Origin of the sequence: Nocardia sp. 852002-51101_SCH5132738, assembly GCF_001665695.1 — a bacterium.
Lineage (GTDB): Bacteria > Actinomycetota > Actinomycetes > Mycobacteriales > Mycobacteriaceae > Nocardia > Nocardia nova.
In genome coordinates this window covers 57,672-114,655 of sequence record NZ_LZML01000104.1, presented here as the reverse complement: position 1 = coordinate 114,655, position 56,984 = coordinate 57,672, and the positions used below count along the sequence as shown (strand labels likewise).

At 66.9% G+C, this 56,984-nt stretch carries 57 protein-coding genes (2 of these 57 cut by a window edge); 26 read left to right on the top strand and 31 right to left on the bottom strand.

What is annotated here, in order from left to right:
- Positions 1-273: the beginning of an FAD-binding and (Fe-S)-binding domain-containing protein gene (locus A5789_RS14685; protein ID WP_064906304.1), read on the bottom strand. It extends 2,499 nt beyond the left edge of the window; 273 of the gene's 2,772 nt are visible here — the first part of the coding sequence; the start codon lies at positions 271-273; the stop codon falls past the left edge of the window.
- A 35-nt stretch (positions 274-308) separates the two neighbouring features.
- Positions 309-1,226, bottom strand: coding sequence for an NADP-dependent oxidoreductase (locus tag A5789_RS14680; protein ID WP_227463100.1), 918 nt, complete (start codon positions 1,224-1,226; stop codon positions 309-311).
- A gap of 170 nt (positions 1,227-1,396) precedes the next feature.
- Between A5789_RS14680 and A5789_RS14675 the strand changes: the two genes are divergently transcribed.
- Positions 1,397-3,277: an ABC transporter ATP-binding protein gene (locus A5789_RS14675; RefSeq protein ID WP_064906385.1), complete on the top strand. Its 1,881-nt coding sequence runs from the start codon at positions 1,397-1,399 to the stop codon at positions 3,275-3,277.
- Here the strand turns inward: A5789_RS14675 and A5789_RS14670 are convergent.
- From A5789_RS14670 to A5789_RS14645, 6 genes are all read right to left on the bottom strand, one after another.
- On the bottom strand, positions 3,232-4,443 hold the full coding sequence (locus A5789_RS14670; RefSeq protein WP_064906303.1) for a Cmx/CmrA family chloramphenicol efflux MFS transporter: 1,212 nt from the start codon (positions 4,441-4,443) through the stop codon (positions 3,232-3,234). The two genes, A5789_RS14675 and A5789_RS14670, sit on opposite strands and share 46 nt — an antisense overlap.
- An 82-nt stretch (positions 4,444-4,525) precedes the next feature.
- Complete coding sequence (locus A5789_RS14665) at positions 4,526-5,098, bottom strand: TetR/AcrR family transcriptional regulator (protein WP_064906301.1); 573 nt, start codon at positions 5,096-5,098, stop codon at positions 4,526-4,528.
- Between the two features lie 88 nt (positions 5,099-5,186).
- Positions 5,187-6,182: an oxidoreductase gene (locus A5789_RS14660; protein ID WP_063014420.1), complete on the bottom strand. Its 996-nt coding sequence runs from the start codon at positions 6,180-6,182 to the stop codon at positions 5,187-5,189.
- Positions 6,183-6,224: 42 nt separating this feature from the next.
- Entirely contained in the window at positions 6,225-8,099 is a 1,875-nt protein-coding gene (locus A5789_RS14655) for a hypothetical protein (protein WP_064906383.1), read from the bottom strand.
- A 283-nt stretch (positions 8,100-8,382) separates the two neighbouring features.
- On the bottom strand, positions 8,383-9,168 hold the full coding sequence (locus tag A5789_RS14650; protein WP_063014378.1) for an enoyl-CoA hydratase/isomerase family protein: 786 nt from the start codon (positions 9,166-9,168) through the stop codon (positions 8,383-8,385).
- A gap of 113 nt (positions 9,169-9,281) precedes the next feature.
- Positions 9,282-10,442, bottom strand: coding sequence for a DNA polymerase IV (locus A5789_RS14645; RefSeq protein WP_064906300.1), 1,161 nt, complete (start codon positions 10,440-10,442; stop codon positions 9,282-9,284).
- Positions 10,443-10,532: 90 nt separating this feature from the next.
- Between A5789_RS14645 and A5789_RS14640 the strand changes: the two genes are divergently transcribed.
- From A5789_RS14640 to A5789_RS14630, 3 genes are all read left to right on the top strand, one after another.
- Complete coding sequence (locus tag A5789_RS14640) at positions 10,533-11,087, top strand: TetR/AcrR family transcriptional regulator (protein WP_063014382.1); 555 nt, start codon at positions 10,533-10,535, stop codon at positions 11,085-11,087.
- 27 nt (positions 11,088-11,114) lie between these two features.
- On the top strand, positions 11,115-11,603 hold the full coding sequence (locus A5789_RS14635; protein WP_063014383.1) for a PaaI family thioesterase: 489 nt from the start codon (positions 11,115-11,117) through the stop codon (positions 11,601-11,603).
- Between the two features lie 170 nt (positions 11,604-11,773).
- Entirely contained in the window at positions 11,774-12,391 is a 618-nt protein-coding gene (locus A5789_RS14630; RefSeq protein ID WP_064906299.1) for a DUF1707 domain-containing protein, read from the top strand.
- A 94-nt stretch (positions 12,392-12,485) separates the two neighbouring features.
- On the opposite strand, the gene lon is transcribed toward A5789_RS14630, so the two are convergent.
- The gene (gene lon / locus A5789_RS14625; protein WP_155525864.1) at positions 12,486-14,930 is read right to left on the bottom strand and encodes an endopeptidase La; all 2,445 of its coding nucleotides are present in this window, start codon (positions 14,928-14,930) and stop codon (positions 12,486-12,488) included.
- A 215-nt stretch (positions 14,931-15,145) separates the two neighbouring features.
- On the opposite strand from lon, the gene A5789_RS38390 reads away from it, so the two are divergent.
- From A5789_RS38390 to A5789_RS14610, 3 genes are all read left to right on the top strand, one after another.
- Positions 15,146-16,435 carry a hypothetical protein gene (locus A5789_RS38390; RefSeq protein WP_193615582.1) on the top strand — a complete coding sequence of 430 codons (1,290 nt, stop codon included), beginning with the start codon at positions 15,146-15,148 and terminating at the stop codon, positions 16,433-16,435.
- Positions 16,432-17,340 (top strand): hypothetical protein, encoded by a 909-nt coding sequence (locus A5789_RS14615; protein WP_064906295.1) that lies wholly within the window; start codon positions 16,432-16,434, stop codon positions 17,338-17,340. The genes A5789_RS38390 and A5789_RS14615 overlap by 4 nt, the downstream gene beginning before the upstream one ends.
- A 139-nt stretch (positions 17,341-17,479) precedes the next feature.
- Positions 17,480-18,217, top strand: a complete 738-nt coding sequence (locus A5789_RS14610) for a TetR/AcrR family transcriptional regulator (RefSeq protein WP_082940718.1) — start codon at positions 17,480-17,482, stop codon at positions 18,215-18,217.
- A 25-nt stretch (positions 18,218-18,242) separates the two neighbouring features.
- Here A5789_RS14610 and A5789_RS14605 read toward each other — a convergent pair whose 3' ends face one another.
- Positions 18,243-19,292 carry a diiron oxygenase gene (locus A5789_RS14605; RefSeq protein ID WP_064906293.1) on the bottom strand — a complete coding sequence of 350 codons (1,050 nt, stop codon included), beginning with the start codon at positions 19,290-19,292 and terminating at the stop codon, positions 18,243-18,245.
- Positions 19,293-19,586: 294 nt separating this feature from the next.
- On the opposite strand from A5789_RS14605, the gene A5789_RS14600 reads away from it, so the two are divergent.
- The 6 genes from A5789_RS14600 (at position 19,587) to A5789_RS14575 (ending at position 25,484) form a co-directional block, all read left to right on the top strand.
- Positions 19,587-20,591: a zinc-binding dehydrogenase gene (locus A5789_RS14600; protein ID WP_030514094.1), complete on the top strand. Its 1,005-nt coding sequence runs from the start codon at positions 19,587-19,589 to the stop codon at positions 20,589-20,591.
- Positions 20,592-20,716: 125 nt separating this feature from the next.
- A complete protein-coding gene (locus A5789_RS14595) occupies positions 20,717-22,072 on the top strand; it encodes a hypothetical protein (protein ID WP_064906291.1) in 1,356 nt (451 codons plus the stop codon).
- A gap of 53 nt (positions 22,073-22,125) precedes the next feature.
- On the top strand, positions 22,126-22,917 hold the full coding sequence (locus tag A5789_RS14590) for a TIGR03084 family metal-binding protein (protein WP_064906377.1): 792 nt from the start codon (positions 22,126-22,128) through the stop codon (positions 22,915-22,917).
- Between the two features lie 355 nt (positions 22,918-23,272).
- Positions 23,273-24,082 (top strand): hypothetical protein, encoded by an 810-nt coding sequence (locus A5789_RS14585; protein WP_064906289.1) that lies wholly within the window; start codon positions 23,273-23,275, stop codon positions 24,080-24,082.
- Between the two features lie 225 nt (positions 24,083-24,307).
- The gene (locus tag A5789_RS14580) at positions 24,308-24,844 is read left to right on the top strand and encodes an SRPBCC family protein (RefSeq protein WP_064906287.1); all 537 of its coding nucleotides are present in this window, start codon (positions 24,308-24,310) and stop codon (positions 24,842-24,844) included.
- Between the two features lie 10 nt (positions 24,845-24,854).
- Positions 24,855-25,484 carry a ribonuclease H gene (locus A5789_RS14575; protein ID WP_063017400.1) on the top strand — a complete coding sequence of 210 codons (630 nt, stop codon included), beginning with the start codon at positions 24,855-24,857 and terminating at the stop codon, positions 25,482-25,484.
- A 263-nt stretch (positions 25,485-25,747) separates the two neighbouring features.
- On the opposite strand, the gene A5789_RS14570 is transcribed toward A5789_RS14575, so the two are convergent.
- Positions 25,748-26,641, bottom strand: coding sequence for a helix-turn-helix domain-containing protein (locus A5789_RS14570; protein ID WP_064927281.1), 894 nt, complete (start codon positions 26,639-26,641; stop codon positions 25,748-25,750).
- Positions 26,642-26,770: 129 nt separating this feature from the next.
- Here A5789_RS14570 and A5789_RS38270 point away from each other — a divergent pair, with 129 nt between their 5' ends.
- Both A5789_RS38270 and A5789_RS14565 read left to right on the top strand, forming a co-directional pair.
- A complete protein-coding gene (locus A5789_RS38270; protein WP_255404291.1) occupies positions 26,771-26,899 on the top strand; it encodes a hypothetical protein in 129 nt (42 codons plus the stop codon).
- Entirely contained in the window at positions 26,896-27,213 is a 318-nt protein-coding gene (locus A5789_RS14565) for a hypothetical protein (protein ID WP_231956644.1), read from the top strand. Before A5789_RS38270 ends, A5789_RS14565 begins: the two co-directional genes overlap by 4 nt.
- A 136-nt stretch (positions 27,214-27,349) precedes the next feature.
- Here A5789_RS14565 and A5789_RS14560 read toward each other — a convergent pair whose 3' ends face one another.
- From A5789_RS14560 to A5789_RS35625, 8 genes are all read right to left on the bottom strand, one after another.
- Complete coding sequence (locus A5789_RS14560; protein ID WP_197516610.1) at positions 27,350-28,657, bottom strand: phage major capsid protein; 1,308 nt, start codon at positions 28,655-28,657, stop codon at positions 27,350-27,352.
- Positions 28,658-28,922: 265 nt separating this feature from the next.
- Positions 28,923-29,231, bottom strand: a complete 309-nt coding sequence (locus tag A5789_RS14555; protein WP_156773009.1) for a hypothetical protein — start codon at positions 29,229-29,231, stop codon at positions 28,923-28,925.
- Positions 29,232-29,615: 384 nt separating this feature from the next.
- On the bottom strand, positions 29,616-30,164 hold the full coding sequence (locus A5789_RS14550) for a hypothetical protein (protein WP_064927274.1): 549 nt from the start codon (positions 30,162-30,164) through the stop codon (positions 29,616-29,618).
- 160 nt (positions 30,165-30,324) lie between these two features.
- On the bottom strand, positions 30,325-31,653 hold the full coding sequence (locus tag A5789_RS35630) for an AAA family ATPase (RefSeq protein WP_082940716.1): 1,329 nt from the start codon (positions 31,651-31,653) through the stop codon (positions 30,325-30,327).
- Positions 31,650-31,913 carry a hypothetical protein gene (locus tag A5789_RS36590; protein ID WP_156773008.1) on the bottom strand — a complete coding sequence of 88 codons (264 nt, stop codon included), beginning with the start codon at positions 31,911-31,913 and terminating at the stop codon, positions 31,650-31,652. The genes A5789_RS35630 and A5789_RS36590 overlap by 4 nt, the downstream gene beginning before the upstream one ends.
- Positions 31,910-32,245, bottom strand: coding sequence for a hypothetical protein (locus A5789_RS14535; RefSeq protein ID WP_064927268.1), 336 nt, complete (start codon positions 32,243-32,245; stop codon positions 31,910-31,912). Before A5789_RS14535 ends, A5789_RS36590 begins: the two co-directional genes overlap by 4 nt.
- The gene (locus A5789_RS14530) at positions 32,242-32,496 is read right to left on the bottom strand and encodes a hypothetical protein (RefSeq protein ID WP_064927266.1); all 255 of its coding nucleotides are present in this window, start codon (positions 32,494-32,496) and stop codon (positions 32,242-32,244) included. The genes A5789_RS14535 and A5789_RS14530 overlap by 4 nt, the downstream gene beginning before the upstream one ends.
- A 91-nt stretch (positions 32,497-32,587) precedes the next feature.
- A complete protein-coding gene (locus tag A5789_RS35625; RefSeq protein ID WP_082940715.1) occupies positions 32,588-32,794 on the bottom strand; it encodes a hypothetical protein in 207 nt (68 codons plus the stop codon).
- 131 nt (positions 32,795-32,925) lie between these two features.
- Between A5789_RS35625 and A5789_RS14525 the strand changes: the two genes are divergently transcribed.
- Positions 32,926-33,429, top strand: coding sequence for a helix-turn-helix domain-containing protein (locus A5789_RS14525; RefSeq protein ID WP_156773007.1), 504 nt, complete (start codon positions 32,926-32,928; stop codon positions 33,427-33,429).
- Entirely contained in the window at positions 33,416-34,516 is a 1,101-nt protein-coding gene (locus A5789_RS14520; protein ID WP_064927262.1) for a site-specific integrase, read from the top strand. The genes A5789_RS14525 and A5789_RS14520 overlap by 14 nt, the downstream gene beginning before the upstream one ends.
- 181 nt (positions 34,517-34,697) lie before the next feature.
- On the opposite strand, the gene A5789_RS14515 is transcribed toward A5789_RS14520, so the two are convergent.
- The 9 genes from A5789_RS14515 to A5789_RS14475 all read right to left on the bottom strand — a co-directional run bounded on the left by A5789_RS14515 (position 34,698) and on the right by A5789_RS14475 (position 44,226).
- Complete coding sequence (locus A5789_RS14515; RefSeq protein ID WP_064906263.1) at positions 34,698-35,588, bottom strand: hypothetical protein; 891 nt, start codon at positions 35,586-35,588, stop codon at positions 34,698-34,700.
- Between the two features lie 61 nt (positions 35,589-35,649).
- Entirely contained in the window at positions 35,650-36,819 is a 1,170-nt protein-coding gene (locus A5789_RS14510; protein WP_064906261.1) for an MlaD family protein, read from the bottom strand.
- On the bottom strand, positions 36,816-37,910 hold the full coding sequence (locus A5789_RS14505; RefSeq protein WP_064906259.1) for an MCE family protein: 1,095 nt from the start codon (positions 37,908-37,910) through the stop codon (positions 36,816-36,818). The genes A5789_RS14510 and A5789_RS14505 overlap by 4 nt, the downstream gene beginning before the upstream one ends.
- Positions 37,907-38,995, bottom strand: a complete 1,089-nt coding sequence (locus tag A5789_RS14500) for an MCE family protein (protein WP_063017374.1) — start codon at positions 38,993-38,995, stop codon at positions 37,907-37,909. Before A5789_RS14500 ends, A5789_RS14505 begins: the two co-directional genes overlap by 4 nt.
- The gene (locus A5789_RS14495; protein WP_063017376.1) at positions 38,992-39,999 is read right to left on the bottom strand and encodes an MCE family protein; all 1,008 of its coding nucleotides are present in this window, start codon (positions 39,997-39,999) and stop codon (positions 38,992-38,994) included. Before A5789_RS14495 ends, A5789_RS14500 begins: the two co-directional genes overlap by 4 nt.
- On the bottom strand, positions 39,996-41,027 hold the full coding sequence (locus A5789_RS14490; RefSeq protein WP_064906258.1) for an MCE family protein: 1,032 nt from the start codon (positions 41,025-41,027) through the stop codon (positions 39,996-39,998). Before A5789_RS14490 ends, A5789_RS14495 begins: the two co-directional genes overlap by 4 nt.
- Complete coding sequence (locus tag A5789_RS14485) at positions 41,027-42,529, bottom strand: MlaD family protein (protein WP_064906256.1); 1,503 nt, start codon at positions 42,527-42,529, stop codon at positions 41,027-41,029. Before A5789_RS14485 ends, A5789_RS14490 begins: the two co-directional genes overlap by 1 nt.
- 10 nt (positions 42,530-42,539) lie before the next feature.
- The gene (locus A5789_RS14480) at positions 42,540-43,403 is read right to left on the bottom strand and encodes an ABC transporter permease (RefSeq protein ID WP_030514081.1); all 864 of its coding nucleotides are present in this window, start codon (positions 43,401-43,403) and stop codon (positions 42,540-42,542) included.
- Positions 43,404-43,407: 4 nt separating this feature from the next.
- A complete protein-coding gene (locus A5789_RS14475; RefSeq protein WP_030514080.1) occupies positions 43,408-44,226 on the bottom strand; it encodes an ABC transporter permease in 819 nt (272 codons plus the stop codon).
- A gap of 541 nt (positions 44,227-44,767) precedes the next feature.
- Between A5789_RS14475 and A5789_RS14470 the strand changes: the two genes are divergently transcribed.
- The 8 genes from A5789_RS14470 to A5789_RS14435 all read left to right on the top strand — a co-directional run bounded on the left by A5789_RS14470 (position 44,768) and on the right by A5789_RS14435 (position 53,509).
- Entirely contained in the window at positions 44,768-45,439 is a 672-nt protein-coding gene (locus tag A5789_RS14470; RefSeq protein WP_064906254.1) for a hypothetical protein, read from the top strand.
- Between the two features lie 172 nt (positions 45,440-45,611).
- Positions 45,612-46,124 (top strand): DUF6764 family protein, encoded by a 513-nt coding sequence (locus A5789_RS14465; protein ID WP_227463104.1) that lies wholly within the window; start codon positions 45,612-45,614, stop codon positions 46,122-46,124.
- Positions 46,125-46,287: 163 nt separating this feature from the next.
- Positions 46,288-47,454 carry a serine hydrolase domain-containing protein gene (locus A5789_RS14460; RefSeq protein ID WP_064906368.1) on the top strand — a complete coding sequence of 389 codons (1,167 nt, stop codon included), beginning with the start codon at positions 46,288-46,290 and terminating at the stop codon, positions 47,452-47,454.
- A 53-nt stretch (positions 47,455-47,507) separates the two neighbouring features.
- Positions 47,508-48,911, top strand: a complete 1,404-nt coding sequence (locus tag A5789_RS14455; protein WP_082940725.1) for a cytochrome P450 — start codon at positions 47,508-47,510, stop codon at positions 48,909-48,911.
- Between the two features lie 352 nt (positions 48,912-49,263).
- Positions 49,264-50,163, top strand: coding sequence for a L,D-transpeptidase family protein (locus A5789_RS14450; RefSeq protein WP_030514075.1), 900 nt, complete (start codon positions 49,264-49,266; stop codon positions 50,161-50,163).
- Between the two features lie 241 nt (positions 50,164-50,404).
- Entirely contained in the window at positions 50,405-51,331 is a 927-nt protein-coding gene (locus A5789_RS14445) for a carbohydrate ABC transporter permease (protein WP_064906365.1), read from the top strand.
- Positions 51,328-52,170, top strand: coding sequence for a carbohydrate ABC transporter permease (locus A5789_RS14440; RefSeq protein WP_064906251.1), 843 nt, complete (start codon positions 51,328-51,330; stop codon positions 52,168-52,170). Before A5789_RS14445 ends, A5789_RS14440 begins: the two co-directional genes overlap by 4 nt.
- 19 nt (positions 52,171-52,189) lie before the next feature.
- The gene (locus tag A5789_RS14435; protein WP_227463101.1) at positions 52,190-53,509 is read left to right on the top strand and encodes an ABC transporter substrate-binding protein; all 1,320 of its coding nucleotides are present in this window, start codon (positions 52,190-52,192) and stop codon (positions 53,507-53,509) included.
- Here the strand turns inward: A5789_RS14435 and A5789_RS14430 are convergent, their stop codons facing one another.
- Genes A5789_RS14430 through A5789_RS14420 form a run of 3 tightly spaced genes read right to left on the bottom strand, consistent with a single transcriptional unit; the run spans position 53,510 to position 56,789 of the window.
- On the bottom strand, positions 53,510-55,540 hold the full coding sequence (locus A5789_RS14430) for a M13-type metalloendopeptidase (RefSeq protein ID WP_082940713.1): 2,031 nt from the start codon (positions 55,538-55,540) through the stop codon (positions 53,510-53,512).
- Positions 55,541-55,930 carry a DUF397 domain-containing protein gene (locus A5789_RS14425; protein ID WP_064906249.1) on the bottom strand — a complete coding sequence of 130 codons (390 nt, stop codon included), beginning with the start codon at positions 55,928-55,930 and terminating at the stop codon, positions 55,541-55,543.
- A 10-nt stretch (positions 55,931-55,940) separates the two neighbouring features.
- Entirely contained in the window at positions 55,941-56,789 is an 849-nt protein-coding gene (locus A5789_RS14420; protein WP_063017384.1) for a helix-turn-helix transcriptional regulator, read from the bottom strand.
- A gap of 117 nt (positions 56,790-56,906) precedes the next feature.
- On the opposite strand from A5789_RS14420, the gene A5789_RS14415 reads away from it, so the two are divergent.
- On the top strand, positions 56,907-56,984 hold the 5' portion of the coding sequence (locus A5789_RS14415; RefSeq protein ID WP_036507404.1) for a hypothetical protein. It continues 438 nt past the right edge of the window; only the first 78 of its 516 coding nucleotides appear in the window; the start codon lies at positions 56,907-56,909; the stop codon falls past the right edge of the window.

Below are 56,984 nucleotides of genomic sequence, written 5' to 3'. Positions count from 1 at the left end.
GTTCATGTACCGGCTGAAGTCGAGGACCAGTCCGGGCCCGATCGCATTGCCCGCCACGGAGGTTCCGCCACCGCGCGCGGTGATCGGCCTGCCTTCCTCGCGGGCGAACCGCACGGCCGTGGCCACATCCTCGTCCCCGCGCGGGTAGATCACCGCCGCCGGGAGGACGCGGTAGTTCGAGGCGTCCGAGGAATACTCCGCGCGGCGTCGGGCATCGTCGTCGACCTCGCCGTCGATCCGGTCCCGCAAGGCCCGCACCCAGGAGTCGGTCATATCGCCAGCGTAGAACGCGAAGTTCTCCGGAGCGGCTACGGGAGCAGGACGATTTTGCCGAGTCCGTGCCCGGTTTCGCTGTCGCGCTGGGCGGCGGCGGCCTCGGACAAGGGGTACGTTCGTGCGGCGCCGGGCAGGCGGAATTCCCCCGCGGCGACGAGCTGCGCGACGCGGGCCACGATATCGAGGGCGGGGCCGCCGGTGCGGGCGAAGAAGGTGACGCCCTTGTCGGCGGCGGCGCCGTCGGCGATGGTGATGATCCGATCGGTTCCGCCCCGCAATTCGATTGCGGCGTCCAGGAATCCGTGACCGGCACAGTCGTAGACCGCGTCGACCCCGTGCGGTGCCAGCTCGCGCACGCGGTCGGCGACGCCGGGACCGTAGGTGGTCGGCACCGCACCCAGCGTGCGCACGACCTCCTGATTGGCGGCCGAGGCGGTGCCGACGACCGTGGCCCCGCGCGCCCGGGCCAGCTGCACCACGAACGCGCCGACCGCGCCCGAGGCGCCGTTCACCACCACCGTCTCGCCCGACTTCACGGCCAGTTCGTCCAGTCCGGTACCGGCCGTATTGGCGGCGACCGGGATCGCCGCGGCCTCGGGGAAGGACAACTCCGCCGGTTTGGCGACGAGCTGGGTGCCCAGCGCGTACTCCGCGTAGCCGCCACCCTGTGCCCAGCCCAGCACCTCGTCACCCGGCCGGAACCGGGCGTCGGGGCCGGCGGCGTCGACCACGCCCGCGATCTCGAATCCGGCGCGGCGCGGGAATCCGGGCGGACCGGGCATCAGGCCGGCGCGCATCTTCCAATCGGCCGGATTGACGCCGGCGGCCCGGATCGCCACCCGCACCTGCTCTCCGGCGGGGTCCGGAATCGGCACCTCCACCTGCGTCAGCACCTCGGGTCCACCCACTCGCTCGTACTGAATCGCTCGCATGCTGTGGTTCGACGACATGATGTCGACCTTAGGAGGCGGACGGACCGCGGCCGAGCGCAGCGCCGCAGCGCCCGTCGCCCGGCGCGTTTCGCCCGTGGCGAACCGGGACTACTTGCTCTCAACCTTTGTTGAGGTCTTAATGTCGGTGGCCCGGAGTTCAATGAACCCGGCAGCGGAAGGAGATGCGGATGAGCATCGAATCGGTCGCGTGGAGTCAGCTGTACCGGCAGGCGCACGCACCTCAGCAGCGGCGTGGTCTGCGCCGGGAGACGGCCGCGCGCATTCTGCGATTCGCGCGCCCGCATCGGGCTCAGCTCATCGGCTTCCTGGTCTTCAGCATCGCGTCGGCGTTGCTCACGGTGGCCAACCCGGTGCTGGCCGGGCAAGTGGTCAACGACATCGTGGGCCATGCCGCGCCGCGCTCGGTCCTCACCCTCGCCGCGGTGATCGCACTGGTGGCCGTGCTGGACGCGGGCCTGGGCATCGTGATCAGGTGGCTGTCCGCGCGGATCGGGGAGGGGTTGATTCTCGATCTGCGCACCGCGGTGTTCGACCACGTGCAGAAGATGCCCGTCGCCTTCTTCACCCGCACCCGCACCGGGGCGCTGGTCAGCCGGCTCAACAACGACGTGATCGGCGCCCAGCGCGCGTTCAGCACGACCCTGTCCGGCGTGGTCACCAACATCGTGACGCTGCTGTTGACCGTGGTGGTGATGGTGCGGCTGTCCTGGCAGATCACCCTGCTGGCACTGATCCTGTTGCCGCTGTTCATGTTTCCCGCCCGCAAGATGGGCACCCGGATCGCGAGCATCCAGCGCGAAGCCGCCCAGCTCAACGCCTCGATGAGCACCCAGATGACCGAGCGGTTCTCGGCTCCCGGCGCCACGCTGGTGAAACTGTTCGGACGCCCGGATCAGGAGTCCGCGGAATTCGCGGTGCGCGCCGGGCGGGTACGCGATATCGGCGTGCGGACGGCGATGCTGCAGACGGTGTTCGTCACCGCGTTGACGCTGGTATCCGCGCTCGCCGTGGCATTGGTCTACGGCCTCGGCGGCTGGTACGCCCTGCGCGGACAACTCGATGCCGGTGCGGTGGTCGCGCTCTCGCTGCTGCTGACCCGGCTCTACACCCCGCTGACGGCGCTGGCCAGCGCTCGGGTGGACATCATGTCGGCGCTGGTGAGCTTCGAGCGGGTCTTCGAGATTCTCGACCTGAAGCCGCTGATCCAGGATGCGCCGAATGCGGTGGCGGTTCCGGCGGGACCGGTGTCGGTCGAATTCGACCGCGTGCGTTTCGGTTATCCGTCGGCCGACAAGGTCTCGCTGGCGTCGCTGGAGGATGTCTCGACGCTCGACCATCGCGGCGGCAGCGAGGTGCTGCACGATATTTCGCTGCAGGCCGAGCCGGGGCGGATGATCGCCCTGGTCGGATCCTCGGGTGCGGGCAAATCGACCATCGCGCAACTGGTTTCGCGGCTCTACGACGTCGACGACGGCGCGGTGAAGCTCAACGGTGTCGACGTGCGGGAGCTGAGCACGCGCTCGATTCAGGACACGGTCGGACTCGTCACCCAGGACGGCCACCTGTTCCACGACAGCATTCGCGCCAATCTGTTGCTCGCCCGGCCCGAGGCGAGCGAGGCGGAGTTGTGGGATGCACTGGAGCGGGCACGGTTGCGCACGGTGATCGACGCGCTGCCCGACGGTTTGGACACCGTGGTCGGCGAACGCGGATACCGGTTGTCCGGCGGCGAACGCCAGCGGTTGACCATCGCCCGGCTGCTGCTCAAACAGCCGCGGGTCGTCATCCTCGACGAGGCCACCGCCTCCCTGGATTCCACCTCCGAGGCCGCGGTGCAGGAGGCCCTGACCGAGGCGCTGGAAGGGCGGACCGCCCTGGTCATCGCGCACCGGCTGTCGACCATCCGGAATGCGGACGAGATCCTGGTGATCGAGGACGGCCGGATCGTCGAGCGGGGCAGTCATGCGCAACTGCTCGCCGAAGAGGGAAGATACGCAGAGCTCTACCGCACCCAGTTCGCCGACGATACGGAAGTTGCTGCGGCATAAGGGATCAGCGCGGAGGTGCGGTTCGTACCTCCGCCCGCGGTCCGGCTCAGCCCGACCAGGCCCAGCGCGAGCACGCCCAGCCCCGCGCCGATCCAGGCCACCGCCGAGTAGTCCGCGCCGGCGCCGATGACGAGTCCGCCCAGCCACGGGCCGAGTGTGATGCCGACGTTGAACGCCATCACATTGCCGGCCGCGCCGAGTGTTCCGGCGGCCGGGGCCAGGGTGAAGACCCGGCTGTTCAACACCGGATTGGTTCCGAAACCGAAGGCGCCCAGCAGGAACGACGCCACGGCGACCGCCGGCCAGTAGTGCGCGGTGAGCGCCAGCACCGCGGAGGCCAGGACCAGGCCCGAGATGCCGACGGTGAGGCTGCGGAGTGGATGGGCATCCGCGGTGCGTCCGCCGATCGCGATGCCGGCGAAGGAGCCGAGCCCGTAGATCCCCAGCACCACCGGTACCCAGTTCTCGCCGATCCCGGTCGTCTCGGTGAGCAGCGCGCCGAGGTAGCCGAAGGTGACCAGCAGCGCGGCGGTGGCCGTCACGGTGGTGCCGTACAGCAGTGCCACCGGTCGGGTTGTCAAGGCGCGCAATTCTTTTCGCATCGGCGGTGCCTGCTCGGCGCGTTGTCCGGGCACCGCGATCGCCACCGCGACCATCACCAGCGCACATCCGGCCGCCACGGTCCAGAACGCCGCCCGCCAGCCCAGATGCTGACCGATGAAGGTGCCCGCGGGTAAGCCGAGAATGGTCGCGATGGTGAGCCCGCCCGCGACGACGCTCATCGCACGCCCACGAGCCGTCGGCGGCACCATCCCGACCGCCGTTGCCGAGGCCACCGACCAGAAACCCGCGTAGACGAAGGCGCCGACGACGCGCGTGCCGACAAGCACGCCGTAGTCGGAGGTCAGCGCCGCGACGACGTGGGTGGCGACGAAGACGGCGAGAAACGCGAGCAGAGCGGTTCGCCGCAACCAGCGCGCCGTGACGACGGCCAGAATCGGCGCGCCCACCAGCATGCCGACGGCGAAGGCCGAGATCAGCAGTCCGGCCTGCGGAACGGTCACGCCGAGATCGGCGGCCATTCCCGTGAGCAGGCCGGACAGCATCATCTCCGACGTGCCCTGCGCGAAGATCGCCAGGCCGACTATGTATACCGCCGAGGGCATTCCGTTTCCTTCCTATTTTGGATCATTCAGTTCAAAACGAAGGTGTGCGCGAACGCGAATGACGGCCGGGCCGGTGGGTCGATCAGAGACAGCGCAGGGCGACTTCGGCGATACCGGCCAACGTGTCCCGGGAGGCGCCGCCGCGCGCCGCGACTCGCATACCGCCGATGGTCGCGACGACGAATTGGGCCAGATCGGACGGATCGGCGCGCCCGTCGATCTCACCCGACGCCTGTCCGGCACGAATCACGCCGACCAGGGCGGACATCCGACGGTCGAGGTCGGCGCGCAGCATCGTGGCGACCTCCGGGTCACGGGGGCCCATCTCCACTGTCGTATTCACGACCAGACATCCCAGCGGATCGTCGTCGGGTGCATCCACCACCCGCCACAGCAGCGCCTCGATCTTGTCGCGCACCGAACCGGAACCGTCGAGCAAGGCGAACGTGTCCGCATTCTTGGTCTCCATGTACCGCCGCAGCGCCCGCTCGAACAGATCGTGCTTACTGGTGAAGGTGTTGTAGATACTCGAGCGGCCCAAACCGGTGGCCGCGCAGAGGTCTTGGGTGGACGTGCCCTCGTAACCGGCGCTCCAGAAGGCTCGCATGGCCGCTTCCACCGCGCCCGGCTCGTCGAACTGCTTGGGTCGTGCCATGAGCTCACGCTAGCACATTTTGGATAGATCAGTACAAAATTGGGGTGAGCGAGCGGCGAACGTCCGATCCGGACGCCCGCCCGCTCGATCAGAATTCGCCGGCCACTGCGAGGACGGTGCGCCCGGAGTGGTGACCGCTGCGAATGGCGTGCAGTACCGCTTCCGCCTCGGTGATCGGCGCCACATGCTCCAGCGTCGACAGATGCCGGGGCTTCAGGTCCTTGCCGAGCCGGGCCCACAGCGCGCGCCGCTGCTCGATCGGGAAGTTCACCGAATCGATGCCGAGGAGACTGACCCCGCGCAGGATGAACGGCATGACGGTGGTGGGAAGTTCGGTCCCACCGGTGAGCCCGCTGACCGCCACCGACCCCCCGTAGCGGACGGTGCTGAGGATGTGGGCCAGCGATTTTCCGCCGACGCTGTCGACCGCGCCGGCCCACTGCGCCTTACCCAGCGGACGAGGCTTGGCATCCGGATCCTCGGGCAGACGGCCGATCACCGCGGCCGCGCCGAGGGTGGACAGCAACTCGCCGGCATCGGTCTTCCCGGTGGAGGCGGTGACCTCGTAGCCGAGGCCGGACAGGATGTCCACCGCGACACTGCCGACGCCGCCGGTCGCGCCGGTCACCAGCACCGGCCCGTCACCGGGATTCAGGCCGCGATCGAGCAGTGCCTGCACACTCATGGCCGCGGTGAATCCCGCGGTGCCGAGGGCCGCTGCCTCACGCGGGCTCAGCCCCTCCAGCTTGACCACCCATTCGGCGGGCACGCGCGCGTATTCGGCGAAGCCGCCGTTGTGCGCGACGCCGATCTCGTACCCGTGCGCGATCACGAGATCACCCACCGTGAAGGCGGCGTCCTCGGAGGCGACCACCTCGCCGGTCAGGTCGATACCGGGAATGATCGGGTAATTGCGCACCACACCGCCGCGCGGGGTGATGGCCAGCCCGTCCTTGAAGTTCGCACTCGAATAGTGCACCTTGATCGTCACCGTGCCCGGCCCGAGGAAATCCTCGCCCACCTCCTCGCGGGCCAGTACCACGCCGTCGTCGGTCTCGTGCGCAACCATCGCCTGGAACTGCATGTGTCCGAGCATAGGGGGAGCGATGCCCCACGGCTATGGCAGTCAGCGGCCGAATGCCGCCACGCCCACCGGTCCCACCCCGATACACACGTCCAAACCCGGTGTGCGCGAGCCGATTCGCACGATCTCACCGCCACCGACGAGATGGACGAAGACGGTGTGCACGCCTGCTTGCACCGGCGCCACCACGACGTCGCCGTGCTCGAGCGCCACGGTGATCCGGCCGTCGCGGTTGGCGAAATAGTTGATCTGCGCGGTCCAGCCGTGGTCCAGCATCGGCCCGTCGAGCCACAGGGCCACCGGTTCGGCGCCGTCGACGCGATATCCGCAGCCGGGTTCGGGGCCCGCCAGAATCCGGCGGTTCCACCACACCGACGCGTCCACCAGCGTCCCGTCGTCGGTGAGCATCCGCAGCTGCGGCGTGGCGACACCGAACGCCCCGGGGCCGGCGATCGGCCCGAGCACCTGCGCGATGAGGTTCTGCGGATAGGTCATCGGCGTCAGCACCCCCCACGGCACCTCCTGCTCCAGCAGCGGGGCGCCGTGGCGATCCGCCAGTGCGGCACGGGCATTCGTGAGGTAGGTGCGCGTCGGCGAGATCTCCCACGACCGGGCGAACGATGCGGTCGTGCACACGCTGCTGACCACGAACGCCGCGGTCAGCCCGATCGCCGCGAACCGCGATCCGGCCACGCGACTCTCCGAGCGGGGACGGCGGGGACGGGCGGCAAGCAGCAGCGCGATCGCCGCCGCCAGCACCACGGCGACATCGGCCAGATAGCGCAGCGACTGCATGAGTTCGGCGGCGGTGTTCGGCCCGCCGCGGATCAGCACGATCGGAAGCTGAACGACCAGAACGTATCCCGCGACCAGGACCCACACCGGCAGCACTCGGCGGCGCAGTCGCAGCGTCACCAGCACCACCGCGGCGAGGATCAGCCAGGCGAGCACGACGGTCCACCCCGGGGGCGTGGCCCACGGTGTCGACGGCAGCCAGCGCGCCCACACCCACGGCCCGCCGAGCAGGGTCGGGACGATCCCCAGGGAGATGGCGCTGTGGAGCAGTCGCCGTGCCCCGGCCAGGCTGGTGTCCACCGCGATGTGGTCGGCGACGGTGAGATAGGCCGCGGCCCAGCCCGCGAGAATCAACGCCGAACCGGCCCACAGCGCCGCTCCGGCGCGCGTCACGTCGCGAACCGCCGCCCAGGCACTCGGGCCGGCATGATCACCCGTCGGCTCTGCCTCATCGGTATGCGCGGCACCGACGGTGCGGGCGCCGACGATATAGCGCTCCAGCACCGCGACGGCGAAGGCGACGAACGGCACCACCACTGCCTTCTCGAAGAACAACAGTCCCACGACCAGCACCAGCAGACCGGAGATCGCATAGCGTCCGCGTCCCGTGCGCACCAGCAGCACCGCATCCGCGATCACCCAGGCCAGCGCGAACTGCAGCGGCAGCGCGTTGAGCGAGGCCGCCCACCAGGCGAATGCCGGAAGGGTCAGCGGGCTGAACAGATAGCCGATCAACGGAATCAGCACGGCCCAGCGCAGGGCTCCGGCTCGCCGTGGAAGAAGCACCAGCAACATGCGCAGCACCGCGACCGAGGCCGCGAGCTGCAGCAGCACCATGGTCACCACCGGCCCGGCCCACTGCAGCGGCGCGATGCGGGTCATCACCCACGCGGTCGCGAAGGCCAGGGGCATGAAATGGCCGTCGTGGTCGTAGAGCAGCAGATCGGCGGACCAGAGCGGATAGCGATCGGCGCGGCCCACCAGAATGAGGTCGTCCCAGTAGAAATAGCCGCGCCCGGCCACCCAGCCGCGCAACCCGAGCTGCGCGAGGATCAGCAGCACCGCCACCAGCAGAACGGGACGACGGATAACCGTGCGCAGACCGGTGGAAACGACGCGCAGCGCGGGCGCCGATCCAGCGTGGTCCACGGCGGGCGAGCCGACCGGGGCAACCTCCCTCGGCCGGTATCGGGTGCCGGACGAGGCGACCTGCGCAACGGCGCCGAGAGGAGCACTCCCGCGATCGTTGCGATCCGGGGGTCCGTCGCCACGGTCTTCGTGCCCGTCGCCCGGCCGACGAGGCGACCGCGCCGGGACCCACCCGCGTGCGAAGCCGGGCGCGGAGAACATGGCACCCCACCCTAGTGGCCCACGACCGGGCTCGCTCGCGGCGACGGTCAGGCCCTCACTCGAAGGCGGGGGCGCGCTTGCCGAGGAATGCCGCGATGCCCTCGGTGCCGTCGGGCGAATCGGCACAGGCCGAGATGAACGCCGCCTCGCGTGCGGTCTGCTCCTCGAGCGTGTGCGAGGAGCTCACCAGCAGCAGCTTCTTGACGCTGGCATTCGAATGCCGGGGCCCGGCCGCGAATTCCGCGACCACTTCGTCCACGGCGGACGCGAGTTCGGCATCCGGCACCACGCGATGCACGAGATTCCAGTCCAGCGCCTCGGCCGCGGTCAGGGTGCGGTTGGTGAACATGAGCTCCTGCGTGCGGCGCAGGCCGATCAAGCGGGGCAGATAGTAGGAGGCACCGCCGTCCGGACTCAGTCCGGCCCGGGTGTAGGCCATGGTGAATGCCGCCGATTCGCCCGCGAGGACCAGATCACCGGCCATCGCCAAGCTGAAGCCGGCGCCCGCGGCCACACCGTTGACCGCCACGACGAGCAGGGCGTCCATCCGGGCGAACGACGAGAGGGCCTCGTGCAGGTCGTCGGCCAGTCCCTTGACGTAGTGGCCGGCGCCGCCGCCCTGGGCAGCCATCGCCTTGAGGTCGCCACCGGCGGAGAAGAACCTGCCCGCACCGGTCAGCACGACGACCTTCAGCGCCGGATCGTCCACGCACTGTCCCGCGATATCGGCCAGTTCCCGGCCGAGGACGTGGTCGATACCGTTGGCGGCCTTCGGCCGGTTCAGGGTGATCCGGGCGACGGGGCCGGTCCGCTCGAAGGTGATCGTCTCGTACTCGCTCATGGCTGCCTTTCGGTCGAGTCTGCGGGCCCAGCATGACAAACGGCCGCACTGCGCGCGACGCCGCCACCACCGAGGCATATCCGGCATCCCGGCACGGAAACGCGGGGACCTGGCTATTGCGGGACGAGCTCGAGTCGCACCCCGAGCAGCCGGACCGGCCGATCGAGTTCGAAACGGTCGATGATCTCGAGTGCGACCGTGGTGATCGCCTCCGCGTCGATCGTCGGTTCGGGCAACTTCTTCTGCTTGGTGCGCGTATAGAAGGTGTTGGTACGCACGGTGACTCCCACCCGCGTGCCGATCCGGCCGGCCGCCGCCATCTCCTCGGCGACCTCGCGGGCCAGCCGCGCTACCTGCGCACGAATTTCCTCGCGATCGGTCAGATCGTGTGGGAAGGTTTCGGATCTACTGCGGCCCACCGGGATACGCGGCTCGGTCACCACATCGGTGTCACCGGCGCCGTGGCCGAGAACCCAGAGGTAGGGCCCGGTGGTGGAGCCGAATTCGGCGGCCAGGACATTCCGGTCGGCGGCCGCGAGCTGGGCGACGGTGTCGATACCGAGGGCCGACATTCGCTGCGCGATGCGATTGCCGATACCCCACAGCGCGCTGGTCGGCCGGTGCGCCATGAGTTCGTTCCAGTTCTCGGCGGTGAGCCGGAAGATGCCCGCACCGAGGTCGGCGGCCGGAGGTGCCCCCGCTGCCTCGCTGTGCGAATTCTCCTGTCCCACCGCTTCTTCCGAAGCTGGGATCACGCCCTTCGAGGCCGTGCTGTTCGCACCCGTGGCGTCCGTGCCTTTGCCGACGCTCTTCGCGAATCCGGTCGCCAGTTTCGCGCGCAATTTGTTGTCGCCGATACCAATCGAACAGGTGAGGTTCAATGTCGCTATCGCACTGCGGATTTCGCGAGCGAGCTGTTCGGGATCGTCGGTGTCGGCGGCGAGGAAGGCCTCGTCCCAGCCCAGCACTTCGACCCGCACCGGAAAACTCCGCAGCACCTCCATGACCTCGTCGGAGGCCTCCTCGTAGGTGGTCATGTCCAAGGGCAGGAACACTCCGTCCGGACACTTGCGGACGGCGGTGCGCAGCGGCATTCCGGCCCGCACGCCGAAGGTCCGCGCCGGATACGACGCGCAGGTGACCACCTTGCGCGGTTCGTTCGGATCACCGTTGCCGCCGACGATCACCGGCTGCCCGCGCAGCTCGGGATGGCGGCGGAACTCCACCGCCGCCTGGAATTGGTCGAGGTCGACGTGCAACAGCCACCTGGCCACGAGACCGTTCTTACCGCACGGCACCGACAGCCGGAGGGACTTCGCAGGTAGTGCCTTGCGCCGACGCCGAAACAGAACTAAATTCTGGTTATGAAGATTCGAGATCGGTTGCTGCTGGCGGCCGAGCGGCAGTTCGCCGAGCACGGGACGCTCGACGCGACGCTGAGCCGGATCAGGGCCGACGCGGGAGCGAGCGTCGGCGCGCTGTACCACCACTTCCCGGACAAGGCCGATCTGTACCGGCAGGTATGGGCCAATGCGCTGGCCGACTACCAGCGCACTTTCTGGGCGAGCATCGCCGACAGCACCGACGCCGAGAGCGGAGTCACCGCCGGAGTCACCGAGCATCTGCGCTGGGTCACCGAAAACCAGTACCGCGCAACAATTCTCATGTCACCGCGGCCACCCGGAGTACGCGACAGCGACAGCAATCGGGAATTCCTCACCTCCGTCGCGCGCTGGTGGCGCACCCACGCCCGCTACGGCACGGTTCGAGACCTGGAATTCGACCTGCTGTACGCGCTGTGGCTGGGCCCGGCGCAGGAGTACTCGCGGCAGTGGGTGAGCGGCAGCATCCGCACCGCGCCGACCGATGTCGCCACGGAATTGGCCGCGGCGGCGTGGAAGTCGTTGCGTAACAACTGACAACTCCGACAGCAGAGGACAGTGCAGATGGACGAGGTTACCGCGTCACCACCGCGACCGGCTGGTGTATCGACCGACAAGCTCACCGTAGAGCAGGCCCGCGCGGTATTGGCCGCGCAGCCGTTCGCGCAGCACGTCGGCACCGAGATCACCGAGTTCGAGGGCGGTGCGGCCACTTTGGTGATCGACGTGGGTCCCGAGCACGCTCAGCAGTTCGGTTTCGTGCACGGCGGGGTGATGGCCTATCTGGCCGACAACGCGCTCACCTTCGCCGCCGGATCCGCGCTGGGCCCGAACGTACTGACCGGCGGCTTCACCGTCACCTACCTGCGCCCCGCGCGGGGCGGGCGGCTTCGCGCGCACGCGACGGTCACCGACGCCACCCGCCGCCAAGCCGTCACCCGCTGCGAGATCTATTGCGACAGCGATGGTTCCAGCACGATATGTGCCGTCGCGCAGGGCACGGTGCGCGTGGTCGAGCGAGCTCTGCCCACCAACGGATCACGTGAGCCGTAGGCGGGGATCACCGCGAGCGCACCGGCGGGGAACCCTTACGCCGCTGCACAGCACCGCGGTCGGCGAGCACGGACACCCGGCACGGCAGCACACGTGGGTGCTGCGCCGACCGATATGCCGGGCGCGCACCGCACGTAGGATTTCGGCATCACGACCATGAGGATGTGCCGATGACCGAATCCCCGGACCGCCGCCCGGACATCGCCCGTGGCCGGCCGGCCCCCACGGTACGCATCACCGACCACGAACGCGCCCAGGTGGAGCGGCTGCTGCGACTGGCTCTGAACGACGGCTCCCTCGATCTCGCCGAGCTCGACCGGCGCCTGGCCGTCGCCTACGCGGCGGACACCCGCGAGGAGCTCGCCGCAGTCACCGCCGATCTGCCGGTGGCGGCCGCGCGCGAACCCCTGGTGCTGAGCACCGTCAGTGGTTCGCTGCGCAAGGACGGTCGGTGGATCGTGCCCGCCGAGATCACCGTCTCCGCCGCCTCCGGTTCGGTGCGCCTGGACTTCACCGAGGCGATCTGCCCACACGCCGTCGTGGACGTGCACGTCGGAATCGCCTCCGGCAGCCTGCGATTGACGGTGCCGCACGGCTGGCAGGTGGATCTGGACCGGGTGTCCTTCGTCAGCGGGAGCGCGAAGAACCGGGTGACCGAACCACCGCTGCCCGGCTGTCCGACCCTGCGCATCGACGGATCGATCACCTCCGGCTCGATCCGCGCCCGCTACCCGAAACCGCCTCGCCGCTCCCTCTGGGCTTGGTTGCTGCGCCGCCCGCGCCGCTGACCGGCACGGCCGGATGCGGCCCGGAACACGGCGAGAGGCCGTTCACCCGGAAAGGTGAACGGCCTCTCGACTCGTGACGGCCGATCGTTGCGGATCAGGCGCTGGCCGCGAATGCCTCGTAAGCCGGTTCGGCGACCGGTTCGATGGCGTAGGCCAGGATGTCGGCCACGTCGGCGACGGGGCGGACATCCAGTGCGGCGAGCACCTCGGCGGGGACCTCGTCCAGGTCCGGCTCGTTGCGGGCCGGGATGAAGACCGTCTTCAAACCGGCACGCTGGGCGGCCAGCAGCTTCTGCTTCACGCCGCCGATCGGCAGGACCCGGCCGTTCAGCGTGACCTCGCCGGTCATGCCGACGTCCGCACGGACCTGCCGACCCAGGGCCAGCGACACCAGGGCGGTAACCATGGTGACGCCCGCGGACGGACCGTCCTTGGGCACCGCACCTGCCGGGAAGTGGATGTGGATATTGCGATCCAGCACCTTCGGTTGGATGCCGATCTCTTCCAGGTGCGAGCGCACATAGGTCAGTGCGATCTGCGCGGATTCCTTCATGACGTCACCCAGCTGGCCGGTCAGGGTCAGTGAGCGTTCGCCCTCGGCGGCATTGGCCTCGATGTAGAGGACATCGCCACCGGCACCCGTGACGGCCAGGCCGGTCGCCACACCGGGGACCGAGGTGCGTTCCACCGAATCGGGGGTGAAGCGCGGACGGCCCAGGTAGTCCTTCAGATCGCCCAGACCGATCACCAGTGGCTCGGAACCTGCTGCCGCACCGTGCTTTTCACCGTAACCGAGCCCAGGCTCGTAGCCCAGGTCGATCACCGTGGCGTCCGAATCGCCGTCCGCCGCAACCGTCTCCGCACCGAACTCGTCCTGCGACAGCCGAGTCGCCGCCTTGCGCAACGCCTTCGCGAGCAGCCGCTCCAGCTGACGCACACCGGCTTCCCGGGTGTAGTTGGCCGCGATCTCCCGCAGCGCCTCGTCGGTGAACGACACCTCCTCGGCGGTCAGCGCATTCCGTTCCAGCTGCCGGGGCACCAGGAAGTCGCGGGCGATGGCCACCTTGTCGTCCTCGGTGTACCCGTCGACGGTGATCAGTTCCATGCGGTCCAGCAGCGGGCCGGGAATGGTCTCCATGACATTCGCGGTCGCGATGAACAGCACATCGGACAGATCCAGGTCCAGATCCAGATAGTGGTCGCGGAAGGTGTGGTTCTGCGCCGGATCCAGCACCTCGAGCAGCGCGGCCGCCGGATCACCCCGGAAGTCCGAGCCGACCTTGTCGATCTCGTCCAGCAGGACAACGGGATTCATCGAACCCGCCTCCTTGATGGCACGCACGATCCGGCCGGGCAGGGCACCGACGTAGGTCCGCCGGTGACCGCGGATCTCGGCCTCGTCGCGCACACCGCCCAGGGCGACGCGCACGAACTTGCGGCCCAGGGCCCGCGCCACGCTCTCGCCGAGCGAGGTCTTACCGACACCGGGAGGGCCGGCCAGCACCATCACGGCGCCGGAGCCACGACCGCCGACGACCTCCAGGCCACGCGCGGCCCGGCGGGCGCGCACGGCCAGGTATTCGACCATGCGGTCCTTGACCTCTTCCAGCCCGTGGTGATCGGCGTCCAGCACCGCGCGAGCAGCCGAAACATCGGTGCTGTCGGTGGTTTTCACCGACCACGGCAGATCCAGGACGGTATCCAGCCAGGTGCGGATCCAGCCCGATTCCGGACTCTGATCGCTGCTGCGCTCGAGGCGGTCGACCTCGCGGAGCGCGGCCTCGCGCACGTTGTCCGGCAGCTCGGCGGTCTCCACCCGGGTGCGGTAGTCGTCCGCGCCGTCGGGCTCGCCTTCGCCCAGTTCCTTGCGGATCGCGTTGAGCTGCTGGCGCAGCAGGAATTCCCGCTGCGACTTCTCGACGCCCTCGCGCACATCCTCACTGATCTTCTCGGTGACCTCGACCTCGGCGATGTGGTCCTTGGTCCACCCGATCAACCGGGTCAGGCGCTCGGCGACATCGGGAGTGTCGAGCAGTTCACGCTTCTGCTCATCGGTCAGGTACGGCGCGTAGCCGGCGGTATCGGCCAGGGCCGACGGGTCGGTCAGCCGGTTGACCACATCGATGACCTGCCAGGCCTCGCGACGCTGCAGGACCGAGACGACCAGCTGCTTGTATTCGGCGGCCAGCTCCTTCGTGTGCGCGTCGGGTGCGGGTGTGTCGACCGGTTCGGCCTCCACCCACAGCGCGGCGCCCGGACCGGTGACGCCGTGTCCGATCTTCGCCCGCTGCTCGGCCTTCAACACCGCGGCAGCGGCGCCGCCGCGCATGCGGCCGACCTGTTCGATGGTCGCGATCACACCGTAGGCGGCATAGCCCTCGTCCAGACGCGGTGCGAGCAACACGGAATCCGACTTCGCGGCCCGTGCGGCGTCGATGGCGGCCTGTGCCGATTCGTCGAGCTCGATGGGGACGACCATGCCCGGCAACACGACCGGATCGGTCAGAAACAGCACCGGCAGACGCTGTGGAGTACTCACAGATTCAGCCCCTTCCAAAGCATGCCCCGGATCCTGTGTTTCTTCGCCTCCAGGGTTGAGCGCTACCTACTCAACTACATGGTGTGCCGAGTTGTTCCAACCCCCTGTTCACCGGCAGCGAACGACGTATGACCGGCGGCTACGCGACTCGTAAGAGAGTGATGCGAGAACTGTCTCACTGTGTTAAACAGATCACCTACGGCAAGGAGGCGGTTGTGGAGCGTCCGTATCGGCTCGTGATCTGGGGGCCCGGGGACATGGGTGGGCGAGCGCTGCGGACCGCGCTCGAATCGCCGGACTTCGAGGTGGTCGGGGTCAAGGTGTTCAGTCCGCACAAGCACGGCCGGGATATCGGCGAACTGGCCGGGCTGGCGCCGGTGGGGGTCGCGGCGACGACCTCGAAGGACGAAATCCTGGCCCTGGACGCCGATTGCGTCGTCCATACCCCGACCACACCCGCGCTGATCCAGGGCGCCGACGCGGACGTCGTCGATCTGCTGGAATCCGGCAAGAACGTCGTCTCCGCGGCGAGTTATCACAATCCGTCGATGCCGACCTGGCTCTCCGCCTCGCGGAGTCCGCTGTCGGTCCTGCGCACGGTGGCGGATATGAAGGTCACCGGTGATGCGTTCGGCGCCCGGCTGCGACCCGCGTTGCGCGCATTGCGGGCCGGGATGCGCGCCGTGGATTCGGCGCCCGCGCGGCCGTTGCGCCCGGTCCTCGAACGGCTGGCCGGCCCGATCGTCGATCGCGCCCTGCCCCGGCGGGCGCTGGGTAGCCGGTTGCAGGCGGCGTGCGAGGCGGGCGGAGTGTCGTTGCACGGCACGGGATTACATCCGGGTCTGATGGTCGAACAGCTGCTGCTGCGGCTGGCCGGACTGCTGGACGAGATCACCGAGGTGCAATTCCTGGAGGTCGGTGACCTCTCGGCCGCACCCGACGGGATGTGGGGCGGTTTGGAAAGCCTCGGCTTCGGCATGCCGTTGAGCGCGGTGGACACCGACCATGCGATCGGGCTGATGCAGCACTTCTACTTCGACGCGGTGCTCGGCAATGTGGCGCACGCGCTGTTCGGCGCCGGTCCGGACGAGGTGCGCGTGGAACGCCACATCTCTCCGGTGCCCGCGCGAGAGCGAGTGCGAGCGGGCGGAACCGTGATCGAACCCGGCAGCGTCGGCGCGATCCACATGACCTATCGCGGCTATCTCGGCGACCGCCTGTTCATGACGAATTCCGAATGCTGGCACGTCGGTGGCGGCAATGCGCATCTGGGACCGGACCATCCGCGCAGCCGCTCCGGCGGCCATGTGATCACCCTCGACGGCACCCCGGCCCGCATCGAGATGCGCAACGAGATGGACGACGAGGCCTACAGCGCCGACTGGTCCGCGGTGACCGACATCTCGGTGCGCGCGATGCTGAGCGCGGTCCCCGAATTATGTTCCGCACCACCGGGAGTGGTGATGTCCGACCTGGATCCGCGCTATCGGCTGGAGACCGTATGAGCACTCCGATCATCCCCGTCGCGGTGCTGGGCACCGGGCCCCTCTCCGACCTGCTCGCCGCCCGCATCGACGCACGCTCCGATCTGCGATCGGCCGGGCGGATCACGGCGGCGCAGCCCGCACCGACGGAAACCGAGTGCGTGGTCTACGTGCCGACCGTGGACGAAACCGGTGAGAATCCGAGCACGAAGGTGCTGCGCTTGCTGGCGGACGGCCTGGATGTCGTCTCGGCCCTTCCCGTCGACGGGCTCGCCGAGATTCGGGACGCCGCCCGGCGTGGAGGTTCGACATTCCATGCGACGGGGGGCTTTCCGACCCAGCTCGCCGCCCGGATCACCCGCGCACTGGCCGAGGTCACCCGCGATATCCGCCGCGTGGAACTCGAGGAGGAGCTCGCACTTCCCGAATGCGGCATTCATCCCTGGAACAACCTGGAGGACACCGGCATCGGCACGTCCACCGCCGCACGGGCGGAGGCGGCCGCCGCGGCCGTGAGCGGCTACTACGAAGCCGGACTGCGGGTGCTCGAGGAAGCGGTCTTCGGTGAGCGGTCCGAACCGGAGGCCACGCTGTCGATCGAAGTCGTCACCACGGACACCGGAATCGTCGACACGGTGATCATCGAACGCGAACTCGGCTCACGACTGAGCTACCGGTCGACCTGGACCGCCCGCGCGAAAGACACAGCGCCTCTGCGATATCGGCTTACCACGGCTACCGACACCGCGCACGGCACGGCGACGGTCGAATTCCACGACACCGCCGGAACCCATCCTGCGGACCATCTCACCGCGGTGGCGGTTCTCGACGCGATCCGCCCGATCCACGAGAGCGCACCGGGCATCGCCCACCGCGACCTGTCGATCACCCCTCTGAAACCCGACCCTCGGCTGACGCTGCACTGATCGTGCAAACCTCGCCGGTTTGGGCGGTTTTCTCGCATTTCTGTCGAGGTTTGCACGGAAAGTTCACCTCGTCCCCGCACCCGGACCGGACGCAACCGAAGCTCATTCGCGCGGGAGTCGGTGATTTAAACTCGACCGCGTGGCGATTCCCTCCCCGTCCGAACCGGCCCCGATCGGGGGCCGGCAGGCGCGGTGGCAAACGCACAACGACCGGCGGCGGAGCCGGATCGTCGGGGCGTTGATCGAGCTGCTGGAGGAGTCCGGCGGGGGCGCCGAGATCTCGATGCAGCAGATCGCCGCGCGGGCAGGGCTGGCCAAATCGGTGGTCTACCGGCAGTTTTCGGGGCGGGACGAACTCGATCGGCGGGCTCGGACCGCGATCGGTGAGCAGTTCATCGATACCGTCGACGCGGCGCTGGATATCTGGGACGGATCCATCCATCGAATCCTGCACCGCACGATCGCCGCGGTCGCGGACTGGCTCACCGAGCACCCCCGGCTGTACGACTTCGCGCGCGGCGGGCCGGCGATGGGGGATCCCGACGATGTGGACGCGCTCAGCAGTATCAAGGCCACCATCGCGGCTCGGACCCGGCTGCTGGTGTCGAGCCTGGCGGGGGTGATCGGCGTGGTCGACGAGGCCACGGCCGACACGATGACCTTCGCCATCGTGTCGATGACCGAGGCGACCGTCAGCCGGTGGGCACGCGATCCCAGCCCGCTGCTGAGTCGCGAACAGCTGATATCAGAGGTCGCCGGCTACGCCTGGAGCGTGCTCGACGGCGCGGCGCGCGCCCACGGATTGACCCTGGATCCCGAACTGCCACTGATCGAACTGATCAACGCGCTGGCCGAGGGAGCCGACGACACCCCGTGAGCAGGCGCCGCCGGATCCCGGCAGGTCAGGCCGCCAACCAGCCGACGAGGGAGCCGACCACAGGCAACCTGTCCGCCATCGCGGCCGCCGCGTTGCGCCGCTCGGGCTCCCCGCGATACCGCGACGGTTCGCCGTCGACGTGCAACAGCGACCACAGCTTGCGGGTCACCGGATTCATCAACCCCAGTTCGTCGGCGAGTTTGCGCATATCGCCGAAGTAGCCGGACAGGATCCGCCGTGCGTGCGGGGCATCCCAGAACGCCTCCCGGATGACCTCGCGCGGAATGTCGAATTCCTTCGCGAACGAGCGCGGGGGCGCCATGATCTCACCGGCCAGCCAGCGCATCGTGATCGGAAACGCCAAGGCGCACATGGCTTTACCGAACGGGCTCATCCGCTCGATATGCGCCTTCAGGAACTCGCCGGCGAAGGAGATGTGCCGGGCCTCCTCGGCGATGTGGATCTGCATGGTGCGCAGCACCGCGGGGGGCATCGCCTCGCCCTCCCGGATGATCGCCTTCTGATAGTGGTCGATCGGCTCCTCACCACCGAGAATGCCGATGAACAGGATGGCGTGCGCGTAGCCGCCGGCCACGCCGATGAAGGGCGACAGCGCGCGGAACAGCGGGCGCATCCCCGGGACGTCCACGCCGATCCGGTTGATCAGCTCCTGGAACATCTGGATGTGATTGCACTCTTCGGTCATCTCGTGCAGGCAGTAGCGAAACTCCGGAGATCCGTTGGGGAGCTTCATGATGTACTGCATCATGCCGCGGATGAGAATGCTCTCGAAGGCGGCGCCGACCTTGATCACGTTGGCCGTGCGCCACTTTCCGATCTCGATCCTGCGCTCCAGCGGCAACGACCTGTACCAGTCGGTTCCGCCGAGCGGGTCGAGCTCCGGCGAGAGCACCCATCTCGGATCGTCGGGATCGATCGCCAACTCCGGTGAATCCCAATCGATATCGAGATAGGGGTCGAAATTGCGATGGACGGATCCGTCGGACAGGATCGCCAGCATTTCTCGGTAGTCCGGGCCGAATATGTCGGTACGAACGGATTTCGACAGCGTCATCGATGTCTCCTGTGCTCTGCGGGACCCCCGCACCCGTTCGGCCCGGCGAGCGGGCTTCGCAGTGTGGCTCATCGGGCCTCCTAGCTCCCATCCGCCGAGGCGCGGCCCCGACGGCGGTCGACACTCAGCAGGTGTGGTCCTTCGAGGATATATGGGACTCACAGTCCCACACAATCCCCGAACCCCGGAGCGTCGCCCGGGCGCCCGCAGTCCTGCCGAACGGAACCGCGATGACGGTGCGATACTCGACCGGGCCCGCGGGTCCGCCCGCCCGATCCAGAGGAGTAGCCCGACATGCTGGCCGCACGCCTTCACCTGGGACCACAGCGCCGACTGGAACTGGATGACGTGCCGACGCCGGAGCCGGGCCCCGACCACGTCCTGGTCAAGGTCGAAGCGGCAGGGGTCTGCCTGTCCGATGTCCATCTCATCGACGGGACGCTGACCCCGGTGATGCTCTCCGGTGACGTGGTGACACTCGGCCACGAGGTCGCGGGGACCGTCCACGCTCTCGGGCCGGATGTGACGGGCGCGAAGGTCGGAGATCGGGTGCTGCTGCAGGCCGGCGAACGACGCGGCGGCGCGGTGTTCACCCGCGGAGTCGACTACGACGGCGGGTGGGCGGAATACACCCTGGCCCGGGTCGACACCCTCGTACCCATTCCCGACGATCTGCCCTTCGAGCAGGCCTGCTTCATCCCCGACGCGGTCTCCACGCCGTGGGCCGCGATCACGGCGACCGCCCAGGTACGGCCCGCCGAGCCGGTCGGCGTCTGGGGTGTGGGCGGCCTCGGCGCCCACGGGGTGCAATTGCTGCGCATGGTCGGTGCGGCGCCGATCGTGGCGGTGGATCCGCTGCCGGCGGCACGGGAACGGGCGCTCGGTTTCGGTGCGGATCTGGCCTTCGATCCGGCCGATCCCGAACTGCGAGCACAGATTTTCGCCGCGACCGGGGGCGCCGGCTTGGCGGCCGCCTTCGATTTCGCCGGCGTGGCGGCGGTGCGCGAACAGGCCGTCACCTGCTTGGGACCGGGTGGGCGACTGGTTCTGGTCGGCCTGACCGACAAACCGATCACGATCACCGGGGGCATCGGTTTCAGCTTCTTCCAGCAGCAATTGCGTGGACACTACGGCTCGCAGCCCGAACACGTCACCGAACTGGTGACGCTGCGGCGGCTGCATCGTCTCGATCTCGCCCGCTCGGTCAGCGCGGTGCTGCCGCTCTCGCAAGCACCGGACGCGGTGCGGGCGCTGGAAACCAAACAGGGCAATCCGATTCGACTCGTCCTGCGCCCCTGAACGGGGTGCGTTTGCCCCGCCGACCAGGGCAAGTGCCGCCCCGCCGCATTGACACCGTCTGGCCCCGGTGAGAATGTGGGGACCCAGTCAACTCGCAAGTCCGCACGGCGCAAGGGGGATCCACGATGGCGGTAGTCGCCGGCGGTGTGTTCATCGACTGGGAACAACTGACCGGACAGTCCAAATTCGTCGTGGACCTGATCACCTTCCCGATCTTCAGCGCGGTGGCCGGCTGGCTCACCAACTGGACCGGCGTGCTGATGTTGTTCTGGCCGTTGCAATTTCGCGGCGTCCGGATTCCGGGACTGAAGGTGCTGTACCCCTATTTCCCACGCCGGGTGCAGGTGCTGCCGACGTTTTCCGGCGACGGTAGACAACTCGGTTTCCAAGGCTTCATCCCCGCTCGCGCGGAGAAGATGGCCAGCATCTGCGTGGATATGGCAATCATGCGGATCGGCAGCCCGCGCGATTTCATCCACGAACTCGATCTGGAAGGTATCGCCGACTACATCGCCGACCGCGCGCACGAACAGTTGCAGCAGATCGTCGACGATGTGATGTACCGCGAGAATCCGGAACTGTGGCGAGCCGTACCGCGCCCGGCGAAACAGATTCTCTACCAGCGCATCGACCGCGAACTGCCGAAACTGTGCCGGCGCGGATTCGAGCAACTCGGTGACAATGTCGACCACCTCATCGACATCAAGAGTTTCGTCATCCGCTATCTGCAGGCCAATCCGGAGATCCTCAAGGATCTGACCACCACGATCGCCGCGCCGGAGCTGCGGTTCATGGTGCGGATCGGCCTGCTCGGCGCCCCGTTCGGCGTCCTGCTGGCGCTGTACATGCATGTCCACTCCGACATTCCGGTGATCGGCTGGATCCCGGGATGGCTGGTGGTACTGGCCGCGGCCGCCACCATCGGCGTGCTGGTGAACATGATCGCCATCAAGATGGTGTTCGAGCCCGGCGATCCACAGCCGCGCTACAAATACCTCTGGCGGCAGGCACTGCTGGCCAAGCGGCAACCGCAGGCCGCCGACGACCTCGCCCAGATTCTGGCCTATCAGGTGCTGACCCTGCCGAATCTGGCGGCGGAACTGCTGGACGGACCCAACGGGGACAAGACCCGTCAGCTCGTGGAGCATCTGATCGCCGACGAGATCCGCGCCCAGCTGGGACCCACGCGCTCGGTCGTGCGCGCCGCCTTCGGTGCGCGGCAGTTCGACAACCTGCAGGTCGGCGCCGCCGGGGCCGCGGTGAGCCTGGCGCCGAGCCTGGTGCAGGACGAGGCCTTCGCCTTGGACCAGGCCAAGAAGATCGACGAATTCGCGGCGCGGAAACTCAAGCAGCTCACGCCCGGTGAGTTCATGGAGATGTTCTACGCCTCGGTCGAACAGGACGCCTGGCTGCTCTATCTGCACGGCGCGGCACTGGGCCTGCTAGTGGGCGGCGTGCACCTGCTGATCTTCGGCTGGTGACAAACAAGCACGCATGCTTGCATTTTTTTCGGGGCGTTGCCATGCTTTCGGTCATGGCTGACCTAGAGGCGCTGCTCGACGACTTCGAGGCCGAATGCGCGGACCTGGACCGGCTGGTCGCGCCACTGGATCCGGCCGGCTGGGCGCGGGAGACACCGGCCCCAGGATGGACCATCGCCCATCAGATCGCCCATCTGACCTGGACCGACGAGGTGTCGACGATCGCGGCGACCGATGCCGAGGCGTTCGCCGAGTTGCTGCGCGAGGCGACCGCGAAGATCGCGACCTTCGTCGACGACGCGGCCGCCGAGGTGGCGACCACACCGGCGCCCGAACTGCTCGCGCGGTGGCGGCGGGGTCGGGCCGGTCTGGCCAAGGCGCTGCGCGCGGTGCCCGCGGGCACGAAGTTGCCCTGGTTCGGACCGCCGATGAGCCCGATGTCGATGGTGAGCGCGCGGTTGATGGAGACCTGGGCCCATGGTCAGGACGTCGCCGATGCGCTGGGCGCGGTGCGGACCCCGACGGCGCGCCTGCGCAATATCGCGCATATCGGCGTCCGGACCCGCGATTTCGCCTATACCGTGCACGGCCGCCAGGCCCCCGCGGAACCGTTCCGAGTCGAGCTCACGGCACCGGACGGGTCGATCTGGAGCTGGGGTCCCGAGGATGCCGCGCAACGAGTGAATGGTTCGGCATTGGACTTCTGCCTGCTGGTGACGCAGCGCCGGCATCGCGACGATCTGCCGTTGACGGCGACGGGAACCGACGCCGCGCAGTGGCTGACGATCGCACAGGCCTTCGCCGGGCCCCCGGGATCGGGGCGCGAGGCCGGCCAATTCGCCTGAAAAGTTCCGGTTCGAGCGGGCGAGCGCCGACTCAGGTTGCGACGTGCTTGTGGCCGACCGGACGCCGTTGGCCGGAGGACTTCGAGATCGCAGCTCGAAGTTGACGCTCGCCAGCTTTCTCGGGTTACCCGGCGTCGATCCGGCGCAAACCTTCGCACCGCTCGGTGGCCGGCGGCGTACCGGCACCGACCGACTGGGGTGAACAGCGGTTTTCACGCCGCTACGCCCGCTGTTGTGATCTTGACCGCAGGCCTCGGAATCCCTTGCGCCAGGCAGTAACCTGGACGTGCGTACGACTTTCAACGGTGCGGGTCGGCCACGAGGGGAACCAGGGGAGAGGGAAGGACGCACCGCTATGGCTCAGTCCGCGCAGTCCCGGTCCACCGGCCAAATTCTGCAATACACCGCTGTCGTGCTCGCCGGAATGGCGAGTATCGGCCTGACCGTCGCCGCCGGAACCTATGTCGTCAACCAGATCGGCGGCGCGGGCCTACCGGCCGTCATCGGCTCCGGCGAGCGAGGCGACACGCTCGTCCCGGCGCCCGACACCCGCCAATCCGACACGTCGTCGAACACCGGCCCGGCCACCACCGGTTCGTGGGAGGCGGCCGCGGCCTCACGCCGCCTGCCCGCCTTCGCGGCCGACGCCGCGGCGACGCCGGCACGTCTCGTGCCCGAATCGGCGGACCGCTCACCGAATACCGAAACATCCTCGGCGACAACCGGTCCCGGCGGCGTCGGGGGCCGCCTGAACCTCACCGGCGAAACCTACGTCGGGGCGAATCTGTCCAGGACACAACAGCATTCGTTCGCCGTCACCGTCGACACGAATGTGCCGTCGGCACTGGGCGCGAACGGCTCCCCGGATCAGCGGCCGGGCGCCGCGCCGAATGCGGTGACCGAATTCCGTACCGACGTCGACGTGCACAGTGGTGAGTTCAGCGTCGCGATGAGCGATCCGCTCCTTGGCCGCCACGACGTTCAGGTCCAGCGGCACGCGCGGCCGGCTCCAATGCCGTCGCACCATCCACAGCAGATCCCCGCGGACCCGGCCGGCACCGATTCGACGGAACCGACGGTGGGCCCGGCGACCACGGCGGCAGCCGGTTCACCCACCGCGGCAGCCGGGTTGACCACAGCGCCACCGGATTCCACGCTGGCATAGCGTTTCGACACCCTCCCGGCCGGGTACCGTCAAGGTGCCTGGCCGGTTGTCGTCTGTGCCCGCTCCCGTCGAGCACACTCGAAACGTACTGGTCGTTTGCCGCATTTGTCCTTGTCAGCGGTTATCCGCCACTCGACGTGCGGAGCGCACGTTATTCCCCGGTAACCGTTTAATAAAAAGGAATTCTGTAGTACTTTTGTGGCAAGCGTGGAACAGGGAGGGCCTATGGGCCACATCAGGTACGCGAGCGACGTCGGGGCTCCGGTGGAGGTCGCATTCACGTACACCGACAACCATCTGTTCGTCCCGGATTGGATGTTCGGCATCGCAGCGTTCGAACCGGTCGGCGAGGCCGGCCACGGACCGGGTGCGGTCTACGCGGCGACGTTCCGGCTCGGGCTGTGGCATCCCACGGTCGACTGTGAGATCACCGAATACCGCCGCAACGCGGTCATCGGGTACACCCTGCGCAGGCGCCGGCCGGGGAAGGTGGCGCCTGCGCAGGACCCCGCCGCGTCGTCGCAGGACCTCGAACCCGCACCCGCGCTCGCCACACTGACGCTGCGATTCGATCCGCTCGGCTACGGCCGGTCGGTGCTGACCTCGGAGGCCGACTATTCGCCGGCGCGCGGCTGGCTGGCCCGTCCGGCCGCCAAGGCCATCGATGCGCTGGCCCAGGCGGCGGTGCGGCGCAGCGAAACGCAATTGCGCAGGGAAATCGAAGAATTCCACGGCACGGATCTTGTCGGCCGGATTGCGTAGGGTACCGGTCATGATCATCGTGAGCACCGACGGATCCTGCCTGCGCAATCCCGGCGGCGCCATCGGCTGGGCGTGGGTCAATCATCAGGGCAGTTCGGCCAGCGCCGGCGCGGCCTCCGGCACCAACCAGGTGGCGGAGCTACGCGCGGTTCTGGAGGCGATTCGGGCGCATCCCGGTCCCGAACCGCTGTTCATCGAGAGCGATTCGCTGTACGCGATCAAATGCGCGTCGGAATGGCTACCGAGCTGGCGGCTCAACGGCTGGCGCACCGCCACCGGCAGCGCGGTGAAGAATGTGGAGCTCGTCCAGTGGATCGATCACGCGATCGCCACTCGCCCGGGGCCGGTGCGGTTCCGCTGGGTGCGCGGGCACGTGGGCAACTACTACAACGAACAGGCCGACAAGCTCGCCGGTGAGGCCGCCCGCGCCGCCGCGGGCCGGGCCGATGCGACGCCGAACGGTATCGACGATCTCCCGCCGTTGCCGACCGCGGTGCGGCCCCCCGCCGCAGTCACCGAGACGATGTCCGACACCGCCGCGACGACGCCGCTGACGGTCGTCGTCACCGACAAGCCGGCGTCCCGGCCCAAACGCGGCCGCGCGACAGCCGAAACCGCGGACGCCCTCACCCTTTTCTGACCGGGCACGCGTCAGACCACCTGAATGGCTTCCGGCGGTGGTGGGTCGGCCCACCGCCGGAGGCGCCCGGTCCAGGGCATATAGGGGCTGATCTGCGGATATTCAAATTCTGACATCACTCTGGATCACGCAAAATCACGCCGAATCTCGCTGTGTTGTGCCCAAAATGTGCCCACAGGGCCAGTACTGAAGCGGTCGGCGAGATTGCGGGATCCCGCAAAGTCGCAGGTCGATCAGTTTGTCGGCGCCGACAAGATGATGCGCTACATGGGGATCTCGTCGCGGAGTCCGGGAGCTACCTGGGCAAGCATTGTGTTCAGCCAGTCTGTGCCCCGATGGGCGTCCGGCATCTCTGCCAATCCGCGCGTAGCCTCGTCGACCCCGTCGTCCTGGCGGCCCATACAGCTGAGAACCAAGCCACGCTGCACCGCGAGGAAGCCGGGGGTGTACCAGTACCCACCCGGGGGGAGTTCGTTGCTCTCCGGCGGATCTGGGGCCAGTTCTTTTGCGGCGGCGCGGCGTTCACCGAGTCGCGCCAGCAATTCGGCCCGCCAGTACCGATCAAACGCTCGAATCGCTGGGTGTACACCGTCCTCGGCGAGGGACGCATCGGCGAGCGCCAGGGCCTTGCGCAGGTCTCCGTCATGCCGCGCGGTGAGCGACCGGAACGAGAGTGCGTGTGCCCGCTGCGGTCCGTCCTGCGCCAGCTCGGCGGCATCCTGTAGCACCTTGTCTGCGAGTGCCCGCCGGCCGATCGCGTGCTCGAGCCAACCCCGGTAGCGTGCCACCTCGGAGGCCAGCGTGAAGTCCAGACTTCGCGCGATGCTGTCGAGTCCGCGCACCACGGGAGCCACCGCACCCGCGCCCAATCGGTCCTCGAGGCGACGGGTGCGCGCCAGGATATCGGCAACGTCGCTCACGCCCGCGGAGGCGGAGTCGGCGGCCGCGGTGGCGAGCTTGCCGACTACCGGGTCGGCGCCGAGTACCCGCCGATATGCCTCAGCCACGCCGGGAGGGACCGGCCGGTGCCCGGTCTCGATCTGCGATAGATAGGAAGCGCTGAAGTGGGTTCGGGCTGCCATCTGGCGTAGACCTACATCGGCGATGACGCGGAGCTCGCGTAGGAGAGGCCCCGTCACTTCCCGTTCTGCGAACATGTGCAAACGCTAACCCCGTTCCATCACGTTGAGGTCTCGAGCAGCCTAAATAGTGGTCCCGGCGCCGGGGTGTGCCCCGAAACCTTCGGCGCCGGTGACCCTTCCAACGGACAGCGAGGGGTGCGCGTGATGGTGATTCTTGCTCTGCTCGGCGTGGCGCTGGTCGTACTCACGGGCGCACTGCTATTCGTCCCGCCCCGCGGTTCTGCGGCGATCACCGAAAAACCTGCCCCTCAGCGCCAGGACGAGCGCCCGTGAGAAACGGCGTCATGATCGCGCTCGGCTACGTACACCCGGAATCGCAAGCGCTGGATTGGGATTTGGCGCAAGTTCGCCGGTTGGCAAGGCATCTCGGCTACGTACTCGTATGGCCGCCGGAAGACAGCAGGATCCCGCTTGCCGACCAGGCGCGCGCGGCCGATGCCGATGCGGTGATCACGCCCTCAACCGATCACATCGGCATTCTCACGCTGCACGCGGTGATGTGCGTCTGCGACGTCGAAACCGTCACTCCGCGGCTGTCGTTCGCGCGCTGGCCGGTCGAATCGAAGCCTTCTCAGGGGCAACCCTGAAAAAGGGGACGTTTCGGCGAACCTTCGCGGCGCCACGAACGTTTCCCGGCGCCGGGAAGTGGATGTAAACGACAGCGGCCACACCGACCCGAAATCCGGTGTGGCCGCTGCCAACTTCTAACCCACGGGTATGACCTTACAGGTTGGTGATTAGGCAGATAGCCTTCGGCCGCATCACGCCGTACGCCAGACGAGTCCGCGCACGGAACGTCACGTAATCGTGCGAGAAGTTGTCGACCGGGCTACCCGACACGTACGAGCTGCCGTACATCGTCGATTCGATCACCAGCGCTTCCCGGATGAATCCCAGAATCGCGGCGTCGCTGTTCATCAGAATGCCCGTGCCGGCAGTGAGCTTGGTCGAGATCGCCACCCGGATACCGAACAGGCTCCACACCTCCTGCTCGGTCGGAACCGGATTCAGCAGGTACCGGCCATAACCGTCCTTGAGCTGCCGAATCGCCTCCCAGTCCGAAGGATTCAGGATCAGCAGATTCGGGTCAACGAAGGCAGGCCCCGTGCGCAACGCGTTCGCCGCGAGCAGGACAGCGTCAATCGCCGTGGTGCCAGACGCGTCGGCGGAATGGTCGTGCGTCAGCGTGCCCGTCTGGCTCTCGATACCCAGCATGTTGGGGGCCGTGCCGTTACCTGCGATGATTTGGCTGTTGATCGCATCCGTCATCGCCCGCTGCAATTCCTGGTTGATGTACTGCGTAATCCAGGACGCATCCGACAGGAGCTCGTAGGAAGCGCTCGCCAGAGCGGTGATCTTCGTCGGTGCCACGGTATGCGGCGTCCACGTCATGCCGAGATCGGTCATCAACCCGCCCTCAGCCGTGGCGGCCGGAGCACCGACATTCGAGTCATGCGAGTAGTACTCGATCGAAGGTCCGGTAACCGCAGTGCTGTTGAACAGGTCCCACACGTTCGTCGGGTCATACGGCAGATTCCGAGTCAATCCGGGCTGCAACAGTGACGGCAGGCCGAACCCGTTTTCCACGTTCGGGTTCTTGGTTACGACGCCGTCTTGGAAGGTCCCGCCGGCGCTCTTGAGGGGCACCTCGAACCGGAAATTCTGGCGGCTCTTGGCGGCCGCAATCATCTGCTTGAACGCGGTCTCCGGAATCTCCCCGATGCTCGGCAACCGAACCAGGGACTTGCGGGACATGCTGGCGAGAGTGGACATAGGGGTGTCTCCGGTGCTCGGGTGGGGCAGGTGGACGGTGTCGGTTACCGATATGTCGTCGGCTGCGCCGCGCATCTTCGCGGCGAATGCCTGGGTCTGTTGGTAGCGGCGCATCTCGGCGGTATGCGCATTCATGCGGGGCGCCAGGGCCTCGAGCATCGCTTGCTTCTGCACCCCGGTAAGGGAGGCGTCGGTCTCAATGCTCTTGATCTGCGCTGCGATCTCGTTCGCACGCGCAACGAGCTGTTGGCGATTCACAGTGATCTCCTGAATGCCGCGCCCGCGGACGGACAGCACAAGGCGCGGAGGGTAGACGGAATGACGCGCACGGTAGAAACGGCGCGAAGAGGAGATGCGACCATCAGCGGCCTACTAAGCGGGCGGGCGGCTCACCGGGGTTTCGGCGGTTCCCTCAGCGGGGCCATACGGCGCGGCATGGGAACGGGCTACTAAGCGGGTGGCCGACCCGCCGGGTGTTCGGCGGGTGATCAATCAGCGAATTCAGTTGTTGTCCGTAGAAGAATTATGACACGTCACGCAGAGCGAAGTGAAACTGTGCGGCCTCGCGCAACCGATCCGCCGCCGCGGTCACAGCCTTCGAATCCTCGGGCACGCAATGCACGAATAGATCCACGGCCGCGCGGCCTACTTCGACCACCGACGACAGCGAGGGATCGGGCGAGTCGACATATTCGGCGGCCGCCATACCCGCCAGGATCACGATCCGGTTCTGCGCCGCGAGGGACGGCGGAAATTCACGCGAATTGACCACCGCCATCAGCTGATCAATCAGACTTTCGGCCACCCACGAACTAATCGAGGGCTCACTCATCGTCGTCTCCGTTCGCCTCGAGCAGTACCTTCAACCGCGCCTCCATCTCGGCTATCACCTGGTCCCGGCGCGGGCTGTGGTTCCCGTTCAGGGCGTCTGTCCATCGGCCCTGCTCGAATTTCAACAGCAGAGAGTCGAGGCGTCGAATTTCACGCTGTGCAGCGCGTTTACAGCCCATCGAGCACCACACCCGGGGGCGCCCCGGAGCATCTTCGAGGACTCGGTTGCACTTCCGGCAGTTTCCGGCCACTTCGAACCTACTTTCGTCGCAAAAAACACTGTTTCGATTTACTGGGGGCGTGCGTCTTGGCCTAGCCCGACGGTTTTTTTCTGATTTGGCCGCAGATTCGATCGGCCCCCTTCTTCCCCCTCCGCGTCCCCTGCTCAGGGTTCCGCGCCGGGGATCGCGGGGAAGGTGTCGGGATCCACGACGATGACGTCGGTTCGGTACATGCGGCTCAGTAGTTCGGCGTGTTCGGCGGCCGGTGTGTAGATCGGATGGCCGGGGATCGCGCGGATGAACGCGACGGATAGGCAGTTGTGCCGTGTGAGGTTGTGTTCGGTGTCGTAGGTTTGGGCGCGGCCTGCGGCTTCGACGCGGACGAGTGCCGGCGAATTGGTGAGCATCCAGCAGTTCTGGGCCTTGGCCGCTGCGGCGACTGTGGCTGAGGTGCGTTGCCAGTACTCGGTGAGCGTGGCCAGGTCGCGCACTATGCGGTATCCGCAACTGCATCCGGCGTGCGGTGGCGAGGTGTGCAAGTACTGATGCACGACGCAGCGCGCCCGTGGGCTCCACGATCGTTGGGGCAGGCACCATTGCAGGTACGGGTATTCGCCGAAGAACTCGATTGCCTCTATTCGCCAGCCGGTGACGGGGGTGGCGAGGTCGAATGGTTCGTTGTAGGGCTTTCCCCACGGCGATTCCGGCGTCATAGTGGGCTCTCCAATTCTGGGCGGTCGGTGGGGCAGGGTGCGCGGTGTACCCGTCTCCGTGCTCCCTGCTCCCTGGTGTCTTCTGCTCCCTGCTGCACCCCGTCTGACCTCACAGGGAGCGCAGGGAGCGCAGGGAGCGCTGTGTACGGACAGGGGGTGCTCACTGCTCCCTGCTCCCTATGTCGGCGGGCAGGCTCCAGAACCACGGCCCGGGGTTCATCGGCCGCTCAGCTTTCGCACCGACGCGCTTCTTCGCGCGCTTGATCTGGTCCTTGCTGAATCCGTTTGCGTCGGCGGCGCGGTAGATCTCGTTCGCTTGCTGACTGCCTTGCCCGAGGAAGTCTCGGAGCCAGTCGTCTACTTCGTTGCGGTCCTCGGTGCCGTCGCCGTTCTCGGCGGCCGCGGAATCGGCGTAGAAGTCTCGGGCCGATTGCTGTGCGTCTCCGATCCACACCAATCGCGGGACGGTGCCGTCGCTGACGTCGGTGGCGTCGAAGAACGGGACCGACTCGATCCGGAACCGTGATGCTGGTACCGGTGCGGTCAGATTCGTTTTCTCCGGGCCGATTACAAGAACGCCGTCCTCGTCCGGGTCCGGCTGCGCGAGAATCGTCATGCGCGCTTTCTTGCGGATCTCACCGGACAGCCCGTACGCGTTTCTGACGTTGCCGCCGCGTTCGCGGTTGGTGTGACCGGTCAACAGCACCGATACCCCTGTGCGGGTGGCGAGTTCCTTCCATGGGTGCAAGGCCCGGCGGGCGTGCTGGGGATCCTTGACCGACAGGCTTCCGGGCAGGGTGTCCGCCCACGCATCGACCACAACGAGGGTCGCTTCTTCGCACGCATCCAGAACGATGTCCATATCCCGCGGGAAGCTTGGTGCGCCGGAGCCGTCACGCTCGGCGCAGATCACCCGCACGTAATCGAGGTCCGCGCCGGCAACCTCGAGGCGCGGCCGCGCGACAGTCGACCAGTCGTCCTCGGTGAGCACCAGGACAACCACGCTCGGCTCACGCATGGGAATCCCGAAGCCAGGGAAAGGTTTTCCAGTCGTCAGCAGCGAGACGAGCCAGATTGTCCATAGCGACTTGCCGATACCCTCGGGGCCGAGCATGTAGCAGGCGGCCGCGAGCGGTAGGCGGTTGGCTGCCAGCCAGTCGATTTGGCGCCCGGCCTCGAGGTCCTTGGCTCGCCACACGCGGGGTCGCAGGAATTCTTCGACCCCTTCGTCTTCTTCTTCGGCGTCGTCCGTGACGTCCCCAGGGCCGCCGTACAGCTGTTCGCCCTCGAACTGCCGAGCGGCTTGAGGACCGTAGACCTTGCTGTATTCGACAAAGCACTGAGGACAGCCGGGCTTGTAAGAGCCGTGAACCTCGCAGTGTGGAGGTAGCGGCACCCCGAAGGGGGCCGACAAGTTATCGGCCCCCTCGGCGTCCGCGTGCCTGGCAACCACTCGCTTCACGTCGTCGGCCCCGCGAATCTCACTCATGCAGCGGCCCCTCCTCTCTCGTGGATTTGCTCCGCGAGCTCGCGATCGGCGCCGCCGCGCTGCCAGAGGAGTTCAAGGACTTCACGCGGAACGATCGGGCAAACCCCATCGCTCGCAATGTGATTGACCGCGCTCGACCACGCCGAAAGCTGATGGGTGCTGAGGTCCAATTCGCGGACCGTTCGCGGCCACGGGTCACCGCCGGGCAGGCGACGAGCGGCGGCCGCACGGCGGTGCAACTGTTCGTTGATCGCGCTCACCGCACACCCCCCGCGAGGCAGTACCTTCCGGCGCTCTCGCAGCGTTCCGCGGCGCCTTCCGGGTCACGCACAATCACGTCGACAACCCAGCCGAGACGGGGGTGATGCACCCAGCAACCGAGTACGCCGCGTCCGTGCATCCACACCTGAACAGCTGCGGCGGTCAGTCGCTCGAGGTGGGCGGCGGAAGCATCCCGGCGAGGAATGACCTCCACGTCCTCTCGCTGAACGAGAGTGCCGATGTTGACCCACTCGCCATCGCGTGCGATGTCGCCGATGGGATCGGCCACCCGGACACCGACGATGTCCAGCGGGGCAGTTCCGGTGCTCACTGGTCCTCCCGCGAGGAGAAGAGTTCGGCGAAGCCGATGCCCAGCGCCATCCCGAGCATTACGGTCTCGTTCAGGTAGAGACCGCGATGTCCGCAGAGTGAGGCGGCGAGGTCGTGGACGTCCATGTTGGCGGCCTTGGCGAGGTCGACAAGCGACATGTCGGAGTGCTGCGTGGCGCGCAGGATGCGACCGGTGATGAGCCGGGTGTAGTTCCCGATGCTGGGTTGGGCCGGGTTTGTTACCGTGTTCATGAGACCTTCTTCAGTTGCGAGGTAGGGGTTTCGATCGACCCGGGAGCGGTGGGCGCCGCTGCCGGGTCGCTTTCGTCTTCGGACTTGCGCATCAGGCGGCCCCCGAACAGGTGATGGTGTTTGCGCGTTCAAACGCGAGCACGCTGGACAGCGGATAGAGCACATTCCGGCCTGCCCTGATGTAGTCGGGGCCTTTGCCGAGGTACCGCCACTGGCGCAGCGTCCCGACGCTCGGCCGGCCTCCCCATCGGTCGCTTAGTTCCGAGGCGGTCAGTCTCGAGTCGACCTCTTCTGCCACTTCCTTCTCCTATCAAAGTTTGACAGTCGGATGTCATACAACGACTATCCAGTTACAACGAAAGCACGTTCGATCCCGTACTGTCAATGTCGGTCTATGAACCGTCAAACTTTGCCGGTACTCTGCCAGTCATGGCAGGCAAGGAACCCGAGTACGGACCTACGGCAACGGCGGTCGCGGAGAACGTCGCCCGACTCAGGGGCGAGCTGAACATGAGCTACACAGACGTGTCCGACCGCATGAGAGAAGGGGGCTGGTCGCTCTCGCCGGTGGCTATCCGACGCATCGAAAACAAGCAGCGCAAGGTGTCGCCTGATGACCTGACCGCACTGGCGATCGCATTGCGAGTCACGCCGCCCGCCTTGCTGATGCCCGACACCGAAACCAGCAGGGACACAGTGGAATTGACCGGCATGGTTCTCGGGGAGAAGGGTGCAGGCGCACCGGCTATTGCGGTCTGGCAGTGGCTCCGCTCTGAGCAGGTCCTCTTTTCAGACGCCCCGAGCGATGCATCAATGTTGGGCCAGGCGGTAACTCTTCTGCGATCGGCACCGAAGTGGGAGCGCGCTGCGCTGAATGAGCAGTTTGCCGCTCAAGTTGCCGCAAGCCGGGGGGCATCCGATGGCAACCGTTGAGGGGTACGAAACGAAGTCTGGCAAGCGTTGGATGGTCCGCTACCGGATGCCCAGCGGTCGGCAGACGAAGAAGCGCGGGTTTCGGCGGAAGCTCGACGCCGAACGGTTCAGCGCCACGGTCGAGGTCCAGAAGATGTCCGGTGACTACGTGGCGCCGTCGCTTGGCCGAGTGACGATTGCCGAGCTGGCGCCGAGCTGGCTCGAGCACAAGAAGTCCAGCGTGGCGAAGTCGAACTATCGGACCATCGAATCGGGCTGGCGGATCCACGTGCAACTACGCTGGGGTTCCGTGCGGATCGCCGATATCGACTTGGTCGACGTCGAGGACTGGATTTCGGAGCTACGGACCGCAGAACTCTCGACAACGATGATCATCCGTTTGCATGGGATTCTGGCCGGGATTCTGGACGGCGCGGTGAAGGCGAAGCGGCTTCGGTCGAATCCGGCGCGCGGCGTCGATAATCTTCCGAGCAAGACGTCGAAGCGCCGCATCTATCTCACTGCCGGCGACGTGATGAAGCTTGCCGACGAGGCGGGACGGCATCGCGTCTTGGTGCTGGTGTTGGCCTATACCGGGGTGAGGTGGGGTGAGGCGATCGCGTTGCGCGTGAGGGACGTCGATTTCCTGCGCCGCCGGTTGGCCGTGCACTCCAATGCCGTGCAGATGGGTGTTGAGCACGAGGAAGGGCCGACGAAGGGGCGCGTGGCGCGATCGGTACCGGTGGCGAAATTCGTGCTCGAGGAACTCTCGGTGCAGTGCAAGGGTCGCGGCCGCGACGATCTGGTGTTCGGCAATGGCACCGACTACCTACCGCGCCCGAAGTCATCCGATGGGTGGTTCATCGGCGCAGTGAAACGATCTGGGGTGCAACGGATTACGCCGCACGACTTGCGCCACACCTGCGCGAGTCTGGCTGTGTCCACGGGCGCGAACGTTCTCGCGCTGGCGCGGATGCTTGGGCACACGAATCCGGCGCTCACGCTCAAGACGTATGCGGACCTGTTCGATACCGACTTGGACGCGGTCGCCGAGAACATCCACAACGCCTACGGGCAGGGTGCCCAAAATGTGCCCACAACCGGGTAAATACCCTGTCTGAGCTGGGATCCCCGGTGGTGGGTCGGCCCACCGCCGGAGGCGCCCGGTTGCTGCACCTCGGCCGCCCGGACCCTGCCGTGTCCACCACCGCCGGAACTCCCGCCGGACGAGTTCCGGCCCCGCGACGGAAACTGTCGCGGGGCCGGAAAGTGTTGTGCTGTAACCGGATTCAGTTACCCGGCTGCGGAGCCGGTGCGGGCTGCGCCCCGCCGTTGGCCTGCGGGCTGGTACCCGGGGCCGCCTGCGGCGCACCCGGAGCCGGACCGGACGGGCCCATTCCCTTGGTGACCGGCGAGTCGAACTTCGCGACCAGCCACTTACCGTCGTGCTTCTCCATCTGGGCGACGCCCGGGATGGTCAGCTTGTCCGGCTGCGGGACTGCCTGGTTGGTCTGCTCCTGGGTGATCACCAGCACCACGTTGGCCTGGCTGTCGTTGCCGGACTCCCACGCGCAGTGGATCTCGTCCAGCTTCGACTTGGCCTGCACGCTGACCATGGCCTGCTTCAGCGTGTCCGAGGCGCCGCTGAAGAACTTGCCCCACTCACCCGTCGAGAGGTCGTTGACGCTCTTGAAGTAGGCGTCGAGATCCTTCGAGTCGTAGCTGGCCACGGCCTTGCCGAAATCGCACGCCGCCTTGGTCGAGTCATCTCGTGCGGAGAGCTGATCCTCGCGATTGTCGGCCTTCAGATAGAAGACCACCACCGCGGTGACCGCGGCCACCAGCAGCACACCGGCGGCGAAGGCCGCAACGATCGGAACCCACGGAGTGCTCTTCCCGGAGGCAGGGGCGCTCGCCGGCGCCGGGGCCGCCGACTCGACGGCCGGCGCATCGGCCGAGGTCGGGCCCGCGGTCCGGAGCTTCACCGTTTCGTCCGCGTCGGCGGCCTTCGCGGCGTCGGCGGCCTTCGCGGTATCGGCACCCTTGGCGGCAGCAACCGACGAGTCCGACTCGAACTTGACCGTTGCGTCCGCGGCGGTGCTGTCTTGCGCCGCGTCGACCTTCTCGGTCGACTCGGCATCGTTGTTCGCCTTGTCCTTGGCGGTGTCGTCATCGGACATGAATCGATCTGTCACCTTCCCGGCATGTGGAAACCACGCCGTATGTTTCGGGCCACTCTACTTACCGCACCGGCTTCGGGGTCCGAGCGTTCGGATCGGCACCCGACGGCATCTGCGCTCCGTTGTTCGGAACGTCGGGCCGCGGCGCGTTCGCCGAACCACGAATCTGCTGGTCCGGAGGTGCGTTGGTGCAATAGTTGTACTTCGGGAACGTCCCGTCGGTCGCGACATACGGTGCGACCGGCGCGTGCGAGTACTGGCAGAACGGGCGCGGCCAGATATCGAGGATCGTATAGAACTCTCCGTCGTGGGCCGGCACCCCCATCGCCGAACTGCCGACGACCAGCGACGGGAACAGCGCCCGCAGTGCCGGCAGCCGCAGCTGCGCCGCCTTGGTGACGGCCACGAAGTTGGTCGCGAGGCTGGTGATCGGATCGGTGGTCTCGTCCAGCGTGGCGCCCAGCGACTTCATCTGCGCCGGGGCCTGGTCCAGCACCTTGCGCAGTTCGTCGTTGGCGTTGTTGAACTGGGTGAACAGCGTCGACGAGTTCTGCGTCAGGGTGCTCAGATCGGGCTGCGCGTTCGACGTAGTGGACGCGATGGTGCGCAGGTTGGTGAGCAGGTTGGTGGTCTGCGGCAGCAGATTGTCCAGACCGGCTGTCACCAGGCTCAGCGCATCGACCATGTCCCGCAGCTGATCCGGTCCGCCGCTGAGCGCGGTGTCGAATTCGGTGAGGATGGTGCTGAACCGGTCCGGGTCGATCTGGTCGAAGAACCCGCTGGCGTTCTCCAGCACCGCCGACACCGGCGTCGGGGTCTGCACCTTCTGCGGGTCGAACGGGATCACCGAACCGTCGGTGAGGTACGGACCCTTGTCGCTTTCGGGCTGGAAGTCGATGTACTGCTCACCGGCGGCCGAGAGGGCGTGCACGACGACCTGCGTGGCCTTCGGAATCTTGTACCGGGTGTCGATCTGGGCCTCGGCCGCGATCGAGGCGCCGCGATTCGCCAGCTTGATCGAATTCACCTTGCCGATGCGGAATCCGCGCAGCGTGACATCGTTGCCCGGCTGCAGGCCGCCGGAGCGGTCGAGCGCGACCGTGACCGTATAGGTGCTGCGCAGCGGATTGATCCGCATCACGTTCACCGCCAGGTACGTCGCGCCCACGACGAAGGCGATCACCAGTCCGATCGTGGACAGCAGCAGTTTGTGTCGCAGCAGCCAGCTCATCGGTGGCCCCCTGTCACTCGGCCGTAGACGATCTGCAGCACCTGGATCAGACTGCCCGCCATGTCCTGCAGATCGCGCAGATCCCAGAACTTGCTGTGCGGTGGGTCGGTGAGCAGGCCGATGTCGAGCTGGGTCAGAGTCGCGGCGACGGCGAGGGTGTTGCCCTTGAACGAGGCGTCGACCTTCGGCCGGATCTCGTGCAGTGCGTCCAGCGCCGGACCCAGGTCGTTGCCGGCTCGCGACAGCGCGTCCATCAGCCTGTGCACGTTCTCGAGCAGACTGGCCAGCTGATCGTGGCTGGTATCGGCGTAATCGCCGAGCGCCGCGCTGGTGGTGGAGATCTTGCCGAGCAGATCACCGATCTGCTTGTTGTTCTCCGCGATGGCGCCGATCATCTGCGGCAGCGAATCCGCCACCTGACCCAGCTGGTCGTGATTGGCCTCGATGGTGTTGGTCAGCGCGTCGAAGCCGTTGAGCGTGCTGTCGATGCGCTCGCTGTTGGCGTGCAGCGTGGTGACCACACTCGTCATCTGCTTGATCAGGCTCGCGAGCTGATCGGGCCGGCCGCCGACGATCGAATCCAGTTCCGAGGTCAGCTTGGTCAGCGCGGCCACGCCGCCGCCGTTGAACAGCATCGACACCGAGAGCAGCAACTCCTCGACGGTGGCGCCGGCCGAGGTGTGGTCGATGCCGATGGTGTCGCCGTCCTTCAGCATCGGCGTGGTCTCGTCGGACTTCGGCTTCGACAGCGCCACGAACACATCGCCCAGCGGAGTGGCCTGGCGCAGTTCGGCGGTGGAATCGCGCGGCAGCGTGATGTCCTTGCGGACGTTCATGTCGACGATGGCCTGATAGTTCTTGGTCGCGATGTGGGTGACCACACCGACATCGGAACCACCGATCTTGACCTTGGCCTGATCGGGCAGGTTGAGCGCGTTGGCGAAGATCGCGTGCAGGGTATAGGTCTCACCGGACTGCCCCGGTTTGGGCAGCGGCAGACTCTCCACGGTCAGACCGCAGCCGGAGGCCGCCACGGCCGCCGAGACGCCGAGTGCCAGCCAGGTGCGCCGCAGGCGCGTCGATACCGTCATTTCGTCAGTCCCAACAGTGCGGCGGACAACCCGAGGTCGGGTCCGAAATCCTCGATCTTGCCGGTCCGGCAGCCGTCGGCCCTCATCTGAATGCGTTCACAGAACAGGCTGACGATCTCGCCGGACAGTGCGGTGCCGAGCACCGCGTGCAGGCGGACGAAGCCGCGGTTGCGGTCCATCGAACGGTCCAGGTTCTGCAGCAGCAGCGGCGCCACGTCGACGGTCTCGACCACGCCGGCCGCGTTCTGCCGCAGCTGGTCGGTGACCTTGGTGAGCCCGGTGAGGCTCTCCGACAACTGGCTCTGGTACTGGCTGAACACGCCGCTGGTGTTGGCCAGGAAGTCGTTGAGCTGATCCAGCGTGGCCTGCAGACCGGGCGCCTGCTCGGCCAGCAACGACGACATCTGGGTGACCTTGTTGCTGAACTCGCGCACCGACTGGTCGTTGTCGGCCAGCATCGAGGTCAGCTCGTTGAGCTTGATGATGATGGTCGAGATGGCGTCCTTGTTGTCGACGCCGACCTTCAACGCCCCCGACAGCGCGTTGAGCGTGTCGCGGATCCGCTCACCCTGGCCGTTGACCATGTCGTAGAGCAGCGTGCCCGACAGCGGTCCCTGGCTCTGGCCGGGCGCCGGCTTCAGCGCGGCGGTGAACTGGTCGATGGTTTTGATCATCGTGTCCAGTTCGACCGGGGTGCGGGTCTGCTGCACCGTGAGGTGCGTGTTGTCCGGCAGCTTGGGGCCGCCGGTGTAGCGCGGGGTCAGCTCGATGTGCCGATTGGTCACGATCGAGGGCGACACGATCGCCGCTGTCACATTCTTCGGGATGTCCACGTCGTGGTTCACCGTCATGTGCACCTCGACGAACTCACCCTTGGGGATGATCTTGTCGACCTTGCCGACCTCGAGCCCCAGCACGGTGATCGGATTGCCCTCGAAAACGCCGGCGATATTGCGGAAATCAGCGGTGATGTGGGTCGACCCGCCCACCGCGTTCTGCACCGATCCGCAGCTGCCGGCCACCAGTACGGCCGCGCCGATCGCGACCGTCTTGGTGGCGCGGGCCAGCCATTTGTTCAGGATCATCCCTGGCACCCCTCGATCACTCGCGCGAAGCACAACCAGTTGTCCGGGAACAGCCACGGCACACCGACCTCACCGTAGGGGCCGTTGCCGAACACATTGTTGAACTGCCGCAGCGACGCGGGCATGATCGTCAACAGTTTGTCCAGGTTGTCCTTGTTCTTCTGCAGACCCTGGGCCATGGTGTTCAGCTGTTCGATCGTCGGGCCGAGCTGGTTGTTGTTCTCCGCGCCGATCTGCTGCAGTTGCTTGGTCAGGGTCGCGGTGTTGTTCAGCAGTTGCTTGAGCAGCTCCTGGCGTTCCATCACCCGGCCGGCGATGGCCTCGCCCTGGGTGATCACCAGCAGCAGGCTGTTGCGGTTGTCGCCGAGGATCTTGGTGACCTTGTCCAGATCCTTGAGCAGACCGTCGACCTGGTCGCGCCGATCGTTGATGGTCTTGGCGAGCGCGCCGACGCTGTCGAGCGCCTGCGCGGTCAGCTGCGGCGAACCGTCGATCTGGTCGCCGAGCACCTTCAGCGATTCGGCCAGCTTCTCGGTGTCGAGCGCCTCGAACTTCGGGGTGCCGATCTGCACCACGTCGGCCAGGTCGTAGGGCACCTTGGTGTTGGACTTGTGAATCCGGTTGCCCGGCAAGCCCTTACCGTTGCCCGGGTCGAGATCGACGTAGCGCGCACCCAGCAGCGTGGCCATCTTGATGGAGGCACGGGTATCGGGGCCGAGCTTCACGTCGTTGTTCACGTGCAGGGTGATCAGCACGTGGTCACCCTCGAGTTTCGCTCCGGCCACCGTGCCGACCGGCACACCGGCGACGTTCACCTTGTCACCGGTCTGGACGCCGGCCGTCTGCACGAATTCCGCCTGCACGTCCTTGGTGCCGACGCCCAGTTTCTTGTAACTGCTGGACACCACGAGCAGCACCACGATGAGAACGGCGCCGATGACGCCGAGCCAGAAGAAGCGGTTGCTCTGGAAACGATTCCTGATTCGCGTACCGAAGGTCGTCATGGGCGGCACACCGCCGAGTGGTTGGGTCCGCCGATCTGGCTGACCAGACCTCGCGGCAACAGCACCCCGTACAGCGAGACGTCCAGCGTGCACAGATACGCCTTGGAGTAGGCGCCGTCGGAGGTGAACTTACCGACGTTCGCGAGGATGCCGGGCAGGTCGATCGCGGCCTGGTCCAGCTTGGAGCCGTTGTTGATCAGCATGGTCAGCGCCGCGGTGCTCGAGTTCTGCGCGGCCGCGATCTTCGGCTGCACCTGATCGACCATGTTCACCAGAGAGGAAGTGGCATTCGCGATCTGGACGGTCGAAGCCTGCAGAGATTGTCCCTGCTCGTAGAGCCCGCCGATCAGCGCGCGGGTCTGGGTCACCAGTGTCTCCAATTCATCACCTCGTTTCGCCAGTCCCGACATCACGCCCGACAGTTTGGTGATCACGTCGGCCAGGATGACGTCGCGTCGCTGGAAGTCACCGGCCAGCGCGGCGGCCTGGGTGATGAACGAGCTCAGCGAAACACCGTCGCCCTGCAGCGCCTGGATGAAGGTGTTGGTCAGGTCGTTGACCTGCTGGGGTTGCAGGGTTTCGAACAGCGGCTGAAAACCGTTGAGCAGACCCGAGATATCGAACGAGGGCTCGGTGCGCTCGACCGGGATGGTCGCGTTGTTGCGCAACGCCGAATTGTCGCCCTTGTTGCCCGGCGTCAGCGCCACATAGCGCTGGCCGATCAGATTCTGGTACCGGACAAGGGCTTTGGTGTTGCCGTACACGGTCTGATCGCTCTGCACGATGAACGACACCTTGGCCTGGTGCTGTCCTTCGACCTCGATGTCGGTGACCTTGCCGACGCGCACGCCGGCCATCCGGACGTCGTCGCCCTCCCGTAGGCCCAGCACATCGGTGAAGATCGCCGAATAGCTGTGGGTGGAACCGTTCACGGTGCGCGCCAGCGTATTCCAGATGACCACGGTCACCAGGATCGAGACGAGGGCGAAGATACCGAACCCGATCAGCGGTTTGCGAATTCCTCTCATCAGCTGGCACCGCTTTCGGAAACTTGCAAGGTTCCACCCCTCAGGATCGAGCTCAGCAGCAGATATTCGGCAGTCGTCGGATCCCGGCCGAGCAGCGCGCTCATCGCGTCACGTCCGGTGTAGTAGGCGATCGGCCCCGCAGTGGGCTTCTGCCCGTCCGACGCCGGAGCAGCGGCCGGAGCCGGCTGCGGCGCGGGGGCCGCGGGCGCACCCGGCAGGCCCGGCAGCTGCGGGAACAGACCCTCCAACGGAGTTCCGGCGAACGGGTTGCCCGGCTTGGGCGCCTGCTGCGGAGCTGCCGTCTGCGCGGTGTCACCGGTCGTGACGCCCGGAATGGCGGGCAGGCCCGGCATCGGCGGCAGCTTCGGCAGTCCCTGCGACGCGTCCAGCGTGCGCGGCTTCAGCGCCGGTGTCGGCGGGCCGATATCGGAGACCACCGGGGCGGTGCCACAGCTCGGCCCCGCCATGTCGCCGTAGCGCGGGCAGTCGGACCGGTCGTACGGCTTGTACGGCGTGAGGGTAAAGCCCAAGTTCCAGATCATCTGCTGCTGCGGACCCCAGTGGAACGTGGTGCTCAGCTTGCGGACCGACGCGTTCAGGTTCGCGATGGCCTGCGGGATCGCGTCGGGGTCCTCGGTGAGCGCCCCGAACATGTCGCCGGTGCCCGAGGTCAGCTGCTTACCGACGTCGGGGTTGCGGGCGAACAGGTTGTTGACCTTGTCGATGGTCGCCGAGGTGCCGGTGATGAGGCCGGCCAGCTCGCTGCGCTTGTCGGCGATGGTCTGCGCGGTCTTCACCGATTCCGACAGCGTCGTCATCAGATCCGGCGCGGACTGGTTGAGCGCGTGGAACGAGGCGGAGAAATCGTTCAGCGTGCCTTCCGGATCCGGCACCGCGGCGCGGACCTGGGTGAACCAGTTGTTCAGCCGCTCGACGGTGGAGCCGGGTACCCGGCCGCTGCCGTCCAGCGCATAGGACAGGGTGCTCAGCACCCGGCCCAGCTGCATGGGGTCGATCTTGTTCAGGATCGTGCGGACCGTGGTGAGCGTGTCCTGCAGCGCGATGGTGCCCTGGCTGTGGTCCTCGGCGATCTGCGAGCCGGCCTTCAGCGAGGCGTTGTCGGGACCGTTGTAGACCAGTTCGACCGAGGTGACGGCGAACAGGTTGCTGGGGACCACGCGAGCGGTGACGTTGGCCGGGATATCGGAGATGTAGTCCGGCTTCATATTGATGTGCACCTGCTGCAGCTCGCCCTTGGCGGCCACCGACACATCCTTGACCGCTCCGACCAGCACGCCGCGGAACTTCACGTCGGCCTGGGCGGGCAGGCCGTCGCCGGTGGTGGTCAGATTGGCGGTGACCTCCACCTTCGGATTGAGAATGTAGCCCTTGTAGCGGGCCATCAGCAGCGTCAGCGCGGCGGCGATGACGACGATTCCGCAGACGCCCGCGATGAGCAGCTGCCGCATCGTCGGTCCGCGGCCACTCGGATCGATGATCATATTCAGGCCCCTATCCCGAGATCCTGATGCCCGGGTTCACGCCCCAGATGGCCAGCGTCATGAACAGGTCGGCGAAGACGACCGCGATGATGCAGAGCTTGATCGCCCGGCCCGCGGCCACACCGACGCCCTCGGGACCACCCGAGGCGAAGAAGCCGTAGTAGCACTGGATGAAGGTCGTGATCGCCACGAAGAGAATGGCTTTCAGCAACGACCACAGCACGTCGTGCGGTACCAGGAATTGATAGAAGTAGTGCTGGAAGGTGCCCGAGGCCGTGCCACCGATGAACCCGACCGTGATGGAACACGACAGGTAGGCGACCGGCAGCGCCAGGCAGTACAGCGGCACGATCGCGATCATCGCCGCGATCATCCGGGTGCTGACCAGATAGGGCAGCGGCCGGATCGCCTGCGACTCCAGCGCGTCGATCTCCTCGGCGATGCGCATCGAACCCAACTGGGCGGTGAAGCGGCAGCCCGCCTGTGCGGCGAATGCGAGGGTGGCGAGCATGGGCCCGAGCTCACGGGTGGTCGCGAAGGCGGAAATCGCACCGGTCAGCGGGCTCAAGCCGAGCAGATTCAGCGAGGTGTAGCCCTGGATGGCGACGGTCATACCGCCGAAGGCACTGAGGATCAGAACCACGCCGATGGTGCCACCACCGACGATCAGGCTGCCGTTACCCCAGGTGACGTCCGAAAGCAGCCGCCAGACTTCCTTCGGATAGTGCTTGAGCGCCAACGGCATCGAGCCGATCGAGCGCAGGAAGAAGAAGACCTGGTGACCGACCCGCGCGAGCCAGTCCCGCGGGGCGCCGGCGGAGCTGCGGATCCGCTGCAGGGGCCGCAGTAGCGGCGGAACATAAGTTGACGACACCGGCTCAAACCATCTGTGGGGGGAACAGGGCGTTGTAGATCTGCGTGATGATCAGATTCGTGCCGAACAGCATCAGCGCGGACAGCACCACGGCGGTGTTGACCGAGTTCGCGACACCGCCCGGGCCGCCGCGAGTGTTCAAGCCCGAATCACACGCGATGATCGCGGCCAGCAGGCCGAAGATCAGCGATTTGATCAACGCCACCAGCAAATCGCTGGTCACCGCGAACGACGCGAATGTGCCGATATAGGAGCCGGGTGTGCCGTTCTGGGCGAAGATGTTGAAGATGTAGCCGGTCAGGAAGCCGACGAAGATCACGAAGCCGCACAGCAGCACCGACACCAGCATGGCAGCGCCGAGCCGGGGGGCCACCAGTCGGCGCATCGGGTCGACACCCATGACCTTCATGGCGTCGATCTCCTCGCGGATGGTGCGGGAGCCGAGGTCGGCGCAGATGGCCGAGCCGACGGCGCCGGCGATCATCAGCGAGGTGACCAGCGGCGCACCCTGCTGAATGATGCCCAGCCCGTTGGCCGCGCCGATGAAGGACGTGGCGCCGACCTGCTGCGCGACCGAACCGACCTGAATGGAGACGATGACGCCGATCGGAATTGCGACCAGCAAGGTGGGGGCCGCTGCGACGCTGGCCATGAATGCGCACTGCCGCACGAATTCACCGAACGGGAAGCGACGACGGAAGATGGCGACGAACAGTTCCGCGACTGCCGAGAAGCCCATCGTGATCTGTCGACCGAAGGTCTCGAGAGACCGCTTGGGATGATCCTGCCAGTACGCCTTCGTCCAGTCCGCCGCGGCACTCATTCTCGATGGTGAACTAATTGCCCCCGACCCGTCCGGACCGTTGGTGACTTGCACTGGCTACCCCTCTCGACGCCGGTTACCCGCCCCGACGACTGTTTCGCTTGAGGCACCTTACTACGGAGTTAGGAAAAACACACCACAAAGTGTGGCTGTGGTCATAGACCCAGATCACGTTGGTTCCGGACCTGTGATCGGGCGCACCCGACTGGTATCGATCACAAAGAAGACGACCATTTCCTAGAACACGTTCTAGTTTACTGATCGAATGTCCAACTCGAGATCCGATACCTGTTTTATCGGATTAAAATTCTCGTTATTAAGATTTGCCCCGAATACTGACGAAAGCCTATAGCGAGTACCCGCGAAACAGCGGTCGTCGTGAGCAGGTGTCGCATCTCGTCGGCCTCGCACGTGTCGTCACGCGGCCACGGCATCGATCCAGCAAACTGCATGCGCATACCGGGCGCGTTCGGGCCCGACAACTGCAAGGATGTAGTACGACAAGGCTGATATCGTGCGGACTTCCGACGTCTGGAGGGAAATGTTCAACAAACTCGTCAGGGCGGCTCATGCCGCCTTCGCCGTAGCTCTGGGCGCAGCGCTGCTCGGGACGGGCTCGGGGGTCGCGCAAGCCGGTCCCGGATCGCCGGTGATCGGCGGCGGCTCCGGCATCATCATCGACAACCAGTTCGAGTGCACCGTCACGACTATCGGGCACGACGCCGGTGGCCGCCTGGTCGGCCTGACCGCCGGTCACTGCGGCGAGGCGGGTTCCAAGGTGTGGTCCGAACAGGACCGCGGCGCGGGCGTGATCGGACATTTCGTCTATTCCAACCACGACCTGGACTATGCGGTCATCCAGTTCGATCCGGGTCACGTCACTCCGGTCAATCGCATCGGCAATGTGACGATCACCGGGATCGGGGCCCCGGCCCAGTTCCCCAGCATCATCTGCAAGGAAGGCCGGACCACCGGTAACACCTGTGGCCTGGCCTTCGGCGACGTCTTCCAGACCGACGAGACGTGGGCCGAGATGTGTGTCGTCGAGGGCGACTCCGGCGCCCCCGTCGTCATCGGCACCACTCTGGTCGGCATGGTGAACGCCTATCTGGCGGTGGCCTGCTTCGGGCCCGAGGTCGGCACCAACATGTCGGCGATCGTCAACGACATGAATGCGCACGGTGGCGCCGGGGCGGGCTTCGCGCCGATCTGATCGGCGGCACGACGACCCTTGTAACGGGCGCCGATTCGGGTATCACACCGGAGTCGCCGCCCGTTTTCCGTGCCCGGGGCGGGGTCGGCCGCGCGGCGCGGATCGGGTCGGCCGCCGCGGGGTGCGGTTATGGTGAGGGCTGCCGGCCCGAAAGGAGCACTCCGTGAAGGTGATGAGCGCGATTACAGGATGGGCCGTCGCGGCCGGGGCCGCGGTGTGCTGGGCCACCGGCACCGCCTCGGCAACCGCCGTGCACTGCGATGCCGACCGCAACCGCGATATGACGATCGTCGCCGGTGCCACGGCGTGCCGGGCGATGGGCGACGATTCCGGGCACGCGCGGTCGGCGGGAATCGATGGCGTCGGCTATGCCAAGGCAACCGCCGGTGCGGTCGCCCTCGGCCTGGGCGCCGGCGGCGGGATCGGGGCCAGTGAGGGCGCCGCCGGACTGCCGGTCGCGGTCGGTATGGGCCCCGACGCCTTCGCCTTCACCTCCCTCGCCGCGGAGGATGTACCCGGCCGGATCGGACTCTCCTTCGCGATGAACGGCTCGCAGGCGCAGGTGGTCTCGGGTGAGCGCAGCACGGTCTGTCTCGGCTCGGCGGCGCTGGCATGGGATTCCCGAACGGGCGCGCTCTGTCTCGCGACGCCGATCGGGATGTGGCAGGTCCCCGCCGTACACTGAGCACGAGTCCCGGGCTGTCCTACCCTGGCGGGTAGGGGTAACGACGCCGCGGCATGCGGCGGCAGGAGGTCGACACACGGTGGATTCGGCACGATCGGAGCAGGCAGCCGAGGCGGAAGCGGCGCGGGTGGCGCAGGCCGCCGAGACCGACGACGCACCGGAGATGGTCATCGACCCGCGATTCGTGCCGGTCGTGCACCATTTCTTCCGGCTGTTCCCGCGACCCAACCGGGGCGGGGGCGCCTTCGCGATCTTTCTGCACGGGCAGCCCGTCGTCGATGTGTGGGCCGGATGGTCGGCGCCGGACCAGCGCTGGCAGTCCGACACGGTGGCGTTGAGCTTCTCCACCGGCAAGGGTGTGGTCACCACGGTGCTGCATCGGATCGCCGAACGCGGACTGGTCGATTACGACGCCCCGGTGGCCGAATACTGGCCGGAATTCGCCGAGAACGGCAAACAGGACATCACCGTGCGCGAGGTGCTCACCCATCGCGCGGGACTGCACAAGGTGCGCGGCCTGGCCGCCGACGCCGACGGCATTCTCGACTACGACGCGATGATCGCGGCGCTGGCGGCCGCCGAACCGGATCCGCGCCGGTTGCAGGGGTCGGGATATCACGCGGTCACCTTCGGCTGGCTGGTCGCCGAAATCGTGCAGCGCGCGACCGGCAAGCCGTTCACCGAGGTGTTGCGGCACGAGATCGCCGAACCGCTGCAGACCGAGGAGTTCTGGTACCGGGTGCCTGAATCCGAGCGGCACCGCATCGCCCGCACCTTCCCGCGGTTGCGAATCCCCGGACTGCGCTGGGATACCGCCTCGAAGGTCATCGCCCGCAGCCGCACGGTCGGTGCGATCGCCGAGGCCGGGATGCCGGCCGGCTTCGATGTGCTGGTCGGCGATCCGCGCGTCCACGACTCGGTGATGCCCGGGTTCAACGGGGTGTTCTCCGCTCGTGCCCTGGCCCGGATGTACGGCGCCCTGGCGAATGAAGGCCGGGTGCTGCTGCCGGACGAGACCTGGAGCCAACCGCTGCTGCGCCCGGAAACCATCGAGTACGTCAACCATGTGCAACGCAGCGAACATCGCGACTACGTCATCGGCGTACCCGTACCGTTCACGCTGGGATACCACCGGCCGCCGATTGCTTCCCGGCGTCCGCTGCGCCGGGCATTCGGCCACTACGGCGTGGGTGGTTCCGGTGCGTTCGCCGATCCGGAATCGGGCATGTCGGTCGCCTTCGTCACCAATCGGCTGGGCAATTCGCTGAATACGATCGGCGACGGGCGCCTGGCCCGATTGGCCGCGGAGGCCCGCGCGGCACTCGGCTGACGGCGGCGCGCGGGGGCTTCGAACCCGGGGCCGGACTGTCTCGTGTGCTGGGTATGCGCGCAGCAACAGCAGGCCGGGACCGCACACCGCAGATTTCCGGCGAACGGGCCGCGCCCCGGCAGCCGCGGTGGGTCGCGGCGCACGCGCTGGCGGCCGGAATCGATTTCGATCGGTACTTCCGGCTGCGTCGCGCGCGCGACGGCGACCCGTTTCTGGTCCGCTTCCCGGGATTCGGCGCGGTATTGTTCACAGGAACACCCGGTGGCACAAAGGAATTACTCCGGTCGCCGATCGGAATTCTGCATCCGCCGCAACCGAATCCCATTGAACCGCTTATCGGTTCGGCCTCATTGATACTCGCTCGTGATCAGCGCCATCGCAACGACCGCACTGTGCTGGCGCCCGCATTTCATCGCGCCCGAATTGCGCAGTACGGCACGGTAATTCGGGACAGCACTCGCGACGAGCTCGTCGGCGCCGGCGCCGGTCCGGCGTGGCTGCCGGGGACGGTGATCGATGCGCAGGTGGCGGCGCGAGCGCTGACGCTGCGGGTGATCCTCACGCTGATCTTCGGCGCCGACGACCCGCTCCGGCGTGACACCTACACCGCGGCGGTCGGCGAATTCCTCTCCGCCTTCACCGGACCGCTGATGCTGGTTCCCGCCTTGCGGCGCAGCGCATTCGGCATGTCGCCGTGGGACAGATTCGCCCGGGCGCGCACCCGGCTGGACGCGTTGCTCGACGCCGACATCGGCGCGCGGCGGGCTACCGGTACGCCCGATGACGGCGCGCTGGGCGTGCTGTCGAGCGCCCGCTACGAGGACGGCAGCGGGGTGAGCGACGCCGATCTGCGCGAACAACTGCGCACCCTGTTGGTGGCCGGTCACGAAACCACTGCCACGAGTCTGGTGTGGGCGCTGTTCCGGCTACACCGCGACCGCGGCGTGCTGGCCCGGCTGCGCGCCGAACTGAGTGCCGTTGGGCCCGACGCAGATCCCGAGGAGCTGGCCGGTCTGCCGTATCTGAATGCCGTATGTCAGGAGACGCTGCGACTGCATCCGCCGGTGCCGATCGTGCTGCGGCGGTTGACCGGACCGCACACGGTGTGCGGAGTGGAATTGGCCGAAGGGGACACGATGGGGGTCGCGATTCCGCTCGTGCACTCGGATCCCGGTACGTGGGACGAGTCCGAGCGGTTCCGGCCGGCGCGGTTCCTGGACCGCCGGTACGGGCCGTTCGAATACCTGCCCTACGGCGGCGGCCATCGCCGCTGTCTCGGCGCCACCCTGGCCGACTACGAACTGCGGATCGCGCTCGCCACCATCGTTTCCCGAGTCGAGCTGTCGCTGCTCCCGCGCTATCGTCATGGCCGAATTCCGCGCTCGGTGCCGCACAACATCGCGACCGGTCCACACCGCGGAATCCGATTCACTGTGGAGGGAATCCGCCACCCGTGAGGTGATTTGTCTCACAATGAGGTTTGCTGGGTATCGATCCGGCTCTCGTCCGCCCGTCCGGACCCCGAATCCGACTCGCCGATGCGAACGGGACTTTCACCCTGTCACCACTACGCCGGCGACCCGTGGTGACGCATCACACACGCGCGATGCGGACTTCATAACTGCCGGAACACAATTGGCCGATGCCCGCGAGAGATGTAGTAATGGATGCCGGGCCGGGGCCTGATTGACCATTCGCGCACCCGCGCGCGAATATTCCTGTGCGCCGTGGCGCGCGATCTAGGTGGGAGAGGACGAAACGGCTGTGCGCACCACAACCTGTCGGAAGCCCGTTCGGGACGAGACCAGCCTGTCCAAGCGGACCGGCCTGTTAGCCCTCGCGGTGACCTCCCTGGCGGTGACCGCCGCCGGTGCCATCGCGATGGCGCCCGCCTCGGCAGCGCCGCTGTGGCCCGGCGGACCCGACGTTCCCGGCGCTCCCGCTGTCGTGCAGGCGCCGCAGCCCGAACCCGGTGCCGCGCCGGTGAAGAACCCGCCGCCGCTGCCGCAGGCGAATTTCGCCGCGCCGAGCATCAGCCCCGGCGACGGCGACGTGGTCGGCGTCGCGCAGCCCATCATCATCAACTTCAAGGATCCGGTCGGCGACCACGCCGCGGCGGAGAAGGCCATCCGGATCACCTCCAGCAATGCCACGCACGGCCACTTCTACTGGCGCGGTGACAAGCAGGTGCGGTGGCGGCCGGAGGAGTTCTGGCCCGCCAACTCCGACATCACCGTCGAGGCCGGCGGCACCAAGGTCGCCTACAAGGTGGGCGATGCGGTCGTCGCCACGGCCGACGACGCGACCCACATGATCACCGTCACCCGCAACGGCGAGGTCATCAAGACCATGCCGACCTCGATGGGCAAGAAGGACCACGAAACCCCCAACGGCACCTACTACGTCGGGGAGAAGAACCGGAAGATGATCATGGACTCCTCGACCTACGGGGTTCCGATCACCGATCCGCAGGGCTACAAGCTCGAGGTCGAGTACGCGACCCGGCTGTCCAACAGCGGCATCTTCGTGCACGCCGCCCCGTGGTCGCTCGCCCAGCAGGGTGTGTCCGACTCCAGCCACGGCTGCCTGAACGTCAGCACCGAGGACGCCCAGTGGTTCTTCGAGAACGCGCAGAAGGGTGATCCCGTGGTGGTGACGAATTCCACCGGAAACTTCAGCGCAGGCGACGGTATGGGCGACTGGAGCTGAACCGAAACGCTGTTCGGTAGCGGCCCCGGAGCCAATGCGCTCCGGGGCCGCTGTCGTTGCCGCCCCTCACCGCACGGCGCTGTCGCCGATTCCCGCCGCCGGACGCGCTCGGCCACTTAGTATTCGGCGCATGACCCGGGTGTCGGAGACCACGCTCCCCGCCGGGAGTTCGCGCACACCGTTCAGGCGCCCGGCGTCGGGATTTCACCGCGTGTTCGCACGAGAGCGGCAGGCTGCGAACGTGCGTCGACGGCCCGAACGGGTATTGCCCTCGAACCGGGCACGCGGGCTGCGCCACCGCCCGTGGGGCGACTACGGGCTGTTCCTGGTGCTGGTGGTGCCGAATCTGGTGCTGCTCGGGCTGTTCGTCTACCGCCCGCTGGTCGACAACATCCGGCTGTCGTTCACCGACTGGAATCTCGCCGAACCGTTCGCCCACTTCATCGGAGTCCGCAACTACCGCGAGTGGTGGACGCGGTCGGACACCTGGCAGATCGTCGGCAATACCGTGATCTTCACCGCCTTCGCGGTCGGCGGCAGTATGGTGCTGGGCCTCGCGCTGGCGCTGCTGCTGGATCGGAAACTGTTCGGCCGCAATGTGGTTCGCTCGGTGATCTTCGCGCCGTTCGTGATCTCCGGCGCGGCGGTCGGGGTGGCGTTCCAGTTCATCTTCGATCCCGGCTTCGGCCTGGTGCAGGACCTGCTGCATCGCATCGGCATCACGAATGTGCCGGATTTCTATCAGGATCCGCACTGGGCGCTGTTCATGGTGACGGTGACCTACATCTGGAAGAACCTGGGCTACACGTTCGTCATCTATCTCGCCGCACTGCAGGGTGTGCGGCGAGAACTGCTGGAGGCGGCCGCGATCGACGGCGCCGGACGCTGGACCACCTTCACCCGGGTATTGCTGCCGCAGCTGCGGCCGACGACGTACTTCCTGTCGATCACGGTCATGCTGAATTCGCTGCAGGTCTTCGACATCATCAACGTGATGACGCGAGGCGGACCACTGGGCACCGGTACGACCACCATGGTCTATCAGGTCTACCAGGAGAGTTTCCGCAATTTCCGCGCCGGATACGGTGCCACGGTCGCGACGATCATGTTCGTCGTGCTGCTGGTCATCACGCTGATCCAGGTGCGAGTGATGGATCGAGACGAATGACGAGCACTCGGAAACGCCTGGCGGCGACAGTTTTCGGTTACGCGGCGATGGTGTGCGTGCTGATCGTCGTCGGGGTGCCGCTGTTCTGGATTCTGATCACCTCGTTCAAGGCGCGGCCCGATATCTACACCCAGCCGGCGGTGTGGTGGCCGCGCAGTTGGCATCCGGAGAACTATCGCGAGGCGACGACCACGTTGCCGTTCTGGAAGTTCCTGCGTAATTCGCTGATCGTCACCGCCGTGGTCTCCGCGGTCAAATTCGCGCTGGGCGTCTTCAGCGCCTACGGACTCGTCTTCCTGCGCTTTCCGGGTAAGACGCTGATCTTCCTCGCCGTCATCGCCGCGCTGATGGTGCCCAACCAGATCACCGTGATCTCCAACTACTCCCTGATCGCCCAGGTGGGGTGGCGCAATACGCTGCCGGGCATCATCGTGCCGCTGTGCGGCGTGGCGTTCGGCACCTTCCTGATGCGCAACCATTTTCTCTCCCTGCCCGTTTCGGTGATCGAGGCGGCCCGCATCGACGGCGCTAATTGGTGGCAGCTGCTGGTCCGGGTGGTGCTGCCCATGTCCGGCCCGACGATGGTGGCGTTCGCGGTGGTTACGCTCGTCAACGAGTGGAACGAATACCTGTGGCCGTTCCTGATGGCCGACGATGCCGGCGTCGCGACCCTGCCCGTCGGATTGACGCTGCTACAGAACACCGAAAATCCGAGCGTCACCAACTGGGGGCCGGTGATGGCCGGAACCCTGCTGACCATGCTGCCGATTCTGGTGGTGTTCGTGCTGCTACAGCGGCACATGATCAAGGGCCTCACCACCGGTGCCGTCAAAGGCTGATTCGCTCGAGGAGAGTGCCGTGACCCGACCGCGCACACTGACCCGCCGCGGATTTCTCATCGCCGCCTCGGCGGCCACCGGTTCGGCCCTGTCGGCGTGTGCGGGGATGGGCGGCAGCACCGGAGCCGGCGGCGACCCGAACACGATCATCTTCTGGTCGAACCATCCGGGCACCTCGAAGAATCAGGAAACCGAGTTGATCAACCGGTTCCACGCACAGCACCCCGAGCTGACGGTGAAGCTGGTGGACGCCGGGCGCAACTACGAAGAGGTCGCGCAGAAGTTCAATGCCGCGCTGACCGGCGGCGCGCTGCCGGATGTCGTGGTGCTCTCGGACGTCTGGTGGTTCAACTACGCACTGAACAAGGCCATCGAACCGCTCGACGAACACATCGCCGCCGCGGCGGTACCGCTGGCGGACTACGTCGACAGCTTCGTGGACGACTACCGGTTCGACGACAAACTCTGGGCGCTGCCGTATGCGCGTTCGACGCAGATCTTCTGCTACAACCGCGGCCTGTGGGCCCGAGCCGGACTGCCCGACCGTGGCCCGCAGAGCTGGCAGGAATTCGACGAATGGGGCCCCGAACTGCAACGCGCCATCGGCGCGGGGAAGTGGGCGCACGGCTGGGGTGATGCCAAGAACTACCTGGCCTGGACGTTTCAGGGACCGAACTGGACCTTCGGTGGCGCCTACTCGGATCGGTGGACACTGAAGTTCTCCGATCCTCGCACGGCCGAGGCGGGAAACTTCCTGCGCGACATGATCAATCGCAAACGCTACGCCGCCATCCGCCCCCAGCTGGCCGTGGATTTCGGCACCGGAGTGGTGGGGTCGGCCATCACCTCCACCGGCGACATCAAGGGCATCGTCGCCAATGCGGCGGGCAAGCTCGACTTCGCCACCGCGTTCCTGCCGCATCCGAACGGGCCGGGATGCACCACCGGCGGTGCGGGGCTGGCGATTCCGTCGCGCATCTCCGACCAGCGCAAGGCCAATGCCGTGCGCTTCGTCGAGTTCATCACGAATCCGGTGAACACCGCCTACTTTTCGCAGGCCACCGGCTACATCCCGGTGCGCAAGTCGGCGGTCCGCGATCCGTCGGAACAGCAATTCCTCGCCGCCAACCGCAATTTCGCGACCGCCGTCGATCAGCTGCCGCTGACCCGCTCACAGGACTATGCCCGGGTGTTCCTGCCCGGCGCCGATCAGATCATCGGCACCGGGCTGGAACAGATCGGACTGCAGAACCGGGATGTGAAGTCGGCCTTCGCCGATATCACCGATCGCCTGCAGACCATCTACGACCGACAGATCGAACCGAAGCTGCCGCGCTAGCTACCAGATCCGCACGCGCTCGGTGGGTTCCAGATACAACGTGTCACCCGGTTCGACACCGAACGCCTCGTGGAAACCGTCCAGATTGCGGACCACACCGTTGCACCGGAACTCCGGCGGAGAATGCGGGTCGACGGCCAGCCGGCGAATCGCCTCCTCGTCGCGCGCCTTGGTCCGCCACACCTGCGCCCAGCCGAAGAACACTCGCTGCAGGCCCGTCAGGCCGTCGATCACCGGCGGCTCGGCGCCGCCGAGGGCGATCTTGTAGGCCTCCAACGCGATCGAGAGCCCGCCGAGGTCGCCGATGTTCTCACCGATGGTGAATTCGCCGTTGACGGTGTGACCGGGCAGCGCCTTCGGTTCGAACTGGTTGTACTGATCGATCAACGCCTTCGTGCGCTTACCGAACTCGGAGCGATCGGTTTCGGTCCACCAATCGACCATATTGCCGTCGCCGTCGTATTTACTGCCCTGATCGTCGAAGCCGTGCCCGATCTCGTGCCCGATCACGGCACCGATGCCGCCGTAGTTGGCGGCGTCGTCGGCGTTCATGTCGAAGAACGGCGGTTGCAGAATCGCCGCGGGGAACACGATCTCGTTCATGCCCGGGTTGTAGTAGGCGTTCACCGTCTGCGGCGTCATGAACCATTCGCCACGATCGACCGGACCGCCGAGCTTGTTCAGATCGCGGTCGTGGTCGGCGGCGTAACCGCTGCGGTAGTTCTCCACCGGATCGGCGGGATCGACACGGACCGCGGAATAGTCGCGCCAGGTGTCGGGGTAACCGATCTTGGGGGTGAAGCGCTCCAGCTTGGCCAATGCGGCCTCGCGGGTCTGCGGGCTCATCCACTCCAGTTCGCTGATGTTGCGGCGGTAGGCCTCGATCAGATTCGCCACCAGCTCCTGCATGCGCTGTTTGGCCTCGGGCGGGAAATGTTCGGCGACATAAATTTTCGCCACCGCTTCGCCGAGCAGATCCTGCACCAGCGATACGCCGCGCTTCCAGCGCTCGCGATTCTCCTGGGCGCCGGTGAGGGTGCGACCGTAGAAGTCGAAGCTCTCCTCGACCACGGCGGCGGTCAGGTACGGCGCTCGCGCCCGCAGCACCCGCCAGCTCGCCCACGCCTGCCAGTCCTCGAGCGGCTCCGCGGCCCAGACCTGCGCGAAGGTGCGCGCGTAATCGGGCTGGCGCACAATCACTTCGGCGAACAACTCGGGTCCCGAGGCCGAGACGCCCTCGGCCAGCGCCTCGGTCCACGCGGCCCAGTCGAATTCGGGATTCGCGGCGGCGAGGTCGGCGAAAGTGGTGAGGTTGTAACTCAATTCGGCGTCGCGGCGGCGCACCACGTCCCAATGTCCGGCGGCCAGTTTGCGTTCCAGTTCGAAGACGCGCTGCGGGTCGTAGTCGATCGCGGCCAGCTGGAACATGCGCCGGATGTGCTCGACGTATTTGGTGCGGATCTCGGCGTAATCGTCGTTGCGATAATACGATTCGTCCGGCAGCCCGAGCCCGGACTGGGTCAGGTTGATCAGATAGCGCTGCGAATTCTTGTCGTCGGTATCGACGTAGGCGCCGACCGCCCCGCCCACACCGGTGCGTTGCAGCCGGCCCAGCAGCGCGGCGAATTCGGCGCGATCGCTCACCTCGCGCACCGCCGCCAATTCCGCGGCGATCGGGGTGAGCGCGGCGGCCTCCACCGCCTCCTCGTCCATGAAGCTGTTGTAGAGATCGGCGATCTTGCGCGCCTCTTCCTCGTCCGGCACCGAGGCCGCGGTTCCGGCCGCCAGATCCTGGATGATCTTCTTGACATCCAGTTCGGCCTGGTCGTAGAGGGTACGGAACGCTCCGTCGACCGCGCGATCGGCGGGAATGTCGTACGTGTCCAGCCATTTGCCGTTGACGTGCGCGAACAGGTCGTCCTGCACCCGCACAGCGTCGTCGCGATAGGTCAGATCGATGCCCGAGGGAGTCGTCACGTCGAAAGTCACGACCTCCAGTATGCCGACGGCGGCGGCGCGCCGCCGCCGCATTCACCCCTGCGCGGCGGTCGCCACCGGGATGCGGTCAAATTCCCCGTCACGCGCGCCGGCCAGGAACGCCTGCCACTCGCCGGGGGTGAAGGACAGCTCGGTGGTGCCGTGGACCAGTACCGCGGCGCCGTCCGCGGCCGGGCGAACGTGCAGGTCACCCTCGCTGCCACCGTGCACGACCGTGCGGAGGAATGCCATCCAGGCGGGCGCGCCGACGGTGATCACCGGCTCGAGTTCGGGGCTGTTCGCGGGGTCGCGGCGGTATTTGCTGTCGCGGATCAGCACCGCGTCACCGTCGAACCGCACCTCGACACACTGATTGCCGTTGTTGGTGCGCGTGGAGGTGAACCAGGACGTGATCTCCGGCCGGTACCTCGCGGGGGTGGACATGGGCAGGAGTTTACACAGCTGCGTATTTCTCGATCAGCGCCAATGACTCTGTGCGAGTGAGGGATTGATCGAGCGCTCGCACGAATGCGAACGCCAGATCGTGCACCTGGTCGGGATGGTCGACCGGTCCGCCGAAGACGGCGCTCTCGGCCCAGCCGAAGGTAGGCAGGTGCTCGGAGGCGAAGTCCAGCAGATGAAAACTCGCCCCGCCGAGGATCGCGCCGTCGGGAGCCGCGAACGGGATGACCCGGATGTCCACGTTCGGCCTGGTGCGCAACAGCCCGGCCAGATACTCCAGCTGCGCGCACAGCACGGCCTGCCCGCCGACCTGCTGCAACAGCGTCGCCTCGCCGACCACTGCGGTGAGCGCGACCGGGTCGTGTCCGTGCAACCGCTTGCGGCGCCGCATCCGCATCGCGACCAGCTGTTCGATCTGCGCCGGGCGGATCATCACATCCGCGGCGATCAGCGCCCGCGCATACGCCTCGGTCTGCAGCAGGCCCGGAATCACGAGGCTGTCGTAACTGCGGATACGGTCCGCGCCGTATTCCATCCCGTAGTAGCGCTGTAGTTCCGGCCCGATCAGACCCGATCGCGTCCACCAGCCGCGCTCTCGCCCGGCGGACAGCAGTGCGAGCAGTTCCGCGCGTTCCTGTTCGCCGACCGCGAGCAGATCCAGCACCGGGCCGATGGTGTTGGCGGTCAGCACCCGGCGGCCCTTCTCGACATGCGACCAATTGGCCGGGGTGAAGCCGACCGCGCGGGCGAAGCCGGCGGAATCGAAGCCACGTTGTTCGCGAAGTTCGCGCAGGCGAAGGACCAATTCCCACCGAGCGACCACTGGCGAGGGAGGGGCCATGCGGGCAGATGCTACGCCGGCCGCCGCGACACGCCCGTGACTATTGTCATTTCAACTGTACGGCGATACGGTCTGCGTATCGGTGGCACTGCACTCGACGACGAGACGAGGTTCGCCATGAGCACGCGCGACCCGATGGCCGGCGCGATCGAACCGAATATCACCACCATCACCACCGCGCCGCGCGCTGTCACC

Coding starts and splice junctions, on each gene's coding strand:
- A5789_RS14680 (WP_227463100.1), bottom strand. CDS start 1,226: ATGTCGTCGAACCACAGCATGCGAGCGATTCAGTACGAGCGAGTGGGT.
- A5789_RS14675 (WP_064906385.1), top strand. CDS start 1,397: ATGAGCATCGAATCGGTCGCGTGGAGTCAGCTGTACCGGCAGGCGCAC.
- A5789_RS14670 (WP_064906303.1), bottom strand. CDS start 4,443: ATGCCCTCGGCGGTATACATAGTCGGCCTGGCGATCTTCGCGCAGGGC.
- A5789_RS14665 (WP_064906301.1), bottom strand. CDS start 5,098: ATGGCACGACCCAAGCAGTTCGACGAGCCGGGCGCGGTGGAAGCGGCC.
- A5789_RS14660 (WP_063014420.1), bottom strand. CDS start 6,182: ATGCAGTTCCAGGCGATGGTTGCGCACGAGACCGACGACGGCGTGGTA.
- A5789_RS14650 (WP_063014378.1), bottom strand. CDS start 9,168: ATGAGCGAGTACGAGACGATCACCTTCGAGCGGACCGGCCCCGTCGCC.
- A5789_RS14640 (WP_063014382.1), top strand. CDS start 10,533: ATGAAGATTCGAGATCGGTTGCTGCTGGCGGCCGAGCGGCAGTTCGCC.
- A5789_RS14635 (WP_063014383.1), top strand. CDS start 11,115: ATGGACGAGGTTACCGCGTCACCACCGCGACCGGCTGGTGTATCGACC.
- A5789_RS14630 (WP_064906299.1), top strand. CDS start 11,774: ATGACCGAATCCCCGGACCGCCGCCCGGACATCGCCCGTGGCCGGCCG.
- A5789_RS14615 (WP_064906295.1), top strand. CDS start 16,432: ATGAGCACTCCGATCATCCCCGTCGCGGTGCTGGGCACCGGGCCCCTC.
- A5789_RS14605 (WP_064906293.1), bottom strand. CDS start 19,292: ATGACGCTGTCGAAATCCGTTCGTACCGACATATTCGGCCCGGACTAC.
- A5789_RS14600 (WP_030514094.1), top strand. CDS start 19,587: ATGCTGGCCGCACGCCTTCACCTGGGACCACAGCGCCGACTGGAACTG.
- A5789_RS14595 (WP_064906291.1), top strand. CDS start 20,717: ATGGCGGTAGTCGCCGGCGGTGTGTTCATCGACTGGGAACAACTGACC.
- A5789_RS14590 (WP_064906377.1), top strand. CDS start 22,126: ATGGCTGACCTAGAGGCGCTGCTCGACGACTTCGAGGCCGAATGCGCG.
- A5789_RS14585 (WP_064906289.1), top strand. CDS start 23,273: ATGGCTCAGTCCGCGCAGTCCCGGTCCACCGGCCAAATTCTGCAATAC.
- A5789_RS14580 (WP_064906287.1), top strand. CDS start 24,308: ATGGGCCACATCAGGTACGCGAGCGACGTCGGGGCTCCGGTGGAGGTC.
- A5789_RS14575 (WP_063017400.1), top strand. CDS start 24,855: ATGATCATCGTGAGCACCGACGGATCCTGCCTGCGCAATCCCGGCGGC.
- A5789_RS14570 (WP_064927281.1), bottom strand. CDS start 26,641: ATGTTCGCAGAACGGGAAGTGACGGGGCCTCTCCTACGCGAGCTCCGC.
- A5789_RS38270 (WP_255404291.1), top strand. CDS start 26,771: ATGGTGATTCTTGCTCTGCTCGGCGTGGCGCTGGTCGTACTCACGGGC.
- A5789_RS14555 (WP_156773009.1), bottom strand. CDS start 29,231: ATGAGTGAGCCCTCGATTAGTTCGTGGGTGGCCGAAAGTCTGATTGAT.
- A5789_RS14550 (WP_064927274.1), bottom strand. CDS start 30,164: ATGACGCCGGAATCGCCGTGGGGAAAGCCCTACAACGAACCATTCGAC.
- A5789_RS35630 (WP_082940716.1), bottom strand. CDS start 31,653: ATGAGTGAGATTCGCGGGGCCGACGACGTGAAGCGAGTGGTTGCCAGG.
- A5789_RS14530 (WP_064927266.1), bottom strand. CDS start 32,496: ATGAACACGGTAACAAACCCGGCCCAACCCAGCATCGGGAACTACACC.
- A5789_RS14525 (WP_156773007.1), top strand. CDS start 32,926: ATGGCAGGCAAGGAACCCGAGTACGGACCTACGGCAACGGCGGTCGCG.
- A5789_RS14520 (WP_064927262.1), top strand. CDS start 33,416: ATGGCAACCGTTGAGGGGTACGAAACGAAGTCTGGCAAGCGTTGGATG.
- A5789_RS14515 (WP_064906263.1), bottom strand. CDS start 35,588: ATGTCCGATGACGACACCGCCAAGGACAAGGCGAACAACGATGCCGAG.
- A5789_RS14510 (WP_064906261.1), bottom strand. CDS start 36,819: ATGAGCTGGCTGCTGCGACACAAACTGCTGCTGTCCACGATCGGACTG.
- A5789_RS14505 (WP_064906259.1), bottom strand. CDS start 37,910: ATGACGGTATCGACGCGCCTGCGGCGCACCTGGCTGGCACTCGGCGTC.
- A5789_RS14500 (WP_063017374.1), bottom strand. CDS start 38,995: ATGATCCTGAACAAATGGCTGGCCCGCGCCACCAAGACGGTCGCGATC.
- A5789_RS14495 (WP_063017376.1), bottom strand. CDS start 39,999: ATGACGACCTTCGGTACGCGAATCAGGAATCGTTTCCAGAGCAACCGC.
- A5789_RS14490 (WP_064906258.1), bottom strand. CDS start 41,027: ATGAGAGGAATTCGCAAACCGCTGATCGGGTTCGGTATCTTCGCCCTC.
- A5789_RS14485 (WP_064906256.1), bottom strand. CDS start 42,529: ATGATCATCGATCCGAGTGGCCGCGGACCGACGATGCGGCAGCTGCTC.
- A5789_RS14475 (WP_030514080.1), bottom strand. CDS start 44,226: ATGAGTGCCGCGGCGGACTGGACGAAGGCGTACTGGCAGGATCATCCC.
- A5789_RS14470 (WP_064906254.1), top strand. CDS start 44,768: ATGTTCAACAAACTCGTCAGGGCGGCTCATGCCGCCTTCGCCGTAGCT.
- A5789_RS14465 (WP_227463104.1), top strand. CDS start 45,612: ATGAGCGCGATTACAGGATGGGCCGTCGCGGCCGGGGCCGCGGTGTGC.
- A5789_RS14460 (WP_064906368.1), top strand. CDS start 46,288: ATGGTCATCGACCCGCGATTCGTGCCGGTCGTGCACCATTTCTTCCGG.
- A5789_RS14455 (WP_082940725.1), top strand. CDS start 47,508: ATGCGCGCAGCAACAGCAGGCCGGGACCGCACACCGCAGATTTCCGGC.
- A5789_RS14440 (WP_064906251.1), top strand. CDS start 51,328: ATGACGAGCACTCGGAAACGCCTGGCGGCGACAGTTTTCGGTTACGCG.
- A5789_RS14430 (WP_082940713.1), bottom strand. CDS start 55,540: ATGCGGCGGCGGCGCGCCGCCGCCGTCGGCATACTGGAGGTCGTGACT.
- A5789_RS14425 (WP_064906249.1), bottom strand. CDS start 55,930: ATGTCCACCCCCGCGAGGTACCGGCCGGAGATCACGTCCTGGTTCACC.
- A5789_RS14420 (WP_063017384.1), bottom strand. CDS start 56,789: ATGGCCCCTCCCTCGCCAGTGGTCGCTCGGTGGGAATTGGTCCTTCGC.